The following is a 57671-nucleotide window of genomic DNA, read 5'->3' on the forward strand; positions in this document are numbered from 1 at the left end:
TCAGGCCGGGCACACCCCCCCCCCCCCCCCCCCCCCCCCCCCCCCCCCCCGGGGTGCCCGGGTCCTCAGGTCTTCAGCAGCCGGTTGAAGAACGACCGGTAGTGCTGGAGCGCCATCCGCAGCTCCTCGGTCGGTACGCGGTCCCCGCTCCGCCACTGGCCCTCCAGGTCCTGCTTGTGGGAGGCGAAGGTCCCGGCGAGGTTCTGCATGACCTCGGCCACCAGGGTGTCCGCCGACGTGACCGCGTCCTTGGGGTCGTCGACGAAGCGGCCCTGGATCTCGGCCCATTCCGTGCGGTACCGCTCGGCGTCCCCGGCGGCGAGGAGCGGCTGCCCGTCCCCGGCGTCCGGTTCCACCGGCTCGTCCGCGCGGGGCTCGTCGTCCCGGCCGGACGGGCCTTCGGCGTCCGGGCCGTCACCGCGGTCGGCCACGCCGTCCGCGGACGCCTCGCCCGGGTAGACCGGCGCGCCGGGCCCGTCGGCCCCGTCCGGACGTGCGAGGTCCTCCGTGGTCAGCGGGGTGCGTCCGCCCGTCGTGTGCTCTTCGTGCGTCTCCATCTCACCGGCTCCTCTGATCCGTCAGCAGTTCGTCGAACAGGGCGCGGTAGTGCACCATCGCGCCGCGCAGCTCCTCCGTCGTCGCCCGGCCGCTCACGCTCCGCGCCTTGACGTCGTGCGCCGCCCGGTAGTGCTCCAGCGTGCGGCCGTGTTCGACCGACAGGTCGCGCACCGCTCCCTCGTATCCCTCGGTGGGGTAGCCGCGCTCCCGCATCAGCCGCGACACGAGGTCGTCGGCCTCGTCGACGGCGCCCGCGGGGCGGTCGACGAAGTGCTCCTGGACGCCGGTCCACTGCTCCGAGTACTGGCGCCGCCGGGCGGCGGGCAGCTCCTTGATGTCGAGCTTGTCGTGGCGCGCCTCGCGGGCGCGCAGCTCGCGTTCGGCAGCCAGTGCGCCGCCCTTCTCCTCGACGGTGCGCTCGTACTCCGGACCGAAGCGGTCGCGGAGATGGCGCCGCCGTGCCAGCAGCCACATGATGGCGGCGAGAGCGAGCACGACGACCACGCCGACGGCGATGACGGCTATGAGTGTGCTTGTGGACATCCTGGGCCTCCGTCCTGGGGCCTTTCTCCTGTATGGGCGCGGCTGCCCACCCCCGTGCCGGACAAACCCGGCAGGGAATGGCACGGCCCGTGGCGTACGGCCACCGTCCCCCTCGCATGCGATGCTCGACGTATGGAGGGCGAGTCCGTGCTACCCGGCGCCGGCGACGCCGCGGCCCCTGAGGTGCTGGCGCTGGCCAAGGTCGTGGCCCGGCTGCGGGCCGAGGTCGCCGACCTGGAGAGCGTGGCCTCGGTGAACGCCGTGCTCGAACGGGCCAAGGGGGTGGTCATGGCCCGGGCCGACGTGTCGGCGGACGCCGCGTACCAGCTGCTGGTCGACGCCGCCGCTCAGCACCGGCGCACCCTCCTGGAGGAGTGCTGGATCACTCTGGGCCGCACCGGCAGCGGCTCCACGCCGTCGGCACAGGCCGGGCGGGCTCCGGCGGACCGGGTTTCCGGACCGCCGGGGCCGGAGTCCGAACCGGTCCCCTCGGCCTTCCGCACGAGCCGGTACGTGATCGACACGGGGCGTCAGGCCGGGCAGCGGCAGCCCCTCGCCCGGCTGGCCCGTGAGCTGGCGGGTGTCCGGGCCCCGGGGGAGGTGGCGGAGCTGCTGCGGTCGGTCCTCGGGGACGCCGAGGACGTGGACGCGGTGATGATCTACACGGTGGTGGCCGCCGGCAGTCTGGAGCTGGCCGGCCAGGCGGGTGCCGGCGACGCGGTGGCGGAGCAGTGGAGCCACATCCCCCCGCTCAGCGGGGTCGCCGCGCTGGAGGCCATCGACTCCCGGGAGGCGGTGTGGCTGGAGGACCCGGAGCTGGACGCCGCCCGGTACCAGCTGATCGGCGATCAGCCCGGGCGGTGGCCCTCGCGCGCCTGGCTCCCCGTACCCGGTCCGGGGCCGGCGACGGCGGTCGTCGGGTTCTTCCGTACCAGGCAGGGGCCCTTCGACGGTCACACCCGGACCCTGCTCAAGCGGGCCGTCCGGCTCTGCAGCGGGCTCCTGCGCGAAGACCGGGGCACCCCCGGCCTGGATCCGCTCGACGAGGACGTGGACGCCATCCAGTCGATCTTCGACGCCGTCTCGGGACCCGTGGTCCTGCTGACCCCGCTGCGCTCGGAGTCAGGGGAGATCGAGGACTACCGGATCGACGCCGCGGCGCCGGAATCGCTGGACGTGGCCGGCCGGCACGGCAAGGAGCTGGTCGGGCGGCGGGTCCTGGAGACCTACCCGACGGTTGCGGGAACCGCGCTCTGGGACGGGTACGCGGCGACGCTGGCCACCGGAGCGGTCTACGAGGGCGAGCCGTTCACCTACGAGGAGGTGACGGCCGGAGTCCAGCAGCAGTCGGTGTACTCGGTGCGGGCGGCCAGGCTGGGGCAGCGGCTGGTGGTCACGTGGATCCGCCACGACATGAGCGAGCGGGAGGCGCGCAGGCTGGCCGACATGCAGCGGCTGGGAAACCTCGGCTGGGCCGGCTGGAACCTCATGACGGACACGATCACCTGGTCGGACCAGGTCTACACGATCTTCGACCGGGATCCGGCGCTCGGCCCGATGCCGCTGGAGGAGCTGCCCCGGCACCTGCTGGCGGAGGACCTGCCGAGGCTGGCCGCGGCTGTGGAGCGGCTGCTGGGCGACGGCGAGCCAATCGACCAGCCGTTCCGCATCACCACCGGCCGGGGGGTGCGGCACCTGCGCATCGTGGCGGAGGCCCATACGGACGTGGACGGCAGCCCGGTGGAGGTCCACGGCTTCTTCCAGGACCTCACCGCGCAGCGGGACGCGGAGCTGGCGCTGGTGGAGAGCGAACGCGCCAACCTGGTCCAGCGGGGCATGCTGAAGGCCGAGCGGGCGCTGGCCGCCCGCCTCCAGGAGACGCTGCTGCCGGTGTCCGAGCGGTCGATGGAACTGGCGGGGCTGTGCGTCGACGTGGCCTACGTTCCCGCCGACAGCGGCATCAACGTCGGCGGGGACTGGTACTCGGCGATCGAACTGCCGGACAGGAGCGCCCTGTTCGTCGTCGGCGATGTCGCCGGACACGGGCTGGGGGCCGTGGGGACCATGGCCCAGCTGCGGTTCACCACCAAGGGCATGGTCATCACCGGCTCCCCCCTCCCGGACGTCCTGCGCCTGCTGAACACCCTCCTCATGCACACGGCGGTGGACCCGTACGGGGCGACGGCCACGATGGTGATGGGCCGATACCAGCCCGAGGACCGCCGGCTGACATGGGTGCGGGCGGGCCACCTGCCGCCGCTGCTGGTCCGGGGCGGCGAGGCGAGCTTCCTGCCGCAGCCGGAGGGCAGCCTGCTGGGGGCCGCGTTCGACTCCTCCTACGGACAGGACGTGGTGGACCTGCTGCCGGGAGACCACCTCCTGCTCTACACCGACGGCCTGGTGGAGGATCCCGGCGAGGACATCGAGGAGGGCCTCGACCGGCTGGCCGAGACCGCGCTGCGGCTGCTGCGGGAGGGCCGCGGCGAGACCCTCGCCCGCTCCCTGGCGGCGCTGCGGCCGGGCAACCGCGACGACATCTGCATCCTCCACATCAACCTCTCCGACGAGCCCTGACGCGGGGGCGCGGGCCGATATCCGGCTGCGCGGCCGCCATGCGCGCCCTAGCCTGCGTCCCCATGGGCACGGACATGGGCACGGACACCGACACCGACACCGACACGGAGCGCGCCGGCCGGCAGCTCCGGCTGATCGCTGAGACGGCCGGGATCGCCGCGGCCCTCGGGGTGGAGGTCCGGCTCCGCGGGGGCTGGGCGATGGACTTCTTCCTGGGCCGGCCCACCAGGGACCACGAGGACGTCGACTGGTTCGCCTGGAGCGAGGACGCCCCCGCCCTCACCGCCGCCCTGCTGGACGCCGGGTACGAGCCGCTGCCCGGCCCGCCCGCCGGCCAGCAGCTCGACTTCGTGAAGGAGGGCGAGGAGAGCAGCTTCGCCCTGCTGGCCCGCGGCACCGACGGCCGCCCGGTGGTCGCCGGCGGCCCGTGGGCCGGGGAACCGTGGCCGCGGGACATGCTGGACGGCCCGGCCGGCCGCATCGGCGACCTGGAGTGCGCGATCGTCAGCCCTTCGGCCCAGATCGAGATCAAGAGGATGACGCCCGTCTGGATCCCGGGCCGGCCGCGCCGGGCGAAGGACGTGCGGGACATCGCCCGCCTGGAGGAGGCCCTGCGGAGCCGGGGTCCGGCGCGGCCGGCCCGGGCCGCCGCCGGGGGCGACCCCCGGTGATCATGAAAGCCGGGTGATGGGGGAGAATTCCGTCCACCGGACATGACCACCGAAGAAGGACAGGAGCACGCCCGTTGAACGAGGAGAGGCGCCAACAGGCCCGGCAGTTCCTCCAGCCGGGAGAGCACCTCATAGCGGCCTGCGCCCACGAACTCGGGCCGGGCGTGCCCACGCCGCCCGAGTCGATGCTCGCGCCCCCGGACCCCTCCGACCTCCAGCGGCGGATCGAGGCACGGCTGCCCCGCCAGCTGCGGCAGATCGCCAAGTCCCGCGTGCTCGACCCGCGTCGGTCGCGGCCGGCCGGCGTGGCGGACGCGATCGACCGCATGCCCGACGCCCTGGACCAGCTCGGCACGCGCCTGATGCACGGCAAGAACATGGAAGGCGGCTGGCAGAGCGCCGCCGGACACTTCGTCATCAGCCGGGCCAACGTGCGTCGTTCCAACGCCTGCGTCCTCGTCCTCACCGACCGGCGCTGGTTCGCACTCAGCGACGTCTCGCCGCTGTGGCAGTCGACGCCGGTGATGAAGCACTACTGGGAGGTGCCCCGTCCGGCGGTGGCCGCCGTACGCGCCAACCCGACCGGCGTCCTCCAGAAGGGCCGGATGGACATCGAGTTCACCGACGGCTCCTGGGTCGCGCTCCTCGCCACGGCGCCGCAGCACGCCACGCCCTTCGCCGCGGCCTCCGCCCGCTACCGCTGAACCCGCCTACGGCTGCGGACAGTTGTACTGCTCGTCCAGCGGCACGGTGACGCAGTACACGCCCCGGCCGCCGGTCTCCTCGACGACCGCGTCGGGGACGGTGAAGACGGCCGTCCTCGACCGGGGCATCACCACGGTGCCGATCTGCCGGACCAGGGAGGCGTTCTGCGAGGAGGGGTCGACGGTGTACAGGCCCACGGGCAGCCGCGTGCCGGGCGGGAAGCCGTAGACGAGGATCCGGTGGCTGCCCTGGTCCACCGTCAGACGGTCCGTCCTGTCCGGGAGTTCGACCGGGTGGACGTGCCGGGCGGAGAGCGTGCCCTGGGTCGCCCGGATCGTGAGCTCGCCCGCGGCGGCGAGGTCCTCGCGGGCCCTCTCGGGCGGCACGAACCACCACTTCTCGCTCTGCAGCACACCGCTGCCCAGCTCGTGCACCGTGAGCTCGCGGCCGTCGAACAGCGAGCCGGACGGTTCGAGCCCGGTGGAGGCCAGTCCGGGGGAGCCGGGACGCGCCGTGGTCGTGTACTGCTTGCCGCCGGCGGTGACGGTCACCTCGACCGGCTCGCCGGGCGTGAATCCGCTCAGGCACAGCGCCACCTCGTCAGGGGTGAGTACCCGGTCCAGGCCGGCGATGTTCCCGATCCACACCGCGGGCCCCTGGCCGACCTCCGGGATCCGGCCCAGATCGGCGGCGCAGTCCGGCACGGCTCCGTCCCCGGCCGCCAGGACCGTGATCTGCTGCGCCAACAGCATGTCCGTGGCCGGGTCGGTGGGCCTGGGCCCGGCCGTCGAGGGGACCGGCGCGGCGGTGGTCGGGACGGCGGCCCGGCTGGTGGTGACCGGGGGAGCGGGCACGTCGGTGGCACCGCCCGGCGTGCCGGAGGACGGGGTCGAGCCGCAGCCGGCGAGGAGCCAGCCCAGCACGACCGCGCCCGGGAGCAGCATGCGTGGCCTCACGTGTTTCACGGTCCTTTCGACGGCCGGCCATTCGGCGCGGCCCCGGAGCACGGGGCCCCGGCGTCCGCGGCCCCCTGCCGGAGGGCGTTGACGGTTTCCTCGTGCCGCTGAGCGGTGATCTCCCCCTTGTCCAGGGCGTCGCCGAGCTGGCCGAGCGCGTCTCGCAGGTCCGCGCAGCCCGCCGTCAGCTCGCCGAGCTGGAACTCCCAGCCGGCGGTGATCGCCTGCCACAATCCGCGCCGGGCGAAGCCGCGCTCCTTGGCGACCGCCTCCTTCATGGTGGCCACCGCGCCCGCCAGGTCCCCGCGCCCGTAGGAGTACGTCGCCGCGATGGAGGTGGCCAGCAGCCGCAGCTCCTCGACCGCGTCACCGCTCCCCCCGGCGGAGCGGACGCGTTCCAGGGCCCGCCCGATGGTCCCGTCGTCCCCGACGAGCCCCGCCGTCAGCCGGCACTGCTCAACCTGGGCCAGGTTCACCGACGCCCGCAGCCGGCCGGTCTCGGAGAAGGCCCCCTCGTCCGCGAGCGCGCGCAGCTCGGCGGAGGCGGCGGCCAGCGCCCCGGCTTCCACCGTGCCCGGCCGGCAGGTCGGATTCGGACCGAGCGCCAGCTGGTACCGCGTACCCGCCAGGCTGAGGCGGGCGCGCAGGCCGATCGGGCCGTCCGGGGCGATGGCCCGGTAGTCGGCGCGGGCCGCCTCGAAGTACGGTACGCGGCCGGCGGCCGGCAGCCCGAAGGCGATCTGCTCCAGGGAGTGTCCGCGGAAGAGGCGCACCAGGTCGGCCGTGACGAACTCCGAGCCGTCGTCGCGGCCGCCGCCCGCGGCCGGCGGCAGCAGCCGGTCCAGCTCGCGCTTGGCTTCGGCGACCCGGCCGGCCCGCCAGAGGTCCAGGGCATGCGTGAAGCCGGCCAGCCCGTGCGTACGGCGGGCCAGTTCGGCGATCACGTGCCTGCGGCCGGTGCCGGAGCTCCAGTCCTGGTCGAGCCGGATCGGGCCGCTCAGGTACCACCCGGCGAGCTCGGGCGCGTCCGGCACCTGCGCGGCCCGTACGTACACGGCGGGCCGCAGTCCGATCTGCCCGCCGGAGTCGGTGGCGACCAGGCCCCCGACAACGATCCCGGCGTTGGTCTTCTCGACGAAGCCGGCCGTCCACTCGTCGAGTTTCCGGCGGTCCCGCCCGGTGCCCGCGAGCACCCCCAGCGGAGGCGAGGTGATCCGGGCGTAGTCGCGCGCCGTGCGGCCCTCGGGCAGCCGGTCCTGTGACAGGGCAGCGGTGAAGGCCTCCGACACGTCGTCGAGCACCTGCTGGTCCTGGCCCGGGCCGACGCCCTCGAAGCCGACCACGGCCACGTCCTGCGTCCCCGGCAGCCGGGCCGGCTCCGGCAGCGCCGGGCGGGGCCGGAAGACGACCACCAGCGCGGTGCAGGCGAGCAGGAAGACGACCAGGCCCGCGACGGACAGCCGGCGCGCGCGGCGGGACATCCCGGGCCGGTCCTTGAACGCCTTCCGGACGGTGACGACCCCGCCGACCAGCACCGCGAACAGGACGAGAACGGCCGCCACGGGACTGGACTTGACCCCGAGCAGCTGGAGCAGCGGACCCAGCAGCGCCGAGAGCAGCGTGGTGGCCAGGGCGAGCAGGGCCAGCCCCCACGGCGGATTGCCGGAACCGCCGTCCGAGGGCCCGGGGGACCGGGGCGCACGGTCGGCGGGGTTCCTGTCCGGGGCGCCTTGTCCAGGGCTGTCCAGGACGCCTCCCTTCGCCACACGGTTGCGGTGCGCGCAAGGGGCGCCCCACCCACCATCGGGGCGCCGCGTCCACGCCACCGGTCGGCGCGCCCCGCCGGTCCGCGCACTCCCCACGTTCGGGCGAGCGCACCGGGGGCCCCTACAGCGCAGGGCCCCAAGCGGAATCGGTGGGATAATCCTGTGGGGGGACAGGTGCGGCGCACCCGGCAGGCGAATCTCGGGCTACTCGAAGGAGGAGCGTCGTGGTGAGCACCCCCGCCGCTCGCATCGAGGACTTGCTTGAAGGCGTGACGACGCCCGCCAACCGGCGGCACGCCCACGAGCCCCCCTCGGGCCCGGCTCCCCCTCCCCAGCCCCGCCCCGATGGTCCAAGGGTCAACATCACCGTCGTCTGGGGCGACCTCGTGGAGGTCGCCGCAGACCTGCACGTCACGGGGCACTACCAGTCGGTCGTCCCCGACGCGGCGGAACTCGCACTGGACCGCGCCATATCCGCCGGCCCCCGCCCCCTGATCACCGAGCACACCCGGCTCGGCTGGATCGACGCCCAACTGGGGGAGGTCACCTACTTCCCCTGCAGGGAGGGCCCGGTCCACTCGGCCGCCGTCGTCGGCATGGGCCCCATGGGCACCCTCAACGAACGCCGCGCCGTCCAGATGTACGCCTCCCTGCTGGGCGAGGCCATCGCCGTGGGCCACGTCGCCGCCATGGCGACCGTCCTCATCGGCGCCGGCGTCGGGAACCTCTCCGTCCCCCAGGCGGGCCGCTCCCTCGTCCGGGGCTTCGCCTCCGCGCTGGCCGCGGTGAGTCCCCTGGCCCCGGCGCCCCGCCTCGCCGAGGTGCTCGTCGTGGAGATCGACCGGCTGCGCGCCGAACAGCTCCTCCTCGCCCTGACCGGCGCCGCCAAGAACCAGCAGCAGCTGTACGTCACCCCGGACCTGCGCGAGGAGAAGGGCGGCAGGCTGTACCCCCACTCCGCCGCCGTGTACGCCCTGAAGGCGCTGTCCGCACTCGTCGGCCCGGTGGCCCTCGCCCCGGACGACGGCTCCGACGGCTCCGTAACGCCCGACGCTCCCGAGCCGCCCGCCGCCGCGCAGGCCGTGCTGGACGTGCTGGCCCGCCTCGAACCCGCCATCCGCGAGAAGGTGCGCGAACAGCTCGCCCACCTCGCCAAGGTGGAACACACCGACCTGACCCTGAAGATCGGCGGCCCCACCGAGGTCCAGGACGACTCCGCACCCGTACGGATGTCCGTCCAGTCCGGCAGCAACGCCCTGCGCTGGGCGGCCCTGACCGGACGCGCGACCGTACCCGAACGCCTCGCGCCCGTGGACACGGACCTGCTGCGCGACCTCGTGGACCGGCTGACGGAACCCACCGTCGAGGACGCGCGCGCCCTGCCCGACCTGCTCTCCCGCTTCGTCGTGCCCGCCGACTTCCAGCGCCTGCTCACCGACGACTCCACCGTGCTGCTGGAACTGGACCGCGCCACGGCCTCCGTGCCCTGGGAGTTCCTCACGGAGGTCCAGCAGCCCGGCGGAGAGCGGCGCGACCCCCTGGCGATCCGCACCCAGCTCTCCCGGCAACTGCGCACCCCCTACTCGCGCGTGCTGACCGAGGCACCGGCCGACGGGCCCCTGCGCGCCCTGGTCATCGGCGACCCCGGAGACCCGGAGAAGGGCTTCCAGCTGCCGGGCGCCCGCACCGAGGCCTTCGCGGTCGCCGCCCAGCTCAAGGCCCTGGGGGTCAAGGTCAGCCTCTACGTCGGCGCGCCGAACTCCACCCGCCAGCCCGGTGTGGAACCCGCGCGGCGGCTCGACGTCCTGGGGGCCCTGCTCTGCGGCTGCAACGACATCGTCCACTACTGCGGCCACAGCGACTTCGACCGCTCCGGCACCGGACGGCGTTCGGGCTGGGTCTTCGCCGACGGCCTGCTGACCGCCCAGGAACTGGGCCGGCTGGAACGGCCGCCGCGGATCGTCGTGGCCAACGCCTGCTACACCGCCCGCCTCGGGGCCGGCGAACCCGCGGCCGCGCCGGACGGACCGTCCCCGGCCGCCGACCACAGCCCCTGGGGCAATGCCCAGGCCGCGCTCGTACCCAGCCTCGCCGACGAGTTCCTGCGCATCGGCGTCGGCCACTACATCGGGGCGGCCTGGCGGATCCCCGACGACCACGGGGTCGCCTTCGCCGAGCAGTTCTACCGGCACCTGTTCACGATCGGCCCCGCCGAGGACCCCCCGACGGTGGGGGCCGCCGTCCGCTCCGCGCGCAAGAGGCTCTACGAAGGGCGCGCCGCCAACGAGTGGCAGGACGGCGGGCAGGACCGGCAGCGCTGGAGCTCCTGGGCCGCCTACCAGCACTACGGGGACGCCTCCGAACCGTTCGTCCCGTCCGAGATCCCGTCCGACCCGCAAGGGGGCTAGGAGGTCAGCTCATGGGCAAGAGCCCGATGCCCGACGTCGTCGTACTGCTCCCCGGCATCACCGGCAGCGTACTGACGCGGAACGGGAAGGACGTGTGGGCCCCCTCGGCCTCGGCGGTGATCGGCGCCCTGACCAGCCTCGGCCGCTCCCTGGCGGAGCTGGAGCTGCCGGCCGGCCAGGACGACTGGAACCAGGACGACCTCGGTGACGGCATCGTCGCCGCCCGGCTGGTGCCCGACCTCCACACCCTGCCCGGCCTGTGGAAGATCGACGGCTACACGGCCATCGAGAAGTTCCTGCTGGACCGGTTCGACCTGACACCGGGCGAGAACTACTTCCCCTTCCCGTACGACTGGCGGCGCGACAACCGGGCCGCCGCCCGGCAGCTCTCCGAGCGGAGCAGGGACTGGCTGCGCGCCTGGCGCGAGAAGAGCGGCAACTCCGCGGCCCAGCTCGTGCTGGTCGGGCACTCGATGGGCGGCCTCGTGTCCCGCTACTACGTCGAACGGCTCGAAGGCTGGAAGGACACCCGGGCCGTCGTGACCTTCGGGACCCCCTACTACGGCTCCCTCAACGCCGTCGAGTTCCTCTGCAACGGCTTCCAGAAGCGCATCGGCCCCTTCGAACACGACCTCACCCGGCTCCTGCGCTCCTTCACCGGCCTGCACCAGCTCGTGCCCGTCTACCGCTGCGTGTACGGGCCGGACGGCACGGCGGCCCTCCCCGCCAAGGCCGGGCTCCCCGGCTGGCAGGACCAGTGGAGCAGAAACCTCACCGACTTCCACAAGGAGATGGAGGACGCGGCGGCGGACAACCGGAAGAACCCCGCGTGGGAATCCAGCCAGGTGGTCTACTACCCGATCGTCGGCACCGACCAGCCCACCCGGCAGTCGGCCCGGATCATCGGGGACAAGGTCGAGACCCTGATGGTCCGCGGGGACGCCGACGAAGGCGGCGACGGCACGGTGCCCCAGCTCTCCGCAGCCCTCTCCGGCTCCGAGGACGCCCGCACCTTCGTCCCGCAGAAGCACGGCAGCCTGCAGAACCACGCGGCCATGCTCGACCACATGAAGGGCATCCTCCAGTCCCTGCACGACGTCCACATCGCCGACCTGCGGTCCCTCATGACCTGCTGGTTCAACTACCTCGGCGACGACCTCTACCTCGACGGGGAACCGGTGGTCTGCGAGATCGGCGCCGACAGCTCACTGAGCGCGAGCGAACTGCCCGAGATCCCCGCCCGGATCTCGGTGACCAGCCGGACCACCGGCCTGCCCGTCGTCGAGCGCACCGTCACGGTCCCGCGCGAACGCCGGCGGTTCGACCTCGGCGTACTGCCCGCCGACACCTACGACCTGCTGATCAGCGCCAGCCCGGACACCTCGCCGCTGTCCGACGTCTTCGTCGTCGCACCCCCGGAGACGACCGTGGCAGAATGACGGAACGTGACCGAACCCCTCACCTCCGTCCTGATCGTCGACGCGGCGAACGTCGTCGGCTCCGTACCCGACGGATGGTGGCGCGACCGAAAGGGCGCCGCCGAACGGCTGCGCGACCGGCTCGCCGAGCGGGCCGGTCCCGACGGGCGGGGCGGCGAGGAGATCATCCTCGTCGTCGAGGGCGCGGCCCGCGGCATCGCGTCCGTACCCGGCGTCCGGGTCGACTCCGCGCCCGGCAGCGGCGACGACCGCATCGTGGAACTCGCCGCCGCCCACACCGGCCGCCCCTGCGTGGTGGTCACCGCCGACCGCGCCCTGCGCGAACGGGTGAAAGCGTACGGAGCCGACTGCGCGGGCCCCCGCACCGTGCGACCGTCCTAGGGGGTGTCCGCAAACCGGCGCCTGCCCCGCGGGGCCCGCCCTGCGGGCGGACGGCGCCGCTTCGCGGACACCCCCTGGGGACGACCCGGGCGGAGTAGCGCCTTCCGGCCACGCCCGCGGCTTCCACGGGCAGATCCCCGGCGGCGAACTAGGCTGGTGGGTTGTTCTCCGCCGGACCGGAACAACCCGGGCAGACCCGGGCTCCACCGGCACCCCGGACGTGTCCGGGAGCGAGACGCGAGGGCCTATGGCAGCCACACCCGAACGCGGTGAACTCACCCTGACGGCCGACGGGGCCCTGCCCGGCGAGCCGGTGCCCGGCGAAGGGGAGCCACTCGGGGACCCCGGCAAGTCCGCCCGGTTCTCCGCCGGGCCCGCCGCCCCCGCCCGTACCCTCCTCGACGTCTTCGAGGCCACCGTACGGGCCCACCCCGACGAGCCCGCCCTGGACGACGGCACCTCCCGGCTCACCTACCGGGCCCTGGCCGCCCGGGTCGAACGCCGCCGGCGGGCCCTCGCGGCCGCCGGAGTGGGACACGGCGACCGGGTCGGCGTACGCGTCCCGTCCGGCACCAACGAGCTGTACGTGGCCGTCCTCGCCGTCCTCGCCGCCGGCGCCGCCTACGTACCGGTCGACGCCGAGGACCCCGACGAGCGGGCCCGGCTGGTCTTCGGCGAAGCCGGCGTGCGGGCGGTGCTGGGGCCCGGCCGGCGCATCGACCCCGCCGGCCGTCCCGCGGCCGCTCCCGCGCCCGCCGTCCGGCCCGGCCCCCGGGACGACGCGTGGATCATCTTCACCTCCGGCTCCACCGGTCGGCCCAAGGGCGTCGCCGTCAGCCACCGCAGCGCCGCCGCCTTCGTCGACGCCGAGGCCGCCCTGTTCCTCGCCGACGAGCCGATCGGCCCCGGAGACCGGGTGATGGCCGGACTCTCCGTCGCCTTCGACGCCTCCTGCGAGGAGATGTGGCTGGCCTGGCGCCACGGCGCCTGCCTCGTCCCCGTACCCCGCCACCGGGTCCGCAGCGGCGCGGACCTCGGCCCCTGGCTGGTCGAACAGGAGATCACCGTGGTCTCCACCGTGCCCACCCTCGCCGCGCTCTGGGATCCCGCAGCCCTCGACGAGGTCCGGCTGCTGATCTTCGGCGGCGAAGCCTGCCCGCCCGAACTGGCCGCCCGCCTGGTCACCGAGGGGCGCGAGGTCTGGAACACCTACGGCCCCACCGAGGCCACCGTCGTCGCCTGCGCCTGCCCGCTGACCGGCGCCGAGCCCGTCAGGATCGGCCTCCCGCTCGCCGGGTGGGAACTCGCCGTCGTCGACGCCTCCGGCGAACCCGTCCCCATGGGCGGCAGCGGCGAACTCGTCATCGGCGGCGTCGGCCTCGCCCGCTACCTCGACCCCGCCAAGGACGCCGAGAAGTACGCCCCGCTGGAAACCCTCGGCTGGCCGCGCGCCTACCGCAGCGGCGACCTGGTCCGCGCCGAACCGGAGGGCCTGGTCTTCCTCGGCCGCGCCGACGAGCAGGTCAAACTCGGCGGCCGGCGCATCGAACTCGGCGAGGTCGACGCCGCCCTCCAGGCACTGCCCGGCGTCGCCGGCGCGGCCGCCGCCGTACGCACCGCCCGCGGCGGCAACCAGCTCCTCGTCGGCTACCTCGTCACCCAGGACGGCTGGGACCGCACCGCCGCCGTCGAACGGCTGCGCGCCGCCCTGCCCGCCGCCCTCGTGCCGCTGCTCGCGCAGGTCGACGCCCTGCCCACCCGCACCTCCGGCAAGGTCGACCGCGCCGCACTGCCCTGGCCCCTGCCCGGCGTGGAGACCGCCGGCCCCGCCGAGCCGCTCCACGGCACCGAGGCCTGGCTCGCCGAACAGTGGACCGAGACCCTGGGCGTGCCGGTGACCGGCGCCGGCGACGACTTCTTCGCCACCGGCGGCAACAGCCTCGCCGCCGCGCAGCTCACCACCCGGCTGCGCACCCGCTACCCAGGGGTGGCGGTCCTCGACGTCTACCAGAACCCGACGCTGCGCAAACTGGCCCGGCGGCTGGAGCGGTCCGTCCGCGAGGACGGTGCGGCCCGCACCGTCGTACCGGTCCCGGCCCGCGCCAAGGCCGCCCAGTGCCTGCTGCTGCTGCCGCTGTTCACCCTCGTCGGCCTGCGCTGGACCGTCGCCCTGCTGGCCCTCGGCAACCTGCTGCACCGCCTCGGACCGTACCCCTGGGCGCCCACCGCCTCCTGGTGGTACGTGGCCGCCGGCGCGGCCCTGCTGTTCAGCCCGCCCGGCCGCCTCGCCATTGCCGCCGGCGGCGCCCGCCTGCTGCTGCGCGGGGTACGGGCCGGCCGCCACCCGCGCGGCGGCAGCGTGCACCTGCGGCTGTGGACGGCCGAACGGCTCGCCGAGTGCTCCGGCGCCACCTCCCTCACCGGCCCCTGGCTCCAGCGCTACGCCCGCGCCCTCGGCGCCCGCCTGGGCCCCGACGTGGACCTGCACTCCCTGCCCCCGGTCACCGGCATGCTCCGGCTCGGCCGCGGCTGCGCCGTGGAATCGGAGGTGGACCTCAGCGGCCACTGGCTGGACGGCGACCGCCTGGAGATCGGCCCCGTCCGGATCGGCGCGGGCGCCGTCGTCGGCACCCGCAGCACCCTCTTCCCCGGCGCGCGCGTCGGCAAGCGGGCCGAAGTGGCACCGGGCTCCGCCGTGGCCGGACAGGTCCCGGCCGGCCAGCGCTGGGGCGGCGCCCCCGCCGTCAGGCTCGGCCGGGCCAAGCACGACTGGCCCGGGGAACGCCCGCCGCGGGCCCTGCGCTGGCGGGCCATGTACGGGGCCACCGGCTTCTGCCTCACCGCCCTGCCGCTGCTCGCCGCGCTCCCCGCGCTGCTCGTCGCCGGCCGGTTCGTGCCCGTCGGCGCCGGACCGGCCGAGGCCCTGCGCGGGGCGCTGCTCGCCGTCGTGCCCGGCGCGCTCGCCTTCGCCCTGGCGTACGCGCTGCTCGTGCTGGCCGCCGTACGCCTGCTCAGCCTCGGGCTGCGCACCGGGAACCACCCCACCCACAGCCGCGTCGGCTGGCAGGCCTGGGCGGTGGTCCAGCTGATGGACCTGGCCCGGGCGACGCTCTTCCCGCTGTACGCCGGGCTGGTCACCCCGGTGTGGCTGAGACTGCTCGGCATGCGCGTCGGCCGGGGTGCAGAGGTGTCCACCGTGCTCGCCCTGCCCAGCCTCACCACCGTGGGCGACGGCGCGTTCCTCGCCGACGACACCCTCACCGCCCCCTGCGAACGCGGCGGCGGCTGGATGCGGATCGGCCGCTCCGAGATCGGCCGCCGGGCCTTCCTCGGCAACTCCGGGATGACCGCGCCCGGCCGCAGCGTGCCGGACGGCGGGCTGGTCGGCGTCCTGTCCGCCACCCCGAAGAAGGCCAAGAAGGGCAGCTCGTACCTGGGCCTGCCCCCGGTGCGGCTGCCCCGCTCCGCCGAGGCGGCCGACCGCAGCCGCACGTACGACCCGCCCGCCCGGCTGCTGTGGGCGCGAGGCCTGGTCGAGGCCTGCCGGCTCGTGCCCGTCTTCTGCTCGGCCGGCCTCGCCGTCCTCACCCTCGCGGCGCTCTGCGCCCTGGCCGGCCCGGCCGGGCCCGGCGTGCCGGGCGCCGCCCTGCTGTCCGGAGCGGTCCTGCTCACCGCGGGCGCGGCCGCCTGCGCCGTCACCGTGGCGGCCAAGTGGCTGCTGGTCGGCCGGCACCGCCGGGCGGAACACCCGCTGTGGAGCGGCTTCGTCTGGCGCAACGAACTGGCCGACACCTTCGTGGAGGTACTGGCCGTGCCCTGGCTCGCCGGAGCCGTCCCCGGCACCCCGCTGCTCTCCCTGTTCCTGCGCGGACTCGGGGCGCGCATCGGCCGGGGGGTGTGGTGCGAGAGCTACTGGCTGCCCGAGACGGACCTGGTGACCCTCGGCGACGCGGTCAGCGTCAACCGGGGCTGCGTGTTGCAGACGCACCTCTTCCACGACCGGATCTTGCGGACGGATACTGTGGTCCTCCGCGAGGGCGCCACCCTGGGCCCGGGCGGAATCGTCCTGCCCGGCAGCACGGTCGGGGCACGCAGCACCCTGGGTCCCGCCTCCCTCGTGATGGCCGGGGAGTCCGTGCCCGCCGACACCCGCTGGCTGGGCAATCCGATCGAGGCGTGGCGGTCCTAGCCCGGGGACCGCGGCACAGAGCGGGGAGCGGAACCGGCGATGAGCGGCCAGAGCACGGTGGTGGACCCGTACTTCCCGGACAACGGCGACCCCCGGTACCGGGTGCACCGCTACGAACTCGCCCTGGAGTACCGGCCCGGCCCCAACCGGCTGGCCGGCACCGCCCGGCTCAGCGCCATCGCCGGGCCGGCCCCGCTCGCCGAGTTCCACCTGAACCTGGCCGCCTTCCGGATCGGCCGGGTCCTGGTGGACGGCCGCGCCCCGCACTACACCCACCGGGCCGGCCGGCTCCGCGTCCGGCCGGCCAAGGCCCTGCGCGCCGGCGCGGCCTTCACCGTCGAGGTCCACTGGGCGGGCAACCCCAAGCCGGTGCGCAGCCCCTGGGGCGGGCTCGGCTGGGAGGAGCTGACCGACGGGGCGCTCGTGGCCAGCCAGCCCGTCGGCGCGCCCTCCTGGTACCCGTGCAACGACCGGCCGGCCGACAAGGCGGCCTACCACATCTCCCTGAACACCCCGTCCGCCTACACGGTGGCCGCCGTCGGCCGCCTCCTCACCCGGACCACCAGGGCCAGCACCACCACCTGGGTGTACGAGCAGTCCGCGCCCACCGCCAGCTACCTGGTCGGCCTGGCCATCGGCCAGTACCAGACGGTGCTGCTCGGCGACCCGGGCCTCGGCGGGGTGCCGCAGACCGCGCACGTGCCCGCCCACGTGCTGCCGCGGTTCTCCCGGGACTTCGCCCGGCAGCCCGCCATGATGCGGCTCTTCGAGGAGCTCTTCGGCCCCTACCCCTTCGGCGAGTACGCGGTGGTCGTGGCCGACGAGGAGCTGGACGTCCCCGTGGAGGCCCAGGGGCTGTCCCTGTTCGGCACGAACCACGTGGACGGCGCGCGCGGTTCCGAGCGGCTCGTCGCCCACGAACTGGCCCACCAGTGGTTCGGCAACAGCGTGGGCATCGCCGACTGGCGGCACATCTGGCTCAACGAGGGCTTCGCCAAGTACGCCGAATGGCTCTGGTCGGAGCGCTCCGGGGGCCGCAGCGCGCACGAGCACGCGAGCGCCGCGCACCGGCTGCTGGCCTCGCTGCCGCAGGACCTGCGGCTGGCCGACCCGGGCCGCAGGCTGATGTTCGACGACCGGCTCTACCAGCGCGGCGGCCTCACCGTGCACGCCGTCCGCAGCGCCCTGGGCGACGGGGCGTTCTTCCGGATGCTCCGCGACTGGGCGGCCCTGCACCGGCACGGCGTGGTGACCACGGCCGCCTTCACCGCCCATGCGGCGGGCTACGCCGCCGGGCCGCTGGACGGGCTGTTCGCGGCCTGGCTGCACGGGCCGGCCCTGCCGCCGCTGCCCCCGCCGCCCGGCGCGGAACCGGCCGCCTGACCGGACACCGCGCGGCGGTGCCCGGCCGGGCGGCGGCGGGTCACTGTCCGGCGCGGCCGCTCACCAGGGGCCACTCGCGGTGCAGGGCGCCCAGCGGGATGCGCCGCTCGACGACCGGCGTACCGAACACGGACAGCTGGAGCTGGAGCTGCCCGCTCAGGTCGAAGCCGCCGTACAGCGCCCAGGAGCCGTTCGCCGAGGTCTTCCCGTCGGTGGAGGCGCTCGCGGAGGCGTCGGCCTCGCCGCGCAGGTAGGGGGCGAAGTCGGCGGTGACGCCGACGGCCCCGTACAGGCCCACGGAGGCCTCGGCGCCGAGGGCGCCCTTGACCCGGCCGCCGGCGGTGACGGCCGCCTTCACCGGGGTGCTGTGCACGGCCGAGGTGCTGACCGGGGTCCAGCCCTTGCCGGTGGCGTAGCTGCCGCCGACGCGGAAGTCGCCCTTGACGTCCTGCTGGACGTCGAGGGTGACCTTGCCGTCGGCCTCCACCTGTACGTAGCAGGTCAGTTCGAGGTTGACGACGACGGGCACCGGGCCGACCTGGAGGACCGGGTTGCTGCGCAGCTTGGCGAACGGGATCCGCTTGGGCGCGCCCGTGCTCGCGGCGGCGCGGCCCTTGAGGGCCCACTGGGAGGACCAGTCGCCGCTCATGCCGAGGAACGCCGCGTCCGGGCCGTGGCCGGAGCCCTTGCTGCCGTCGTACGAGAACTCGACCTGGGGGGCGAGCTGGACGAAGCCGGACACCGAGGCGCCCGCCGACGCGGGGGCGTCCTTGGCGGTGTCCACGGCGGCGTCCACGTCGAGCCGCAGGTTGCCGAGCGGCAGCTTGCCGCCCTGGGGGCCGAACGTGACGCCGGAGCCCTTGGCCCAGGAGAAGGTGACGCCCTTCATCAGGGGTTCGACGACCACCGAGGCCGGGTCGACGGGGACCTTGCCGTCGGCCTTGTCGTCGCCGAGCGCGGCCGCCAGGGTGGTGGGCGCGGTCTTGACCTCGGTCCCGCGGTCGGTCTTGCCGACGACCTCGGTGACCTTGGCGAGGAGGCCGTCCGGGGCGCCGGGCGCCGGAGCGCTGGCGATGACGTCGCCCACCGCGACGGGCTTGGCGGCCGCTGCGGAGGAGCCGGCCGACGGGCCGGCCGACGGGCCCTTCGAGGGCGCGGCGGAGCGGTTCGGCGAGGCGCCGCCCTGCGGGGCCGCGGATATGACGGCGCGTCCGCTGGCCCTGTCGTAGGAGGCGACCTTCAGCTGGGCCTTCTCCGGGCCCTTGCCGCCGCGCGTGCGGGCGATGGCGGAGGGTGCGCCCGCCCCCTGCGGCGCGGCGTCCACGTCCAGCCGCTGGGTGCCGTCGGAGGCGGTGGGGAGGGCTGCCGGGCTGCCCGGTCCGGCCGTGTTCGCGGGGGCCGGGGAGGAGCAGCCGGCGGTGGTGAGCGCGAGGGCGGTCAGGCCGGGCAGCAGGAGGCGTCTGGCGAGCGTACGCACGTGGGTGTGACCTTCGAATTGGGGGGAAGTGCCGTTACTGGTAGGTAACGTGAAGGTTGATCATGCCACGCGCGCAGGGCGCCGGTCATATCGGGTGACGGCCAACTCTCCTGCGGAACAAGGTGGTTGAAACTTCACTCAGGGGGATTCACTCATGGGTCTCCCCGGCCTGCCAGATCCTCCGGTACGCCTCGCGGTAGCCCGGCGGGTCCCAGGAGCCGGCGCCCCGGCTGTTGCCGGCCGTGGCGATGTGGACGGGGGCCACGTAGCCGCTCGCGGGCTGCCCGGCGAAGGCGCGGTTGAACTCGTCGACGATCTGCCAGCCCTGCTGGGACAGCGGCTCGGGGACGGTGGCCGCCTGGAACTGCCCGCTGTTGATGCGCTGGAAGGCCGAGGGGTCGCCGTCGCCCGCGCCGATGTTCAGCGGCGGCCCCGCCCCCGGGCGTCCGGCCGCCCGCAGCGCCGGGGCGGCGTCGGCGAAGTACAGGTCGTTGATGGCGACCGAGTGGGTCCAGTCCTTCCCGAAGCGGGCGAGCAGGGAGGAGACCGCCTGCGGGGTGCGGCTGCTCGCGTCCGGGATAGGGATGTTCTCGTACGTCAGGAGCCGCACGCCGGAACAGGTGGCCAGCTCCCGCTCGATCAGGTCGGCCTTGTTCCGGGCGAAGGGGATCGAGTCGTCGGTGAACAGGACGACCCCGGCGTCACCCCCGGACCGGGCGATGATCCAGTCGGCGCTGATCCGCGCCACGTCCTCCACCTTGGTGGTGACGTTGGTGAACAGCGCGGGGTCCCGGCTCGGCCCGGGGGAGTCCACCGCGTGCCAGCCGACCACCGGGATGCCCGCGGCGCGGGCCGCCGCCATCTGCCGCGACGCCGGACGGGGGTCGAAGCCGCCGATGACGATGCCCGAGGGCCTGAGGGTGACCGCCTGGCTGAGCGCCGCCTGGATGCCGGCCGGGGTGCCGTCCCCGTCGATCACCCGGACCGGCCAGCCGATCGCCTTCGCCGCCTCCTCGACGCCCTTGGCGACCCCAGCGACGCCCGGGTTGGTCATCGTCTGCGCGACGTAGACGATGCTCTTGCCGGGCACGGCCGCCGGTCCGGAGTCCGGCCCGTTCCAGGAGGCGTCGGCGGCCTCGGCCCGGCGGACGGCGGCCTCGGCCCGGGGCAGGACCTCGGGACAGCCGGCCTTCGACGGCCCGTTGGCGGACGGCGGCCCGCCGCCGCAGCCGGCCAGGAGGGCGGCGGCCGCCGCGAGCAGGGCCGCGGTGGCGAAGGGCGTTCTCGGGTTCGGGTGCTTCGGGAACACGGTGCTCCTGGCGTGGGTGCGCGTACGGGGTACTACGACGGGCCGGCCTGGACCGGTGCGGGCGGCTCCTGCGCGGCCGGCCGGCGGGAGGCGGCCCGGCCGGCGCCCAGCCGGCGGCGCGCCGCCCAGCCGGCCAGGCCGACGGCGATGAGCAGGGTCCCGCCGTTGAACAGCGCAGTGGCCCAGAACTGGGCCCCGAGCTGGCCGATCCCGGCGAGCCCGACGGCGAGTACGGCGACGGCCACCACCGTGCCGAGTGCGTTGGCGCGGCCGGGCCTGATCGTGGTGGAGCCGAGCAGGGCGCCGACGAAGGCCGGCAGCAGGTAGTCCAGCCCGGTGCTCGGGTTGCCGGTCTGCTGCTGGGCGGCGAGCAGCACCCCGGCGAAACCGGTGACCAGGCCCGAGCCGGCGAACGCGGCCACGCAGTAGGCGCGGGTGGGGATGCCGATCGCGGCGGCGGCCCGCGGGTTCGAGCCGATGACGTACAGGTACCGGCCGGCCGGCAGCCGCTCCAGCACCACCCACAGCACGGCCGCGACGCCCAGCACGTAGAAGGCCGGCAGCGGCAGGCCCAGGAACCGTGCGTCGTACAGGGCGGTGAAGCCGGTCGGCAGGCCCTCCGGGCCGGGCACGATCCGGGCGCCGCCGGTGATCCAGCCGGTGACCGCGTACATCATGGAGCCGGTCCCCAGGGTGGCGATGAAGGAGTCGATCTGCCCGAACTCGACGATCACACCGGTCAGCGCCCCCACCACCGCGCCCCCGCACACCACCGCCAGGCAGGCCGCGGGCCAGGGCAGGCCCTCCGTGACGACCAGGTGCATCACCATCACGTGCGCGAGGCCCAGCCCGTAGCCGATGGACAGGTCGAACCGGCCGGTGGCGATCGGGATCGTCGCCCCCAGCGCGAGGACGGCCGGGACCGCCTGGTTCGAAAGGAGCGCGGAGACGTTGTCCCGGGTGGGGAAGGTCTGCGGCAGGAGGAGCGAGAAGACCAGGAAGAGCAGCGCGGCCAGGACCGGCAGGCCGTAGCTGCCGACGTGGTGCCCGCGCAGCCGCTCCAGCGGGGACCGCCGCGGTGGGGAAGGGGTCATGGGCCCGTCGCGGTTCCGGTGACGGCCGGCATGGCCGAGGCCGTCCGGGTCAGCCCGGCCACCGTCAGGTCCCGGCCCGCGAGTTCGGCGCCCACCGCACCGCGGACGAAGACCAGCGCGCGGTGGCAGAGGTCCGCGACCTCCTCGAAGTCGGTGGAGACGAGCAGCACCCCCACGCCCGCCGCGGCCGCCTCGTCGAGCAGCCGGTGGACCACCGCCTTGGCCCCCACGTCCACACTGGCCGTCGGCTCCTCCAGGACCAGCAGCCGCAGCCCGCCCCGCAGCCACCGGCCGACCATCACCTTCTGCTGGTTGCCGCCCGAGAGCGTGGCGATGGGCACCTCGCCGTCCCGGGGCAGGACGGAGAACCGGTCGATCAGCGCGGCCGCCTCGGCGCGCTCGCGCCGGGGAGAGGTCCAGCGCCAGGCGGGCACGCCGGCGGCGCCCGGGTTCGCGAGGAAGTTCTCCCGTACCGTCAGCTCCGGGGCACAGCCCTCCGCCTGGCGGTCCCCCGCCACGAACCCGACACCGGCGCCGACGGCCTCCCGGACCGTACGCGGCCGGTACGGACGGCCCCCCAGCAGCACCCGCCCGCCGCGCACCGGCAGGACGCCCGCCAGCGCACGGCCCAGCTCCCGGTGCCCGGCGCCGGTCAGGCCGACCATGCCGAGGATCTCGCCGGCGCGCAGCTCCAGGCCGACCGGCCCGGCCTGCCCGGCCCGGACCCCGTCCAGGCGCAGCAGGGGCGGGCCGGCGGCGGGCACCGCGGGCGCGGCGGGACGGCGGACGGCCGGCTCGTGCCCGACGACGGCCCGCACCAGCCGCCCGGGGCCGTACCCGGCGAGCGGGCCGTGCTCCACCACGCGGCCGTCGCGCAGGACGGCGAACGCGTCGGCGACCCGGTACACCTCGTCCAGCCGGTGGCTGACGTAGAGGATGCCGTGCCCACGGTCGCGCAGGGCGTGCAGGACGCCGAACAGCCGGGCGCAGTCGGCGGCGGGCAGGGTGGCGGTCGGCTCGTCGAGGACGATGGCCTCGGCCCGGGCGGCCAGGGCACGGGCGATGGCGACCAGCGAACGCTCCGCGGGGGCCAGGTCGGCGATCCGGGCGCCGGCGTCGAGGTGCCCGGCGACGATCCCCAGGGCCTCCTCGCACCGCTCCCGGGTCCGCCGCCAGGAGATCAGGCCGGCCCGGCGCGGGTAGCCCGTGCCCAGGGCGATGTTCTCGGCCACCGTCATCCACTCGACCAGCCCGAGGTCCTGGTGGATGAACGACATGTGCCGGGCGGTCCCGTGGGAGCCCAGCGGCCGGCCGGCCACGGTCACCTCGCCCGCGTCGGCGTGGTGGACCCCGGCGAGCACCTTGATGAGGGTGGACTTGCCGGCGCCGTTGGGGCCGAGCAGGGCCAGGACGCTGCCGCGGTACAGGTCGAGGTCGACCGAGTCCAGCGCGAGGGTGCCGCCGAAGTGCTTGCGCAGACCGCGCACGCGGACGAGGGGTTCTCCACCGGGACGCGGAGGTGGGCTCATTCCTCGACTCTAGATGACCTTGCCGCCGGGACCGGGTCACGCCGCGTCCAGGGCGCATTCCGCCCATATGACCTTTCCGTCGGGCGTGTAGCGGGTGCCCCAGGCCTGGGCGAGCTGCGCCACGAGGAACAGGCCCCGGCCGCCCTCGTCGGTGTTGGCCGCCTGGCGCATCCGCGGTGCGGTGTTGCTGGAGTCGTACACCTCGCAGATCAGGGTGCGGTCGTGGATCAGGCGTACCCGTACGGGCTCGCCGCCGCCGTACCGGATCCCGTTGGTGACCAGCTCGCTGAGCAGCAGCTCCGTGGCGAAGGAGGACTCCTCCAGGCCCCACCGGCCGAGCTGCTCCATGGCCGCGGCGCGGACGTCGCAGACGCGGGCCGGGTCGGCGGGCAGCTCCCAGGCGGCGATCCGGTCCGGGGGAGTGGCGCGGGTGCGGGCGACCAGCAGCGCGATGTCGTCGGCGGGGTGCTCGGGGGCCAGGGCGTCCACGATCGCCTGGCAGGTGTCCTCGGGGGAGCGGCCGGGGTCGGCTGCGAGGGTGCGGTGCAGTTCCTCCAGGGCGAGGTCGATGTCGCGGTGGCGGTCCTCGATGAGCCCGTCCGTGTAGAGGACCAGCCGGCTGTTCTCGGGGAGGCGGATCTCGGCGGACTCGAAGGGCAGGCCGCCCAGGCCCAGCGGGGGCCCGGCGGGCAGGTCGGGGAAGGTCACGGTGCCGTCGGGCAGCAGCAGGGCCGGCGGCGGGTGGCCTGCGCGGGCCATCGTGCACCGCTGGGTGGTCGGGTCGTAGACCGCGTACAGGCAGGTGGCGCCGACGATCGCGGTGCTGCCGGCGGCCGGGTCGTCCCCGCCCTCCTCGCGGTCCAGACGGACCATGAGGTTGTCCAGGTGGGTGAGGAGTTCGTCGGGGGCCAGTTCCAGTTCGGCGAAGTTGCGGGCGGCGGTGCGCAGCCTGCCCATGGTCGCCGCGGCGTGCAGTCCGTGGCCGACGACGTCGCCGACGAGGAGGGCGACGCGGGTCCCGGACAGCGGGATGACGTCGAACCAGTCGCCGCCCACCCCCGACTCGGCGGGCAGGTAGCGGTGGGCGACCTCGACGGCGCTCTGCTCGGGCAGCCCGTGGGGGAGCAGGCTGCGCTGGAGGCTGAGGGCCAGGGTGTGCTCGCGGGTGTAGCGGCGGGCGTTGTCGATGCACAGGGAGGCGCGGGCGGCGAGTTCCTGGGCGAGGGAGCGGTCGTCGTCCCCGTACGGGGCGGGGTTGCGGGAGCGGTAGAAGCAGGCGACGCCGAGGACGACGCCCCGGGCGAGCAGCGGCACGGTGATCAGCGAGTGGATGTTGTGGGCGAGGAGCAGCTCGGCGTGCTCCGGGTCCTGGGCGATCCAGCCGAAGGCCGCCTTCAGTTCGGGCTCCAGCACCGGCTGCCCGGTGGCCAGGGAGCGCATGTGGGGCGTGGTCGGGCGGAGCACCAGCCGCTCGCCGACCGGGTAGAAGGGGCAGTCGTCGCGGATGCCGTGCACCACCGTGCGGTGCAGTTCCCCGGTCGGGTCGCCGGACTCCTCGCCGCGCAGCACGGACTCGGGCACGTCCACGGTGACGAAGTCCGCCAGTCTCGGGACCGCGGTCTCGGCCAGCTCGCGGGCGGTGCGGCCGACGTCGAGGGTGGTGCCGATCCGGGTGCTGGCCTCGGCCAGCAGCTCCAGCCGCCGGCGCGCCGCGACGGCGTACTTCCCCACCTCCGGCTCGCCGACCAGCACCAGCCCCCGGACCGCGCCGGTGCCCGGGGCCGGGGCCGGGGCTGCGGGCGCGCTCCCGGACGGGGGCGCGGCGGCGTGGGCGTGCAGGGGCGCGGGGGCGTGGGCGTGGGCGTGGGCGGGCGCGTGGTGCTCCTCCTCGTCGGGCAGCAGGGCCTCGACGACGATCCCCTCCACCCCGTCCGGGCTGGTCACGGGCCGGCTGACGAGGGTGACCCGGCGGCCGTGGGACAGGGACACCTCCGCGGCGGCCCGGCGCGCGCCGGACAGCAGCTCGGTGGCCTTCTCCTTGAGGGTCGTGTGGTCGCTCTGCTCCAGCTCGCTCAGCAGCAGCTCCGCCAGGGTCACCGGGTGCCCGTCGAGGGCGTCCCCGTGGGCCCGGACCAGGTTCCCGGCCTCCAGGTAGGCCCGGAGCAGCCCGCGCTCGCGCGCCGAACTCTGCTCCATCAGCCGCCGTTCGATCGCCTCGGCGGCCCGGCGGACGACCGCGGCCAGCGCCGGGTCCGCGTCGGTGTAGGGGTAGCCCAGGCAGAGGACGCCCTCGATGTGCCCGCTGAGCTGGTCGCGGATGGGAGCCGCGGTGCAGGCGCTGGACTGGGAGCGTTCGGCGAAGTGCTCGGCGCCGTTGACCTGGACGAGCTGCCGCTCCGCGAGGGTCAGGCCGATCCCGTTCGTCCCGGCGACCCGCTCGGCGAACACGAAGCCGGGCTCGGTCTGGATGGCCGGCAGCCGGCCGGGCAGCGACTTGTCGCCGAAGCGGCGTTCGAGCACGGTGCCGTGGCCGTCGGCGAGGCAGATGTTCATCCGGCTGCCCGCGAAGAGCGCCGCGAGCCGGTCGAGCACGGGTGCGGCGGCGCGGACGACGGGCCCTTCCGCGTCGAAGTCCTCGGTGAACGGCAGCTCGGCCTGGTCCGGCGACAGCCCCAGCAGCAGGCTGCGCTGCCACGAACTCAGGATCGGGCTGCGCACGCTCCGCACGACCGACTCGGCCGAGCCGCCGTGCAGGAACCGGTCACGGGACTGCACGGGGCCGGTGCGGTCGTCGACGACCCCCATGTGCACCACTTCCCTCGTCGGAGCAGTCTCGATGGCCCGATTTTGAGTATATTCCTCAGCTTTTGTCGGGGCGTGGGGGCGTGGGGGCGGGATGACCCGGCCCGTGCCGGGTCACAGGACCGCGACCGGGTTGACGGGTGAGCCCGTCCCGCCCGGCACGTTCAGCGGGGACACGACGAGCAGGAACGCGTGGCGGCCCGCCCCGGCGCAGGCGGCGGAGAGCCCCTCCAGGTCGAGGTTGTCCAGGAGGGGCACCCCCATCGCCGTGAGGGCGAGGGTGTGGACGGGGGAGTGCAGGCCCTCCACCGGCGAGGGCCGCACGTCGCTGTCCCCGTCGGCGCCCAGCAGGGCCACGCCCCGCTCCGCCAGCAGCGGCAGGGCGTCGACGTGCCAGCCGGCGCTGCCCGCACCCGGGTCCCAGGGGCCCAGCTCCGCCCGCCGGCGGAACCGGCCGGAGCGCAGCAGGACCGCGTCGGCCTCCCCGATCCGCACGCCGAGGGCCTGCTCCGCGGCCAGGAGGTCCCGCGCCCGGACCGCCCGCCCCGGCTCCAGCCAGGGCACCCCCAGCACCGCGGGCAGGTCCAGCAGCACGCCCCGGGTGACCAGCGGGCCGAGGGCCGCCACCGAGCCGAAGCGGACGCCGCCGGCGCCGGCCTCCTCGCGCGCCGCCCGGCCGTCGTAGAGTCGCCCCCGGTAGCCGATGTGCGACAGCGCGTCGAGGTGGCTGACCGACTTGCCGTGGTAGTCGGCGCCGAGGAAGTCCTTGTACGCGGACGGCTCCGGCTCCTCCACGTCGCCGAGGTCGGTCATGTGGTGCAGGGCCGGCCGCGCGTTGTCCGGGCCGGGGGCCGTGTCCCAGGGACGCCCGAGCGGCACGACCGTGCCCGAGCGGACCAGCGCGGCGGCCCCGCGCACGTGGTCCGCCGTCACCCCGTTCCACGCGCCGCGCCCGGCCGCCTCCGCCTCCCACCGGCCCCAGGTGCGGACCGCCTCGAACAGGGCGTCGAACTCGCGGCGGGAGACGGCCGCTCCCCCGCCGGGGGGATCCTCCGGCGGGGGAGCGGGGGCATCGGCGGCGCTGGGGCTCATGGGGCACTCCGGGATCCGTACGTCCGTGGCCCGACCTCTATGCCCGCCGGAGCGCGCCGTCTACCAGGCCCGCATCGGCTCCCCCTCCACGAGCTGCGAGACGAAGCCGTGCGGTCCCCGCGCGGGCTCCCCCAGGACCGTCACGCGGTGCATCACCCGGTCGACGTCGAGGTGGGCGAAGTCGGTGGGGGCGAAGTGGCAGGTGCTGCGGTTGTCCCACAGGGCGATGCTGTTCGGCTCCCAGCGGAAGCGGACCGTGTACTCGGCGCTGGTCAGGTGCTGGAACAGCAGCTCCAGCAGGTGGCGGCTCTCCAGCTCGGTGAACCCGGTGATCCGGGTGGTCGAGCCGGGGCTGACGAACAGGGCCTTCTCGCCGGTCTCGGGGTGGACCCGCACCACCGGGTGGACGGCCACCTGCGGGTCCTCGCAGTAGATGCCCAGGATCTCGCGGTCGCGCTCGTCGGAGTGGCGCAGGTGCACGGCTGTGAAGAAGGCGTGCTCGGCGGTCAGCCCGTCCACGAACTCGCGCAGCGGCGCCGACAGGCCCTCGTACGCGGCGACCGTGTTGGTCCACTGGGTGTCGCCGCCGAAGGCGGGGGTCCGCTCGGCCCGCAGGATGGAGAGGCTGGGCGGGTTGACGGCCTGGGTGAGGTCGCTGTGCCAGCCGGCCAGCGGGGAGGTCCACTTGCGGCGGTAGTGCTCCTCGAAGTCGGCCCCGTAGCGCTCCGTGTCGGCCTTCGGGTCGACGGTGAGGATCTCCGGGTACCCCTCGGGGTGCACGCCGTGCTTCTTGCCCTCGCGGCGGGTCAGCGCGCCGAAGCGGCGGCCGAAGGCTATGTGCTGGGCGTGGGTGATGTCCTGGTCGCGGAAGAAGACGACCCGGTGGGCGAGGACGGCCCGGCGGATCGCCTCCACCACGGCCTCGTCGAGCTCCTGCCCGAGGTCGACCCCGGAGATCTCGGCGCCGATGCGGCCGGCCACCTGCTCGACGGAGATCCTGGTGGACTGCACGGTCTGCGTCACGGTTGTGCCTTTCTGGAAGATCGGTACGGCTCGGGCCGCCTCAGGACGGATGGGCCACCAGCTGTGTCCACAGGGGGAGCAGCAGCAGGGCGACGACCGAGCTCTTGATGACGAGGGAGGCCGACATGTCGACCCCGACGTCGTAGCGCTGGGCGAAGATGAACAGGTTCTGGGGCGCGGGCATCGCCGCGATCAGGACGAGGTAGCTCAGCCACTCGCCCTCCACCCCGAAGACGAAGCGGCACACGGCGTAGGTGATCAGCGGCAGCGCCACGCACTTGAAGCCGGTGATCCAGACCTCCTCCATGGTGGTGCCGCGGATCTTGATCCCGCTGCCGCCCAGGTGCAGGCCGAGGGCGAACAGTGCGACGGGCGAGGCGCTGTCGCCGACGAAGGTGAAGCTGTCGAGCAGGACCCCGGGCACCGTGACCGGCAGCAGGTTGAGCAGGATGCCCGCGTTGCAGGCGATCACGACGGGGGTCGTCAGCGAGGCGGCGACGGCGGATCCGAGCCGCCGGGCCGGACTTCCGACCCGGTCCGGCCGTCCCAGCTCCATGATCGAGATGATGATCAGGGACAGCACGCACACCTGGAACAGCAGCACCGGGAAGATCGGTGCCGCGTTCCCGAACAGCATGATGAACACCGGCACGGCGAAGTAGGCCGTGTTCACCTGGACCGCGGCCATGATGCGCAGCGCCACGCCGCGCGGATCGCGTACGCCCAGGACCCAGGCCAGTACGCCGATCAGCGCGGCCGCGGCGCACGCGGCGGCCGCGTACCCGCCGATGGCCCGCCAGTTGAACAGGGCCCCCAGGTCACTGCGGTAGATGTTCCCGAAGAGGAAGCAGGGCACGGCGAAGAGGAACGCGTAGTCCGCGAACACCTTGGAACTCTCGGCCGGCACCACCTTCCGCCGTGCCAGGACGACCCCGCAGCCGAAGGCCAGCACCACCGGTGCGAGTTTTTCCAGAGCATCAACCGCTCCCATTGCACGTGCCCTTGCTCCCGCGGCCCCCTCGGAAAGGGGCCTGTTTCCCTGTCGCGACGGCTTCCTACCGGGCCGGGCCGCCGGGGGCGCGCAGCTCGGCGCGCCCCTGGACCAGCTCCCGGTAAGCCGTGACGATCTTGCGCGTCACCGCATTGCCGGCGACGTCGTAGTGATGATCATCGAGGCGGCCGACGGGGAGGATCTCACACGCGGTCCCGCACAGGAACGCGCCGTCGGCCTCGCCCGCGAACGCCGGGGCCAGGTCGGTGACCACGCACTCGATCCCCTCCCGCTCGGCGATGGCCAGCACGCACGCCCGGGTGATCCCGTCGATGGTGCAGCGGGTCGTCGGGGTGTACAGCGCCCCGTCCTTGGTGAAGAACAGGTGCGCACCGGTCGCCTCGACGAAGTTCCCGCGGTCGTCGAGGAGCAGGGCGTCGTCGAAGCCCGCCCGCAGCGCCTCGTTCTTGCTGACCGTGCCGATCATGTAGTTGCCGGCGGCCTTGCTCTTGACCGGCGCGTACTCCGGCGAGGGCCTGCGGTAGCGGCCCGTGACCAGGGAGATCCCCTGGTCCACGGCGTCCTCCGCCGCGTAGTAGCCCGCCGGCAGCTCCCACGCGGCCACCGAGGTGTGCACCGACGTCTTCAGCGCCGCGGTCTGGATGATCTCCGAGCCCCGCCAGGCGTTCATGCGGACGTAGCCCTCGGTGATGCCCGCCTCGGCGACCACCGCGCGGGTGGCCTCGTACAGCACCTCCTCGGAGTGCTCCAGCTCGAAGTCCAGGATCCGGGCCGAGGCGCCGAGCCGCGCGATGTGCTCCCTGAGCATGAAGGCCTCGCCGCCGTAGACGCGGATGCCCTCGAAGATGCTGGAGGCGTAGTGCAGTCCGTGGCTGAGCACGTGGAGCCGGGCCTCGCCCCAGTCCACGAGGGAGCCGTCGTACCAGATCTTCCCGGTGCGCTGGTCGAAGGGGATCACAGCAGCCTCCTCCTCAGAGCGCGAGGTCGAAGAGCTGCCGCGGCAGGTCCCCGACGAGGGCGATGAAACGCCGCTGGTGCTCGGTCAGGCTGCGCACCGACACCCCGTGCAGGGCCAGCGGGTTGATCGGGTACAGCACCAGGGTGTTGCTCCGGTAGGGGACGGTCGTGACCTCCTCGACGTACTGCGGGTCGATGTCGAAGCGGTTGTCACCGTACTCGGAGGCGCTGGTGTGGAACTTGTGCGCGCCCGGCCGGTACTTGTACAGCACGAGGTCGCCGCCGGTCGCGTCGTCCTCGGGCAGGCGCATGTAGAACAGGCCCCCGAAGAGCTTGTGCGGCTTGTCCACGTGCGGTCCGCGGTAGGCCGAGGGGCGGCCGGTGACCGCCGAATTGATGACGGCCGTGCAGTCCATCAGGATGTCGTGCGTCTCGAAGGCGTCCCGGTTGCGGCGGCCCACGCGCAGCTCGCGCAGCGGGCCCACCAGCTCCTCGGCCTCGGGGAGGTTGGCGAGCAGGTCCTCCTGGAAGAGGTCGAGGAACTCCTCGTAGAAGGCCGGGGAGGTGTGGTACGAGACGAAGTCCTTCCACACCTGCGCCATCGTGTCGTCGGCGAGGATCATCTCCGACATGTAGTTGTAGCGCTCGTTCGAGGTGATCGGCTTCCCGATCCGCTCGCCGATGTACTCCGCGGTCGGCATCGACTTCGCCAGGGCGTCGTACAGCTCCTGGGGCAGGGCGTCGCTGATCACGACGTGCGGGAACGGGTCGCGGCGGATGTCGGCCTTGGTGACGCCGGCCAGGAGCGAGGTGATCGCGGGGCGCGACCCGGGCGTGTCGGTCATGTCCTGTCTCGTTTCTCGGGTGGAGGGGCCTAGAGGGGCGCGGGGGTCAGGCCGCGGGAGGAGAGCCAGGTCTCCAGGACCAGGAGCGACCAGAGCAGTTCGGCGGCGTGCGCCCCCGGGCTCTCGGTCTGGGAGCGGAAGAGTTCGCGGACGGCGTCCCGGCGGACGTAGTCCAGGCAGCGGGCGCCGGGGCCGAGGAGGACGTCGCCGACCATGTCGTACAGGGCCTCGCCCGGCCGGATCATCGCCGCCACCGGCAGGGTGAACGGCTGCTTGGGCCGCTCGACGACGCCGCGCGGCACCCAGGGCCGGGCCGCCAGCGCCACCGGCGCCTTCACCGTGTCGCCGGCCACCTTCACGGCGGCGGGCAGCGCGTGCGCCAGGCGCACCACCGACGGCTGGAGGAACGGGATCCGGGCCTCCACCGAGTGGGCCATGCTCAGGTGGTCCACGCGGCGCAGGATGTAGTAGGGGAACCGCTCCGCCTGGTCGTAGCGCAGCAGCGTCTCCAGCCTGCCGTGCGGGCCGGAGCGCACCCGGCGCGCCAGCTCGTCGCCGCTGAGGTCCCCGAAGTGGCCCCCGGCCGCCCGTACGCGCTCCAGGTGGCCGGGCGTGTACAGCCGGCCGAGCGCCGCCGGGCCGGCGACGGCCATCGTGTCCTGGTAGGCCCGGTGCCAGGCGGCGTCGCCGTCCCGGTCCGCCTTGGTGAACCGCGCGTACCCGGCGAACAGCTCGTCCGCACCGTCACCCGTCAGGGCCACCTTGAAGCCGGCCTCGTGCACCGCCTCGAACAGGGCGAAGGTGCTCAGGCTGTGCGGGGCGTTGTTCGGCTGGTCGAGGTGGCGGGTGAACCGCTCGACCAGCTCCGGGAAGCCCGCCGGGTCCAGGAGCACCTGGTGGTGCTCGGTGCCGCAGTGGCGGGCCACCTCGGCCGCCCAGTGGCGCTCGTCGGCCGGCCAGTCGCCCCGGTAGGCGATGTTGAACGAGGCCACGTCGGACACCAGGTGGGCGGCGAGGGCGGTGGTGTAGCTGGAGTCGAGCCCGCCGCTGGTGATCACGCAGACCGGGACGTCCGCGTCGAGCATGCGGCCCATCTCGGTGCGCAGCAGCCCGTCCAGCAGCTCCGCAGCCGCCTCCACGGTCGGCTCGCCGCCGGGCCAGTCGACCTCGGCGGGCTCCAGGGCCGTGCGGGTGAGGGTCTCGCGGCCGTCCGCGAAGCGCAGCACCGAACCGGGCTCCAGGGTGCGGACCCGGCTGTACACGGTGCCCGGGCCCCACACCGCCTTCCCGCCGAGGTAGCGGTCGACCGCGAGCGGGTCCAGCTCGTCGGGGAAGTCCGGGAAACGGGCCAGCGCCCGCAGCTCGGAGGCGAAGCACAGCCGGCGGCCGTCGGCGGAGACGTAGTAGTACAGCGACTTCATGCCCGCGTGGTCGGTGAAGAGCTTCAGGCAGGGCTTCTCCCGCTCGTCGACCACCGCGATGGCGAACATGCCCTCCAGCCGGCTGGTGAAGGCGTCGCCGTACAGCTCGTACAGCGGCAGCAGCACGTCGCCGTCGCAGTCGCCCTCGAAGGAGTAGCCGTGCGCGGCCAGCTCGGCGCGCAGCTGCCGGTGGTTGTAGATCTCGCCGTTGAACACGCAGCACAGCGCGCCGCGTACGAAGGGCTGGTCGCCGGAGGCGATGCCCTGGATGGCGAGCCGGTTGTTGCCGAGCGCCCAGCCGTCACCGCGCCGGACGGTCTGCGCGTCCGGCCCCCCCTCGAACATCGCCGCCGCGACGGCGTCGAGCACCTCCCGCCCGGCGGGCTCCCCGCCGAAGCAGCCGTGGATGCGGCACATGGCTCACACCTCCGTCCGGCGGCCGGGGGCGGGGACGCTCCCGGCGGCTTCGAGGGAGCGGGCGGCGCAGCCGGCACGGCTCTGCCGGGCCCCGGGGTGGTGCCGGCCGACGAACTCGGTGACCAGCTCGACCTGCCGCAGGATGTCGTCCAGCTGAGCGGGCGACGGGCTGACGCCGTGCCCGTCCAGGGCGCTGTTGCCCGTCTTGAGGTAGACCGGCGCCGCCACCCGGACGATGTCGGGGGCCTCGTAGGTGCGGATGAACCCGCCCGAGCTCCGCGGGTTGTCCACGTGCAGGTCCAGCGGGACCGTCACCGCCTGGCGCAGCGCCGCGATCATCGGCAGCGTCAGGTCCCGCACCGGGTTGAAGCTGTTCGCGCCGAGCATCTCCAGCATCTGCGCCGACGCCGGATTGCCCTGCCCGCAGTGCGCGGACACCTTCAGGTGGATCCCGGCCGGCAGCTCGCCGGCGGTGCGCAGCCGCCCCAGCACCCACAGCAGGCCCTCGTCGTAGACGACGAACCCGCGCACGCCCAGGCCGATCCCGCGCTTGACGTCCTCGACGGCGCGCACGATCTGCTCCTGCCCGCGCAGCCGGTAGCCGATCCGGGCCCCCTCGGGTGTCTGCGCACCGGCCCCGATGTCGTTGACGGCGCGGGGGCCGACCGACATCAGGACCTCGGCGCCGAACTCCTCGCCGAGCGCCACGTACTCGCCGATCTCGCGGGCCGTGTGCCGGTACATGCCCCGGGTCTCGGTGATCCGGTTGATCGTGAAGCCCCTTCGCCGGCTCTCGCGCAGCAGCCGCTCGGCGGCCTCCACCGAGTTCACCGTCGGCACCTCGATGCGGAAGTGCCCGCCGTCGGCGAAGACGGCGTCCGAGTCTGGCGTGAGCTGGGGGTCCCCGTCCGGCAGGCCCAGCCGGGCGAGCTGCCGGCGGGTCTGCTCGAAGAAGGCGGTCGTGGTCGTCGTCCTCACCTCGTCACCTCGAAACCGAGCCGCTCGGCGGTGCCGGCGACGATGTCCTGCGCGATGCGTATCGACGTCGCCCTGTCGGGGTGCACGACCTGGACCTCGCCGAAGTTCCCGAGGTTGCCCCGGCAGGGCAGCAGGGTGTCCCCCTCGGGGAAGCGGACCGTGAACGAGTGCACGCTGTCGCCGTACCGCTCGGCGGCCCAGTCCAGGTCCGGCACCCGCTCCGGGGTGGCCACCGGGTCGGCGGCACCGAACCAGCGGACGGTGGCGTACCCGTCGAAGGACGTCGGGCCGCGCTCCACCGCCTCGTTCAGGTGGATCCGGACGAGCAGCTCGAAGATGTCCCCGCCGCCGGCGAGACGGAACAGGTTCGGCAGGCAGGAGCCCATGATGCGGGGGTTGAGCTCGATCAGCCGGGGCGTGCCGTCCGCGCCCAGCATCACCTCCACGTGGAAGACGCCGAGCCGCAGGCCGACCGCGCCGACGACCTCCTCCGCGAACCGCATCACCCGGTCGTGCTCCTCGGCGGAGACACCCGCCGGGATCGTCGTACCGGTCTCCAGGGCCTCGTGCCGGTGCCAGGTGGAGCGCTCGCTGACCGCCAGCCGCAGGAACCGCCCATGCACCAGGCCGATCTCCGCGGAGACGAACCGCCCGCTCAGGTACTCCTCGACGAGGATGCCCGCCGCGTACGCGCCCTCCGGAGCCCCGGCGAGGACACCGGCCAGCTGCTCCTCGTCCGCGACGACGTGGGCGCCCTCGCTCCCGGAGCCCCGGGCCGGCTTGACGACGACCGGGTACCCGCCGGCCGCCGCGAAGGCCGCGGCCTCCTCGAAGCCGGCGACGACCGCGTACCGGGTGGTGTCCACCCCGGCCGCCGCCAGCACCTGACGGCAGCGGTCCTTCTGCTTGGCCGTCTCGGCCGCGGTGGCGTCGGTGAACGGCACCCCGATCTCCTCGGCGATCCGCGCGACGGGGACCACCAGCGCGTCGACGGTGGCGACGAAGCCGTCGACCGGCCGCTCCCGGTGGACCTCCAGCACGCACGAGCGCAGCGCCGCGGGGTCGGTGGCGTCCTTCAGGACGTGGACCCGGTCGACGAAACGCGCGTACGGGGAGGCGTCGAAGTCGATGTTCTGCGCCTGCTCCATGAGCAGCGAGCGGATGAGCGTCACGTGGTGCCCGAGCCGCTTGGCGGCCTCGAACGCGGGGGCGTTGCCCGCCTTCCAGGTCACGAAGACCACGTGCCGGGCCTCGGATGCGGAAGGGTGCGGGGGGTGCGGGGGGTGCAGTGGGTCGGTCATCGTGTCTTCCTCGCGAAGCGCTGGCCGATGCGGACGAATCCCGGGACGGCGGTACCGGGGGTGGGGATGAAGGAGATCGAACCGGCGAGGATGTTCTTCTCGGACATCGAGCTGAAGCCGCCGGCGCCGGACAGCACCAGGTCGCCCTCGTCCAGGCACAGCCACGCGCCGTCCGGCTGCCGCTCGGAGTACGCGTAGCGCAGGTGCTCCGTGCCGCGCAGCACCTCCAGCCGGTAGCCGTCGGAGGCGTACAGGCCGGCGCAGTCGTCGAGTTCCATCTCGAACGGGCGGCCGGTGCGGATGAGCCCCTCGCCGGTGAGGGACCGCAGCAGGTCCTCGTAGAGCCCGAAGGCCGGGTAGGCGTTGGCGAGCAGCAGCAGGAACGAGCGCTGCTCGGGGAAGATCTGGATGAAGTTGTGGTGGCCGCTGCCGTTGGAGTTGAAGCCGAAGGCGGACGGCCCGAACATCAGCCAGCCCAGGCCCCAGGCGTGCATGAAGTGGTGGCCGGGGACGGGGATCTGGGGCGTGCGCATCTCGCGCGCCAGCCCGGCGGAGAGCAGGCGCTCGCCGCCGGGGGCGACCCCGTCGTCGACGGCCAGCATCGCGATCCTGGCCAGCTCCTCCAGGGTGAGGCAGACGGAGAACGAGCCGGCCGCGTCGTCGGCGATGGTCTGCGGCGGCGGGTCGTGGCGCACGTAGCCCTCGACCCGCTCGGTCCACACGTATCCGGCCGAGACCGTCCCCCCGTAGTGGCCGCCCTCGGTGAGGGTCTCGGGAACCTCCCGGATGCCGAGCGGGGCCAGCAGCAGCTCGTTCACCGCGCGGCGCCAGGGGACGCCGAGGAGCTTCTCGATCAGCGCGGCGACGATCGAGGTGCCCACCGCCGAGTACGCGAACACCTCGCCCGGCTCGAACAGCTGGCCGTAGCCGGGCAGGGTGGCGATGTAGGAGCCGAGGTCGGGCAGGCCGGTGTCGTGCCACACCTCGTACGAGTCGTCGACCCCGCTGGTGTGCGACAGGAGGTGGCGCAGCGTCACCTTGACGGTGCCCCCGTCGCGGCGCCGGAACGCCTGCGGCAGCAGCTCGTCCAGCGGCTGGTCCAGCCCCAGCAGGCCCCGGTCGACCAGGCGCAGCGCGACGAAGGCCAGCATCGGCTTGGTGACACAGGTGACGCGCTGGCGGGTCGCGGGCCCGTACGCGGCGCCGGAGGCGGTGTCGGTGACGCCGTGGTAGGTCAGCTCCAGCTCCCCGTCCAGGAACACGGCCGCGCCGGCTCCCGGTACGCCGTGGCCGCGCGCGGACTCGCGCAGCGTGTCGGCGACGGCGCGCCGCCGCTCCGCCGGCCCCGCCGACGCCCCGGCGGCCGCCGCCTCCCCGCGGGTGCGGCGCAGCAGTCCGGCCTGCTCGGCGAGGGTGCGGTGGCGGTAGATCTCCGCCACCCGGACGGGCCGGCCGGCCGCGTCGGACAGGCGTGCCGCCAGCAGGGTGGCGAGCAGCGAGTGGCCGCCCACGGAGAAGAAGTCCACGCCGGGGGAGACCCGGGACAGGCCGAGCAGCTCGGACCAGATCCCCGCCACCTCGGCCTCGTCGGGGTCGTCGAAGACCTCGCCGTCGGTGCCGTCACCGGACTGCCGCCCCCAGTCGACGTCCCGGGCGGCCAGGGCCTTGCGGTCGACCTTGCCGTTGGGCAGCCGCGGCAGCCGCTCCTCGACGACGATCCGCGCGGGCTGCATGTAGTGCGGCAGCTTGGCCCGCAGATGGGCGCCCATGGCCTCGACGCTCACGTCCTCGCCCTCCAGGCCCACGTAGCAGACCAGCCGGGTGTCCCCGTCGGTGCGCACGGCCAGGGCCGCGACGTCCTTCAGGCCCACGACCCCGTGCAGCGCCGCCTCCAGCTCGCCGAGTTCGATCCGGAAGCCGCGCACCTTCACCTGGTTGTCCCGGCGGCCCAGGAAGCAGAGCTCGCCGTCCTCCGTCCACCGGGCCAGGTCGCCGGTCCGGTACAGCCGCCCGCCCGGCACCTCGCCGAGGTGGGCGGGCGCGGCGGTGAACGAGGCCGCGGTGCGCTCGGGGTCGTTGATGTAGCCGGCGGCCAGGCCGTCGCCGCCCAGGTGGAGTTCGCCGGTGGCGCCCAGCGGCACGGGCCGGCCGAGCGGGTCCAGGAGGTGGGCTGTGGTGTTGTGCACGGGCACGCCGATCGTGGGCGCGCCGTCGGTGGGGCCGGTGAAGCACTTCCAGGTGGAGTAGGTGGTGTCCTCGGAGGGCCCGTACAGGTTGTAGAGCCGCTCGACGCCGGTGGACGCGAAGGCCTCGTTCACCAGTTCCCGGGACAGCGGCTCGCCGGCCACGTTCAGGACGCGGGTGCAGGAGGGCACCGCGCCGCGCTGGAGCAGTACGTTCAGGGCGCTGGGCACGGTGTTGACCAGGGTGGGCCGCAGCCCCTCGTCCTCGGTGAGAGCGAGGACGTTGTCCACGACGACGACGCAGCCGCCCCGGGTGAGCGGGGCCCACAGCTCGTACACCGACAGGTCGAAGTTGAGCGAGGTGGAGAACAGCACCCGCCGCAGGTCCTCGTCCCCGTACGTCTCCTCGGCCCAGGCGAGGAGCGCGACCACGTTGCGGTGGCTGATCACCACGCCCTTGGGCAGACCGGTGGAGCCGGAGGTGTGGATCAGGTGCGTGGTGTCCCCGGGGCCGACGGTGACGGCCGGGGAGCGCTCGGCCTCGGTCTCCGCCTTCTCCCACAGCTCCCGTCGGGGCAGCGCCCGTACGGGCCCGTCGCCGAGCCACGCCGGGGCCTCGTCGCCGTCGTGGACGACGGCGGCCAGGCCGGCGGTGCCGGCGATGGCGGCCAGCCGGTCCGCGGGATAGGCGGGGTCGAGCGGTACGTAGGCGCAGCCCGCCTTGTGCACGGCGAGCAGCAGGGCGACGGCGTGGTGCGTGCGGCCCAGGGAGAGGCCGATCCGCGAGCCCGGGGCGATCCCGTGGGAGGCCAGGGCCCGCGCCAGCCGGTTGGCGAGGGCGTCGAGCGCGCGGTAGGTGAGCACGCTGCCCCGCCATTCGACGGCGGGGGCGTCGGGGGTGCGGGCGGCCTGGGCCTCCACGAGGGCGTGCAGCGGGGTGTCGCGGTCGTAGGGGCGGGCCGTGTCGTTGAACCCGCGCAGCAGGCGGTGCTCCTGCGGGGACAGCAGGTCCAGCCCGGCCGCGGGAGCTCCGGGGCGGGCGGCCGCGTCCGCCAGCAGGGTGTCCAGGTTGGCGGCCATCCGCGCGATCAGCGTCCCGGGGAACAGGGCCCGGTCGTAGTGCAGGGTGAACAGCGGGCCGTCCGGCGCGGGCCGCGCCTCCAGCAGGAGCGCGAAGCCCTCCGGCGCCGGGGCGGTGCCGTCCGACTCCAGGAAGCCCGCCCGCAGCCCGCCGCCCAGGTCGGCCGCGGCGCCGGGCACGGAGTCCCGTACCGCCTCCCGGTGGGCGGCGGCGAGTTCCAGCGCGTGGGCGGGAAGGGTCTGCTCCGGCGCAAGGACGGAGCGGACGGCGACCGGAGCGCCGTGCGCGCCGCCCGCCCGGGCCAGCACGATGTCGTCCTGACCGCTGTAGCGGTGCAGGAGCACGGCGAACGCGGCGTTCCACAGGTCGGCGGCCCCGGCCCCGGCGGCCCGCCCGCCCGGTGGCACCGCGCCGGCCCAGGAGTGCGTCCCGCTGCCCGCGCCGTCCGGGGCGCCGTGCCCGGCGTTCCGCACGGGCAGTTGCAGGGCCTGCGGTGAGTCGGCGGAAATGTCGCCCACAGTGATGGTCCCCTCGTCTGCATTTCGTTCACCTGCCGTGCGGCGGACATGCCGAATACACACACGGCGCACATCTACGGACCCCGCACAATCGAATTTCATCGCGGCGGGGCATTCACAATCGGCGCGACATCACCGGCCCGGAATGCGGAAAGGGTGCGACGGCACGGAAAAACTCCGGAACTGGAACAGGGAAATGAATGGTGGAGAATTCGGACGGAAAGCGGGCCCCGGGTGCGTCCCCGTCACGCCGCGACGGCGTCCGGGGCGTCCTTGCGGCCCCGCAACGCCCGGTCGGCGATGCCCGGCATGGCGGCTCCGGCCAGCGCGAACCCCAGGGCCATGGCCAGCCAGCCGGGACCGCCGTGGTCGACGGCGAGCCAGGTCAGCAGCGCCGGGGCGATCATCTTGCCCAGGTCCGATCCCATGGCGTACGTGCCCTGGTACTGGCCCTGGGCGTGCTCCGGGGCCAGCGCGAACGACATCCCCCAGCTGCCCGCCGACTGCCGGATCTCGCCCAGGACGTGGGCCAGGGCGCCGAGGAGCAGCAGCACTCCGGCGAGCGTCGCGGAGACCCCGCCGCTGAAGGAGAAGACCACGCAGGCGACCGCCAGGCACAGCGCCCCGGACCGCGAGGCGCGGGCCGCCGCGCCCGGCTCGTCGGTCCCCCGTGCGGCCCTCACCTGGAGCAGGACCACGGCCACCGTGTTGGTCAGCAGGATCGCGGCGATCATCCAGCGCGGCGCGTTCGTACGGTGCAGCACCCACAGCGGCAGCACGACGTCGAGCAGCAGGTTGTGCATGGACAGCAGGCCGTCCAGCACCACGAACGCCAGGTAGGGGCGGTCGCGCAGGACGGTCAGGGCCGGCCCGGGCCGGGCCGGCTGCGCGGCCACCGCGGGCAGCAGCAGGGTGAGCAGCCCCGTGGCCAGGTAGGTGGAGGCGTTGAAGACCACGGCCGCCTTGTACGCCCAGACCGAGTCGGCGGCGAGCAGCAGCCCGGCGAGGGCGGCGCCCACCGAGACGCTGACGTTGCTCGTGGCCCGCAGGTAGGCGCGGACCGTGACCCGGTCCTGCGGCGGCACCAGTCCGGCGACCATGGCCATGCGGGCGCTGCGGCTGGCGCTGTAGGCGACCGCCTGCGCGCTCACCACCAGCAGGTACGAGGTGAAGCCCTGCACCGCGAGCAGGGCCGCCGTCAGCGGCCCGAGGGCGATGAAGGAGCAGATCTGCACGGAGCGCGGGCCGATGCGGTCGGCCAGGTGTCCGGCCGGGGTGCTGACCAGGAGGGCGATGCCGGCGGCGACGCCGACTCCGAGGGCGAACCGGCCGGGCGACAGTCCGAGCACGGCCGTCGCGAAGATGGCGTTCAGCGCCATCCACAGGCCCTGCCCGAGGGTGTGCACCAGGGTGATGCCGGTGAGGACGCGTGCCGGGCCGGCGGGCGGGAGCAGTCGGCTCAGCATCGGCCTGCCGCACCGCGGTCCGCGTCGCCGAGAACGGACGTCGTGATTCTTCCTCTTGCGCACGCCAGGATCACTGACACGCCCCCCACTCCTCGTCAAGCGCCGTTGCCGACGACAGGATTCGGGAAATTCCCGGTGGCCGCGGACCGAGATCGTCGGCCGCGCAGGCCATATCGAAACTTGATCTACGCCGGGCTGTCCAGGAAATGGTCCTGTGACCCCGATCACATGATCGGAACCCCTAGGACCGGTAAAGGGCGGAGAAAAAGAATGTGCAGGAACGGTCGACGTTCCGCACTTACCAGCCGGTAGGGCATAGGGGCGGAATAGCAAATTCCGGGGGTTCGGCCCGGGGAGGGTTGGCCGGCGCGTCCGCCGGGCAGGCGCCGGGGTGGACGGAGGAGGCCGTATGCCGCGAGAGAGGCCCCAGGGGCGCGACGAGACCGCGGACGAGCGGGCGGACCGGCAGTGGCAGGAGCTGATCCAGGAGATCCGCGTCGCCCAGACCGGGGTGCAGATCCTCTTCGGGTTCCTGCTCACGGTCGCCTTCACCCCGCACTTCCAGGGACTGGCCGGAACCGACAAGGCGGTCTACACCGCCACCGTCGTCCTCGGCGCCCTGGCCACCGGCGCGCTCATCGGCCCCGTCTCCTTCCACCGGATCGTCTCGGGGCGCCGCATCAAGCCGGAGGCCGTGCTCTGGGCCTCGCGCCTGATCTTCGCCGGCATCCTCCTGCTGCTGGCCACCTGCACCTCCGCCCTCTTCCTCGTACTGCGGGTCGCGGCACCCCACGCCCTCGTGCCCTGGCTGGTTTCCGCCGTGGTCGCCTGGTACCTGCTCTGCTGGTACGCGCTGCCCCTGTGGGCCCGCATCCGCTACACCGCCGAGGAGACCCCGGTGCCGGAGGAGAACCGGAAGACGAGGAGCACGACATGAACGAGCACAGGCAGCACCGCTGGTCACGGACCCCGCCCGCACGAACGCCGGACGGGAGCGACGACCGCGACACCGCGCGGGCGGGGGACACCGCCGGGCGCGCGGCGGACACCGCCCCCGACGACGGGGCCGGCGGCCACACCGCGAAGCGGCAGCGCCCCGGCATCGGCCGCGAGGAACAGGCCCGCCCCCACCGGTCCCCCCACAGCCCCCGCCCGGACCGCGAGAGCGGCGACCGCTGACCGGGACCGCCGATCCACCAGGTGGCGGGCCCCGGGCCCCCCTTCCGGGTGACACCCCTGCCGGGCTTAGGCCCGCGACACGGGGCGCGGGCCCACGATCGCCAGCGGCCGTACCCGCACCGCCCGCCGATCGCGGGGTTCCGGACGCCTGGGAGATCACGTGCACGTCCTGCTCCTCGCGAGCGCCTTCAACAGCCTCACCCAACGGGTCCACGCCGAACTGCGGGACCACGGCCACAGCGTGGCGTTCGAACTCGCCCTGCCCGGCACGGACCTCGCCGAGACCGTCCGCCGCCACCATCCCGACCTCGTCCTCGCGCCGATGCTCAAGACCGCCGTCCCGCGCGAGGTCTGGTCCGCGTACACCTGCCTGATCGTCCACCCCGGACCCGTCGGCGACCGCGGACCCTCCTCCCTGGACTGGGCCGTCACCGAGGACCGGACCCGCTGGGGCGTCACCGTCCTCCAGGCCGACGAGGAGATGGACGCCGGCGACGTCTGGGCGACCGCGGACTGCGCGCTCCCGCCCGTCGGCAAGAGCGACGCCTACCGGGGCGAGGTCTCCGACGCGGCCCTCGCCGCCGTCCTGCTCGCCGTCGAGCGGTTCGCCTCCGGCAGCCACGTCCCGGACCCGCAGGGCCCCGCCACCGCCCGCCCCTACCTGAGCCAGCCGCACCGCCGGATCGACTGGGACCACGACACCACCGACACCGTCGTACGCGCCCTGCGCGCCGCCGACTCCCGGCCCGGCGTGCTCGACGAACTCCTCGGCGGCCAGTGGTTCCTGCACGGCGGCCACCCCGAGGACACCCTCCGCGGCCGCCCCGGACAGCTCCTCGCCACCCGCGCCGGAGCGATCTGCCGGGCCACCCGCGACGGCGCCGTCTGGATCCCCGAACTGCGCGCCCGACGCGCCCCCGGCGAGCCCGCCCCCGTCAAACTCCCCGCCGTCCTCGCCCTCGGCGACCGGCTGCCCGCCCTCCCCGAGGTCCCCGCCCCCCTCGACCGAGCCCCGGCCGGCCCCCGCAACTGGACCGACATCTGTTACCGGGAACAGGGCGGGGCCGGCTTCCTCACCTTCTCCTTCCCCGGCGGCGCCATGAGCACCGGCCACTGCCGCCGCCTGCTCACCGCCTACCGCGAGGCCCGCTCCCGCCCCACCTCCGTCCTCGTCCTCGGCGGCACCCGCGACTTCTTCTCCAACGGCATCCACCTCGGCGTCATCGAGGCGGCCGCCGACCCCGCCGCCGAGTCCTGGGCCAACATCACCGCCATGGACGACCTGGTCGAGGCGGTCCTGACCACCACCGACCGGCTCGTCGTCGCCGCCGTCGGCGGCAACGCGGCCGCCGGCGGGGCCATGCTCGCCCTCGCCGCCGACGAGGTCTGGTGCCGCTCCGGCGCCGTCCTGAACCCGCACTACCGGCTCATGGGGCTGTACGGATCCGAGTACTGGACCTACACCCTGCCCCGCCGCACCGGCACCGGCGTGGCCGAACGGCTGATGGCCGACGCCCTGCCGCTCAGCGCCGCCGCCGCCCGCCGGCTCGGCCTGACCGACCGGACCGTCGACTGCTGCCCGCAGGACTTCGCCGACGAGACCGCCCGCCTCGCCGTCCGCCTCGCGGCCTCGCCCGCCACCCAGTCCGCCATCGCCCGCAAGAAGGCCCGCCGCGACCGCGACGAGGCCGCCACTCCGCTCGCCGCCTACCGGGAGGCGGAGCTGGCCCGCATGCGGGAGACCTTCCACGACCCGGCGGCGCCCTACCACGCGCTGCGCCGGGCCTTCGTGCGCAAGGAACCCGCCGACCGGACCCCGCCGCACCTGGCCCGCCCCGTACCCGGCCGGCACACCGCGCCCCTGCCCTCGCGCCGGCCCCCCGTCACTGGACCGGCCCCCTCCGACAGGGCGGCCGGGCCCCGGCCCTGCTAGCAAGAAGGGTGGGGCAGATCCCCAGGCCCCGCGCCCATCCCTCCCGCATCCCTCCCCAAGGAGCACCCCCATGGATGCAGCAACGCCCAGCGCGGTAGAGGACCCCCCGATCCACATCCTCTGGATCAACGCCGGACTCAGCTGCGACGGCGACTCGGTGTCCCTGACCGCCGCGATGCAGCCCAGCATCGAGGAGATCGTCACGGGAGTGCTCCCCGGCCTGCCGAAGATCGCCGTGCACTGGCCGCTGATCGACTTCGAATGCGGACCGGTCGGCGGCGCCGACACCTTCATCGAATGGTTCTTCAAGGGCGAGCGCGGGGAGATCGACCCCTTCGTCCTGGTCGTCGAGGGCTCGATCCCCAACGAGAAGATCAAGCCCGAGGGCTACTGGTGCGGGTTCGGGGACGACCCGGCGACCGGCCAGCCCATCACCACCAGCGAATGGATCGACCGCCTCGCCCCCAAGGCCCTCGCCGTCGTCGCCATCGGCACCTGCGCCACCTACGGCGGCATCCACGCGATGGAGGGCAACCCCACCGGCGCCATGGGCGTCCCCGACTACCTGGGCTGGGACTGGAAGTCCAAGGCCGGCATCCCGATCGTGTGCGTCCCGGGCTGCCCCATCCAGCCGGACAACTTCTCCGAGACCCTCACCTACCTCCTCTACCAGGCGGCCGGATCCGCCCCGATGATCCCGCTGGACGACAAGCTGCGCCCGACCTGGCTGTTCGGCGCCACCGTCCACGAGGGCTGCGACCGGGCCGGCTACTACGAGCAGGGCGACTTCGCCCATACCTACGACTCGCCCAAGTGCCTGGTCAAACTCGGCTGCTGGGGTCCGGTCGTCAAGTGCAACGTCCCCAAGCGCGGCTGGATGAACGGCATCGGCGGCTGCCCGAACGTCGGCGGCATCTGCATCGCCTGCACCATGCCCGGCTTCCCCGACAAGTTCATGCCGTTCATGGACCAGCCGCCCGGCGCGACCCTGTCCACCAAGGCGAGCGGAGCCTACGGAGCCGTGATCCGCAAGCTCCGGGCGGTCACCACCCACACCGTGGACAAGGAGCCCAAGTGGCGCCAGAAGGGCCGCCGGCTCACCACCGGCTACCGCCCGCCCTGGTGACGGGCCCCGCCCGCCCGCTCCCCTCCGCCCCTCCGCACAGCACACCCCGCTCCCGTTCACCAGAAGGGCCACGGCAGACACGATGACACCGAAGACGAAGGCGGCCGGCGACGGCAGCGGGCTGGTCGAGATGGCCTGGGACCCGATCACCCGGATCGTGGGCAGCCTCGGCATCCACACGAAGATCGACTTCAAGCAGAAGCGGGTCGCGGAGTGCTACAGCACCTCGTCGGTCTTCCGCGGCTACAGCGTCTTCATGCGCGGCAAGGACCCCCGCGACGCGCACTTCATCACCAGCCGCATCTGCGGGATCTGCGGCGACAACCACGCCACCTGCTCGGTGTACGCGCAGAACATGGCCTACGGCGTGAAGCCGCCCCACCTCGGCGAGTGGATCATCAACCTCGGCGAATCGGCCGAGTACATGTTCGACCACAACATCTTCCAGGAGAACCTGGTCGGGGTCGACTACTGCGAGAAGATGGTCCGCGAGACCAACCCGGGCGTCCTCGAACTCGCCGAACGCACCGAGGCCCCGCACGCCGCCGAGCACGGCTACCGCACCATCGCCGACATCATGCGCTCCCTCAACCCCATCGAGGGCGAGTTCTACCGCGAGGCCCTCCAGGTCAGCCGCTACACACGCGAGATGTTCTGCCTGATGGAGGGGCGCCACGTACACCCCTCCACCCTCTACCCGGGCGGCGTCGGCACCGTCGCCTCCGTCCAGCTCTTCACGGACTACATGAGCCGCCTCATGCGGTACGTCGAGTTCATGAAGCGGGTCGTCCCCCTCCACGACGACCTCTTCGACTTCTTCTACGAGGCCCTGCCCGGCTACGAGGAGGTCGGCCGCCGCCGGGTCCTCCTCGGCTGCTGGGGCGCCCTCAACGACCCCGAGCACTGCGACTTCACCTACGCCAACATGACCGACTGGGGACGGAAGATGTTCGTCACCCCGGGCGTGGTCGTCGACGGCAAACTGGTCACCAACGACCTCACGCAGATCAACCTCGGCATCCGCATCCTCCTCGGCAGCTCCTACTACGACGACTGGGAGGGCCAGGAGCAGTTCGTCACCCACGACCCCCTCGGCAACCCCGTCGACCCCCGCCACCCCTGGAACCAGCACACCATCCCCGCCCCCCAGAAGCGCGCCTTCGACGACAAGTACAGCTGGGTGATGTCCCCCCGCTGGTTCGACGGCAAGGACCACCTCGCCCTCGACACCGGCGGCGGCCCCATCGCCCGCCTCTGGTCCACCGCCCTGTCCGGACTGGTCGACGTCGGCTACGTCAAGGCCACCGGACACAGCGTGGTCATCAACCTGCCGCGCACCATGACCAAGCCGGAGACCACCTTCGAGTGGCGGATCCCCAAGTGGAGCAACGCCCTCGAACGCAACCGGGCCCGCACCTACTTCCAGGCGTACGCCGCCGGCATCGCCCTGCACTGCGCCGAGAAGGGGCTCGCCGAGGTCCGCGCCGGGCGCAGCCAGACCTGGGAGAAGTTCGAGGTCCCGGACGAGTCCATCGGCTGCGGCTTCACCGAGGCCGTCCGCGGCGTCCTCTCCCACCACATGGTCATCCGCGACGGGAAGATCGCCAACTACCACCCCTACCCGCCGACCCCCTGGAACGCCAGCGTCCGCGACAGCTACGGCACCCCCGGACCGTACGAGGACGCCGTCCAGAACACCCCCATCTTCGAGGAGAACCCCCCGGAGAACTTCAAGGGCATCGACATCATGCGCGCCGTCCGCAGTTTCGACCCCTGTCTGCCCTGCGGCGTCCACATGTACGTCGGCGGCGGCAGGACCGTGAAGTCCATGCACGTCCCCACCGGCCTGAGCGGACTCGGCGGATGAGCGCCGCCGCCGCCGACGGCCTCCAGGCCGGCCGCCGCGTCGAAGAGGTCCTCGACCGGCTCGCCGCCACCGGCGACCGGCAGACCCACGAGGCGGCCGAGGAACTGGTCCGCGTCCTCATGGAGTTCTACGGCGCCGGCCTCGCCCGGATCGTGGAGCGGCTCACCGCCCTCGCACCCGGCGCCGACCCCCTGACCGCGCTCCTGGAGGACGAGCTCACCGCGAGCCTGCTGACCCTGCACGACCTCCACCCCGAGGACGTCCACACCCGCATCGCCCGCGCCCTGGACTCCCTCCCCGAAGCCGAACTCGCCGGCTACGACGCGGCCGACGGCACCCTGCGGCTGCGCACCGCCCCCGACACGGGCTGCGGCTGCGGCAGCAGCGCCGCCGACACCCTGCGCCGCATCGAGGACGTCGTCGCCGCCTTCGCCCCCGAGGTCACCTCCGTGGAACTGGCACCCGCCGCACCGGCGCCCCCGCTGCTCCAGATCACCACCCGCCCGCCCGCCCCGGCGCGCGTCCCGTGACCCCCGACCGGCGGCCGCCCGCCCCCGCTCAAGGACTCCGGCGCTTCACCCGGCCCCGCACCCCCCGCCCCGAGACCTGCGAACTGTGCGGCACGGCCGTCACCCGGGACGGCCACCGCCACCTCGTGGAGACCGACGAACGCTCCCTGGTCTGCGCCTGCGCCCCCTGCGCCCTCCTCTTCGACCGCCCCGGCGCCGCCGCGGGCCGCTTCCGCACCGTCCCCGACCGCTACCTGAGCGACCCCGGCCACCGCTGGGACGACGAAGCCTGGGACCTCCTCCAGATCCCCGTCGGCGTCGCCTTCTTCTTCCGCAACGCCGCCCTCGACCGGCTCGTCGCCCTCTACCCCAGCCCGGCCGGCGCCACCGAGAGCGAACTCGACCCCGCCACCTGGCAGCGCGTCCTCGACGCCGGACCGCTCGCCGCCCTCCTCCAACCCGACGTCGAGGCACTGCTGCTGCGCCGCACCCACGGCCGCACCGCCTGCTACCTCGTCCCCATCGACATCTGCTACGAACTGGTGGGCCGCATGAGACTGCTGTGGCAGGGCTTCGACGGCGGCGCGGAAGCCCGCGCCGCCCTCGACACCTTCTTCACCGAGGTCGAACGGCGCGCCGTACCCGCTAGCCGGCCCGCCACGGCACCGGCCGGGGAGCCGCGGCCATGACCGACCTCACCTTCACCTGCACCGGGGTGCGCGCCGACCCCTACGCGGCCGGCCCCACCCTCCTGCTGCGGCTGTGCGTCAGCGCCCCCTCGGCCACCCGCGTCCACGCCCTCGCCCTGCGCTGCCAGCTGCGCATCGAACCGGCCCGCCGCGGCTACGGACCCGGCGAGGCCGCCGCGCTCCAGGACCTCTTCGGCGAGCGCTCCCGCTGGGGCACCACCCTCCAGCCCGTCCAGTTCGCCCAGGTCGCCGTCATGGTCCCGAGCTTCACCGGGGAGACCGAGACCGAGGTGCCCGTGCCCTGCACCTACGACATGGACATCGCGGCCACCCGCTACTTCGACGCCCTGGAGGACGGCGACGTCCCGCTGCTCATGCTGTTCTCCGGCACGGCCTTCACCGGCTCCGGCGGCTTCCGCGTCGAACCCGTCCCCTGGGACCGCGAGGCCTCGTACCGGATGCCCGTGTCCGTGTGGCGGGAGATGATCGAACAGCACTTCCCCGGCTGCGGCTGGCTGCGGCTGCCCCGCGACACCATGGACGAGCTCCTCGCCTTCCGCTCCCGGCACGCCCTCGCCTCCTGGGAGTCGACCGTACGGGCCCTCCTGGACGCCGCCGCGACCCCGGCGACCCCCGACGCCGGACCGGAACCCCTCCGGGCCGGCGCACTCCTGGACCGGCTGGCCGGGAGGACCGCCCCGTGACCACCACCTCCCCGCCGGACGCCCGCTTCGCGGCCGCCCGGCAGCTCGCCGACGCCGTCCTCTTCGAGGGGTACGTGCTGTACCCCTACCGGGCCTCCGCCGCCAAGAACCGGATGCGCTGGCAGTTCGGCGTCCTCGTGCCGCCCGCCTGGGGCCCCGCGCACGGCGAACACTCCTTCCAGCGGACCGAGCTGGTGATGGAACCCAGGGGCGAGGCCGTCCTCCACCTCGAACTCCGCTTCCTGCGGGCCTGGCGGCGCACCGTCGAACAGGCCCTCGGGGACGGCTCGTTCACGGCCGTGCCCGAACTGCACCTGCCCGACCGGGTCCTCGTCCCCTGGGACGAGGGAACCGAGGAACAGGCCGAGCTGACCGTGCCCGTCGCCGAACTCGCCGCGGGCGAGGTGACCCTGCCCCTGGTCCGCCCCGCCCGCCAGGAGACCGAACCCGTCCTCGGCGCCGACGGCCGCGAACACGGCCGGCTGGTCCGCAGCGCCGAGCGCATCGACGCCGAGATCCGGCTGCGCGCCGAGGAACTCGACGTGCCCTACCGGGCGCTGAAACTCACCGCCGTCGTCGAGAACACCGCCGCCTGGACCCCGGAGCCCGGCGCCGGCCGAGACAGTGCCCTGCCCCGCTCCCTCGTCGCCGCCCACCTCCTGCTGGGCCTCAGCGCCGGCTCCTTCCTCTCCATGACCGACCCGCCCGAATGGGCCCGGCCCGCCGTCCGCGGCTGCGACAACCGCCACACCTGGCCCGTCCTGGCGGGCGAGGAGGGCCGCGGCGACGTGGTCCTGTCCTCCCCGATCATCCTGGAGGACCACGCCGCGATCGCCCCCGAGAGCGCCGGCGCCATGTACGACGCCCTGGAGATCGACGAGATCCTCGCCCTGCGCACCGCCGCCCTCACCGACCAGGAGAAACGCGAGGCCCGCGGCACCGACCCGCGCGCCGCCGCCGTCGTCGACCTCGCGGACTCCATGCCCCCCGAGGTACTGGAACGCCTGCACGGCGCCGTCCGCGCCCTGCGCGAGATCACCGAGCCGGACGACCGCCCAGGGGTCCCCGAGGACGTGTTCACCCCCGACACCCCCTGGTGGGACCCGGCCCACGGGGCGTCCGCCGCACCCGCACCGGAACGGATCACCGTCGAAGGCCGCTCCGTCGGCCCCGGCAGCCGCGTCCTGCTGCGGCCGGGCCTGCGCCGCACCGACGCCCAGGACCTGTTCCTGCGGGGCCGCACCGCACGCGTCGAAGCCGTCCTCCACGACGTCGACGGCGGAGTGCACCTCGCCGTCACCGTCGACGGGGACCCCGGCGCCGACATCCGCCGCGAACAGGGCCGCTTCCTGTACTTCCAGCCCGACGAGGTCAGCCCCCTGGAGGACGAGTGAACGGCCGGACCCTGGTCGCCGGCATCGGCAACGTCTTCCTCGGCGACGACGGCTTCGGCGTCGAGACGGTCCGCGCCCTCGCCGCCCAGCCGCTGCCCGACGGAGTGGAGGCCGTCGACTTCGGCGTGCGCGGCGTCCACCTCGCCTACCAGCTCCTCGACGGCTACGACACCCTCGTCCTCGTCGACGCGACCGCCCGCGGCTCCGCACCCGGCACCCTCCACCTCATCGAGGCCGACGGAACCGGCCCCGTCGACCCGGGCGGCGCGGTGCTCGACGGACACGACATGTCCCCCGACACGGTCCTCGCCCTCCTCGACACCCTCTGCGCGGGCACCGGCGCCACCCCGCCCCGGCGCACCCTCGTCGTCGGCTGCGAACCCGCCACCCTCGAGGAGGGCATCGGCCTGAGCCCGCCCGTGGCCGCCGCCGTGCCCCACGCCGTCCGCATGGTCCAGGAACTGCTCCCGAGGAGGACCCCGTGAAGAAGGCCATCGCGTTCACCATGGCCGCCGTGTTCGGCGCCGTGGTGGTCACCATGCTCCCCGACCTCAAGCGCTACCTGCGCATCAGCCGGATGTGACCGCCGGCTCCCCGCCCCCCGAATGGCGTACGGGTCCCCGGTGCGTCGGCGCGCCCGTCCGCCGGGCACCCGCCCCGCCGGTCTAATGAGGCCCGGCAGGACGGAGTCCGATGCACGAGATGTCGATCGCCATGGCCGTCGTGGACCAGGTGGCGGAAGCGGCCCAGGCCGGAGCGGCGCGCTCGGTGAGCCGCGTGGAACTCGAGATCGGGGAACTCGCCGGCGTCGTCCCCGACGCACTGGCCTTCTCTTTCCAGCTCGCCTGCACCGCGACGCCGCTGGAAGGCGCCGAGCTCGTCACCCACGCCGTGACGGCCCGCGCCCGCTGTGCGTCCTGCACGGGGGAGTGGGCCGTCGGCATGCCCCCCGAACTGCGCTGTCCCGACTGCGGGCAGGCGGGCGCCGTGGAGCTCCTCACGGGGCGCGAACTGCGGATCCGCCGCGTGGTCTGGGAAGACGCCCGTGAACCGATCCCCGAGGAGGCCTGAGCCGTGTGCCGAGTGGTCGACCTGCGACAGGCGGTGCTCGCCAAGAACGACGGGGCCGCGCAGGCCCTGCGTGAGGAACTCACCGCCCGCGGAACGGCGGTGGTCAACCTGCTCTCCAGCCCGGGCAGCGGGAAGACCGCCCTGCTGGAACGGGAGCTGACGCTCGCCCGGGAGCGGGGCGTGCCCGTGGCCGCGCTCACCGCCGACCTGGCGACCGAGAACGACGCGCTGCGGCTGGCCCGTTCGGGCGCGCCGGTCAAGCAGGTCCTCACCGACGGCCTGTGCCACCTGGAGGCCCACATGCTGGGCCGCCACCTCGACGGCTGGCTCCCCGAGGACACCCGGCTGCTCTTCGTCGAGAACGTCGGCAACCTGGTCTGCCCGGCCTCGTACGACCTGGGGGAGTCCCTCCGCGTGGTGCTCGCCTCGGTGACGGAGGGCGAGGACAAGCCGCTGAAGTACCCGACCGCGTTCGGCCTGGCGCAGCTGGTGGTGATCACCAAGACCGACATCGCGGAGGCCGTCGAGTTCGACGAGGCCGCCTTCCGGGCCAACGTCCAGCGGGTCAACCCGGGCGTGGAGGTGATCCGCACCTCGTCCCGCTCGTCCGAGGGCACCGGCCTCCTCCTCACCCACGCCCTCCGCACGGCCGAAGGCACCCCGCCCCACACCCCGGTGATGTCCCACCAGCCCCACAACCACGGCCCGAGGCATGACCACGGCCCGGCCCACACCCACGCGCCGGGCCACGCCCATACCCACGCGCCGGGCCACGCCCACACCCACGGCCCGGGCCACGAGCACAGCCCGGGGCACGACCACGGCCCGGGACACACCCACCCCGGCCCCGGCCGCGCCCCCGCGCACAGCCACGGCCCCGGGCACGTCCACGGTCCGGGCGCCGGGTACGTGCACGACCCGGTGGGGTCCGGGGCGGAGCCCCGGGGAACGGTGGAAGGGCGGGTAGGGGACAGCCCCGCAGGGCCCCCGCCCCCGCCCCCGGCCGAGCCGCACCCGGCTCCGGCCCCGGAACCCCGCTGATGGACGCCCCCGCGGAACGCCGCCGCGTCACCGTCCGCGGCGTCGTACAGGGCGTCGGCTTCCGCCCCTACGTCTACACCCGCGCCACCGGACTCGGCCTGGCCGGCCACGTCACCAACACCCCCGACGGCGTCGTCGCCGAGGTCGAGGGCGCCCCCGCCGCCGTCGCCGCGTTCTGCGCACGCCTCGCCGCCGACGCCCCGCCCCTGGCCGTCGTCGACGCCGTCGACCACCACACCCTGCCCCCGGCCGGGGGAGCCGACTTCACGATCATCCCCTCCCGCACCGGCGGCCCCGCCCGCACCCTCGTCTCCCCGGACGTCGCCACCTGCGCAGACTGCCTCGCCGAACTCGCCGACCCGGCCGACCGACGGCACCGCCACCCGTTCATCACCTGCACCCACTGCGGGCCCCGCTTCACCATCGTCACCGGACTCCCGTACGACCGGGCCCACACCACCATGGCCGGCTTCCCGATGTGCCCCGACTGCGCCCGCGAGTACGCCGACCCCGCCGACCGCCGCTTCCACGCCCAGCCCGTGGCCTGCCCGGCCTGCGGGCCCCGGCTGCGCCTGCTCACCGGCGCGCCGCCCCGCGCGGGCGAGACCGCCGACCCCGTCGCCGGGGCCCGCCGGCTCCTCGCCGAAGGGGCGGTCCTCGCCGTCAAGGGCCTCGGCGGCTACCACCTCGCCTGCGACGCCACCCGGCCCGCGGCCGTCGCCGAACTGCGCCGCCGCAAGGACCGCGGGGACAAGCCGTTCGCCCTGATGGCCCGCTCCCTCGCCGACGTCGAACACCTCGCCGTGATCGGCCCCGCCGAACGGGCCCTGCTCACCGGCCCCGAGCGGCCCATCGTGCTGCTGCGCCGCCGCCCCGCATCGGCCGCCGCCCTCGCCGCCGAGGTCGCCCCGGGCAGCCCCGACCTGGGCGTGATGCTCCCGTACACCCCCGTGCACCACCTGCTGCTGGGCCTGCCCGGCGACCCGCCCGGGCCCCGGCTGCTCGTCATGACCAGCGGCAACCTCTCCGGGGAGCCCATCGTCACCGATGACGCCGAGGCCCTGGAGCGCCTGGCCCACCTCGCCGACGCCTGGCTCACCCACGACCGTCCCATCCACGTGCCCTGCGACGACTCCGTGGTGCGCGTCTGCGACGGCGAACCGCTGACCGTACGCCGCTCCCGCGGGCACGCCCCGCTGCCGGTGGCGCTGCCGCTGCCGGTGCCGCCCACCCTCGCCGCCGGGGGCGACCTGAAGAACGCCTTCTGCCTCGGCGAGGGCCGCAGGGCCTGGCTGTCCGCGCACATCGGCGACATGGACGACCTGGCCACCCAGACCGCCTTCGAACGCGCCGAGCGGCAGCTGGAGTCCATCACCGGAGTGGCACCCTCCCTGTTCGCCGCCGACCGCCACCCCGGCTACCGCTCCACGGCCTGGGCGGCCCGCCACGCGGGCACCCGCCCCCTGGTCCGCGTCCAGCACCACCACGCCCACGTCGCCTCCGCCATGGCCGAACACGGCCTGGACGGCACCCGGCGCGTCATCGGCATCGCCTTCGACGGCACCGGCTACGGCGACGACGGCGCGGTCTGGGGCGGCGAGGTGCTGCTCGCCGACTACACCCGCGCCACCCGCTTCGCGCACCTCGCCTACGTCCCGCTCCCCGGCGGCGACGCCGCCGTGCGCCGCCCCTACCGGATGGCCGTGGCCCACCTGTGGGCCGCCGGCCTCGCCCGCACCCCGGACCTGCCCCCGGTGGCGGCCTGCCCGCCCGCCGAACTGCCCGTCCTGGAACGCCAGCTGGAGCGCGGCCTGAACTGCGCGCCCACCTCCAGCATGGGGCGCCTCTTCGACGCCGTCTCCTCGCTGGCCGGCGTCTGCCACCTCGCCGGGTACGAGGCGCAGGCCGCCGTGGAGCTGGAGGCGGCCGCCCTGGCCGCCCCCGCCGGGGACCCGCACCCCGGCTACCGCTTCGCCCTGCGGCCCCCGCCCTGCGGCACACCGGGCCCGTACACCGCCGACCCGGCGCCCGTCCTGGCCGCCGTCGTCGCCGACGTGCGGGCGGGCACCGCGCCGGGGACCGTCGCGGCCCGTTTCCACGCCGCGGTCGCCGTCCTCGTCGCGGACGCCTGCCTCGCCGCCCGCGCGGCACACGGCCTCGACACCGTCGCCCTGACCGGCGGCGTCATGGCCAACACGCTCCTCTCCGGCGCCTGTTCACGGCTGCTGCGGGAGCACGGATTCACCGTACTGCGCCAGCACCGGGTCCCCCCGAACGACGGGGGACTGGCCCTCGGCCAGCTCATGGTGGCGGCGGCCACGGCAGGCCGCGCCACGGAACAACCACAGCAAGGAGGGGCCCATGTGCCTGGCGGTACCCGGCAGAGTGATTGACATCGGGGAGCGGGACGGCACCCGCATGGCCACCGTCGACTTCGGCGGCGTCGTCAAGGACGTGTGCCTGGAGTACCTGCCGGACCTGAGGGTCGGCGAGTACGCCATCGTCCACGTCGGCTTCGCCCTCCAGCGCCTGGACGAGGAGTCCGCGCTCAAGACCCTGGAGCTCTTCGCCGAACTCGGCATGCTCCAGGAGGAGTTCGGCGACCCGTGGGAGCAGGCCGCACAGTTCGGCGGCGCCCTGGAGCCGGGCACCCCCGACCCCGAAGACGTCCCGCGGGAGGCGGCGCAGCAGTGAAGTACATCGACGAGTTCCAGGACCCCGGCCTCGCCCGCCGGCTGCTCGACGACATCCACGCCACCGTCACCCGCCCCTGGGCGCTGATGGAGGTCTGCGGCGGCCAGACCCACACCATCATCCGGCACGGCATCGACCAGCTCCTCCCCGAACAGGTCGAGCTGATCCACGGGCCCGGCTGCCCGGTGTGCGTGACCCCGCTCGAAGTCATCGACAAGGCGCTGGAGATCGCCTCCCGCCCGGGCGTGATCTTCTGCTCCTTCGGCGACATGCTCCGCGTGCCCGGGACGGGCCGCGACCTCTTCCAGGTGCGCGGCGAGGGCGGTGACGTACGCGTCGTGTACTCCCCGCTCGACGCCCTGGACATCGCCCGCCGCAACCCGGACCGCCAGGTGGTCTTCTTCGGCATCGGCTTCGAGACCACCGCCCCGCCCAACGCCATGACGGTGTACCAGGCGAAGAAGCACGGCATCACCAACTTCAGCCTGCTCGTCTCCCACGTCCGGGTCCCCCCGGCCATCGAGGCGATCATGAACTCGCAGAGCTGCCGGGTCCAGGCCTTCCTCGCCGCAGGGCACGTGTGCAGCGTCATGGGCACCACCGAGTACCCCGAACTGGCTGCCCGGTACCGCGTGCCCATCGTGGTCACCGGGTTCGAGCCGCTCGACATCCTGGAGGGCGTACGCCGCGCCGTGCGGCAGCTGGAGCGCGGCGAGCACGGCGTCGACAACGCCTACGCGCGCGCCGTCCGCCCCGAGGGCAACCCGGCCGCCCTCGCCATGCTGGAGGACGTCTTCGAGGTCACCGACCGGGCCTGGCGCGGCATCGGCACCATCCCCGCCAGCGGCTGGCGGCTGTCGGCCCGCTACCGGGACTTCGACGCCGAACACCGCTTCTCGGTGACCGGGATCGACACCCGGGAGCCGGCCGCCTGCCGCAGCGGCGAGGTCCTCCAGGGCCTGATCAAGCCGCACGAGTGCGAGGCCTTCGGCAAGGCCTGCACCCCGCGCACCCCGCTCGGCGCCACCATGGTCTCCAGCGAGGGCGCGTGCGCCGCGTACTACCTCTACCGGCGCCTGGAGATCCCGACCGCCAAGACGGCACCGCTGGAGGCGACCCCCGTTGTCTGACACCGCACTGGACGTCTCGGGCTGGACCTGTCCGGCCCCCCTGCGCGACCACCCCCGCGTGGTGATGGGCCACGGCGGCGGCGGCGCGCTCTCCGCCGAACTCGTCCGGCACGTCTTCGCCCCCGCCTTCGGCGGCGACGTGCTCGCACAGCTCGGCGACTCCGCGACCCTGACCCTGGGCGGGGCCCGGCTGGCCTTCTCCACCGACTCGTACGTCGTCCGCCCGCTGTTCTTCCCCGGCGGCAGCATCGGCGACCTCGCGGTCAACGGCACCGTCAACGACCTCGCGATGAGCGGAGCCGTGGCCGCCTACCTGTCCTGCGGGTTCATCCTGGAGGAGGGCGTCGAGACCGCCACGGTCGCCCGCGTCGCCGGGGCCCTCGGAGCGGCCGCCCGCGCGGCGGGCGTGGAAGTGGCCACGGGGGACACCAAGGTCGTCGAAGTGGGCCACGGCGACGGCGTGTACGTCAACACCTCCGGCATCGGCCTCGTCCCCGACGGCGTGGACCTGCGGCCGCAGCGGGTCGTACCCGGCGACGTGGTCATCGTCAGCGGCGACATCGGGCTGCACGGGGTGGCCATCATGAGCGTCCGCGAGGGCCTGGGCTTCGAGGCGGACATCGTCAGCGACTGCGCGGCCCTGGGCGGCCTCGTGCAGTCGATGCTCGCCGTCACCCCCGACCTGCACGTGCTGCGCGACCCCACCCGCGGGGGACTCGCCGCCGCCCTCAACGAGATCGCGGCCGCCTCCGGCACCGGGGTGGTCGTCCAGGAGGGCCGGGTGCCGGTCCCCGAGGCCGTGCGCAACGCCTGCGCGATCCTCGGCCTCGACCCGTTCTACGTGGCCAACGAGGGCAAGCTCGTCGCGTTCGTCCCCCGCGAGCACGCCGACGCCGTCCTCGACGCCATGCGGGCCCACCCGCTGGGCCGGCGGGCGGCGGTGATCGGCGAGGCCGTCGCGGACCACCCCGGCATGGTCGTGGCCCGCACCGGCCTCGGCGGCACGCGCGTGGTCGACCTGCCGATCGGGGAGCAGCTGCCGAGGATCTGCTGACGCCGGCCGCCCCGGCCCCGGGGCGGGTGCGCCGGGGTCAGGGCAGCTCGGGGATGAACGGCAGGTAGTCCTCCGGGCCGTCCCACGGCACCACCGCGTAGCTCGCCTCGGGCAGTTCGTTCCACACGCCGGGGAGGTCTCCGAGCGGCTCGGAGACCACCAGCCGCGTCTCGTCGGACACCTCGCGCAGGTACGGCAGCTCCGGGTACAGCTGGCGCACCGTATCGGCCCGGCTGCTGTAGTACAGCGAACGGGACCTGCCCTGGCTGGAGTAGCGGAAGGCCCACACCCGCGCGCCCTCGCTGACCGCCACCGTCATCTGGAGCGGGTCCGCGACCCCGTGCTCCTTGCCGAGCCGTTCCACCAGGCCCGCCATCCGGGCGACCGCCCCGGGCGGGTCCTGGTCGAGGCCGAAGGTCACGGCCAGGTAGAACATCACCTCGGAGTCCGTCGAACCCTCGATGCAGGGGAACAGCGCCGGGTCTACGGCCATGCACAGGTCGCGCTGGAGCCGTTGGAAGTCGGTGATCGAACCGTTGTGCATCCACAGCCAGCGGCCGTGCCGGAAGGGATGGCAGTTCGTCTGCTGGATGGCGGAACCAGTGGAGGCGCGGACGTGCGCGAAGAACAGCGGCGACCGCACGTGCGCGGCCAGCTCCCGCAGGTTCCGGTTGTTCCAGGCCGGGCCGATGTCACGGAACACCGCGGGGGTGCCGTCGCCGTCGGTGCTGTACCAGCCGATGCCGAACCCGTCCCCGTTGGTGGACTCCACGCCCATCCGCGCGTGCAGGCTCTGGTCGATCAGCGAGTGTTCCGGCTGGTACAGGACGGCGTCGAGGAGCATCGGCGAGCCGGAGTAGGCGAGCCATCGACACATGTGCACCATCCCTCTCGTGCGCCACTCCGTCCGAGCCTAACGCCCCACGGCGCTGCCCCGCCTGCCGTTGCGCCGGGCGGGTGGCATCGCCCGAGTCGGCAGCCGCACCGCCCCGAGCGGCGCCCGGATCCCGCGAACCTGTCCCTGCGGACCGGGGAAGGGAGCGGCGGGTGAGGGGCAAGGTGCTGGAGTTCCTCCTGTGGTGGGCGGCGCTGACGGGCGTCACCCTGCTGGTGGTCACCGCCCTGGACCCCGCCGAAGTCCTGGTGGCGGTCCTCGGCGCGGCCGGGGCCGGCTGGGTCGCCGCCCTGCTGCGCCGGGCGGC

General features: G+C 74.2%; 45 protein-coding genes and 1 pseudogene (1 of these 46 cut by a window edge). 26 read left to right on the plus strand and 20 right to left on the minus strand.

Annotation, left to right across the window (positions count from 1 at the left end; translation table 11 throughout):
• Positions 1–65: 65 nt before the first annotated feature.
• Positions 66–557: a hypothetical protein gene (locus AC07A6_RS26765; protein WP_478778836.1), complete on the minus strand. Its 492-nt coding sequence runs from the start codon at positions 555–557 to the stop codon at positions 66–68.
• A 1-nt stretch (position 558) separates the two neighbouring features.
• Positions 559–1101 carry a hypothetical protein gene (locus tag AC07A6_RS26770; protein ID WP_362470866.1) on the minus strand — a complete coding sequence of 181 codons (543 nt, stop codon included), beginning with the start codon at positions 1099–1101 and terminating at the stop codon, positions 559–561.
• Positions 1102–1233: 132 nt separating this feature from the next.
• Between AC07A6_RS26770 and AC07A6_RS26775 the strand changes: the two genes are divergently transcribed.
• The 3 genes from AC07A6_RS26775 (at position 1234) to AC07A6_RS26785 (ending at position 5050) form a co-directional block, all read left to right on the plus strand.
• On the plus strand, positions 1234–3675 hold the full coding sequence (locus tag AC07A6_RS26775; protein WP_478778837.1) for a SpoIIE family protein phosphatase: 2442 nt from the start codon (positions 1234–1236) through the stop codon (positions 3673–3675).
• A 62-nt stretch (positions 3676–3737) separates the two neighbouring features.
• Positions 3738–4346 (plus strand): nucleotidyltransferase domain-containing protein, encoded by a 609-nt coding sequence (locus tag AC07A6_RS26780; RefSeq protein WP_478778838.1) that lies wholly within the window; start codon positions 3738–3740, stop codon positions 4344–4346.
• Between the two features lie 74 nt (positions 4347–4420).
• On the plus strand, positions 4421–5050 hold the full coding sequence (locus AC07A6_RS26785) for a hypothetical protein (RefSeq protein ID WP_478778839.1): 630 nt from the start codon (positions 4421–4423) through the stop codon (positions 5048–5050).
• Positions 5051–5056: 6 nt separating this feature from the next.
• Here AC07A6_RS26785 and AC07A6_RS26790 read toward each other — a convergent pair whose 3' ends face one another.
• Together AC07A6_RS26790 and AC07A6_RS26795 are read right to left on the minus strand one after the other, a co-directional pair.
• A complete protein-coding gene (locus tag AC07A6_RS26790) occupies positions 5057–6007 on the minus strand; it encodes a hypothetical protein (protein WP_362470854.1) in 951 nt (316 codons plus the stop codon).
• Positions 6008–6012: 5 nt separating this feature from the next.
• The gene (locus tag AC07A6_RS26795) at positions 6013–7773 is read right to left on the minus strand and encodes a hypothetical protein (RefSeq protein ID WP_478778840.1); all 1761 of its coding nucleotides are present in this window, start codon (positions 7771–7773) and stop codon (positions 6013–6015) included.
• A 224-nt stretch (positions 7774–7997) separates the two neighbouring features.
• Here AC07A6_RS26795 and AC07A6_RS26800 point away from each other — a divergent pair, with 224 nt between their 5' ends.
• From AC07A6_RS26800 to AC07A6_RS26820, 5 genes are all read left to right on the plus strand, one after another.
• Entirely contained in the window at positions 7998–10181 is a 2184-nt protein-coding gene (locus tag AC07A6_RS26800) for a CHAT domain-containing protein (RefSeq protein ID WP_478778841.1), read from the plus strand.
• A gap of 11 nt (positions 10182–10192) precedes the next feature.
• Positions 10193–11620: a lipase/acyltransferase domain-containing protein gene (locus AC07A6_RS26805; protein ID WP_478778842.1), complete on the plus strand. Its 1428-nt coding sequence runs from the start codon at positions 10193–10195 to the stop codon at positions 11618–11620.
• A gap of 6 nt (positions 11621–11626) precedes the next feature.
• The gene (locus tag AC07A6_RS26810; RefSeq protein WP_478778843.1) at positions 11627–12001 is read left to right on the plus strand and encodes an NYN domain-containing protein; all 375 of its coding nucleotides are present in this window, start codon (positions 11627–11629) and stop codon (positions 11999–12001) included.
• A gap of 247 nt (positions 12002–12248) precedes the next feature.
• On the plus strand, positions 12249–16190 hold the full coding sequence (locus AC07A6_RS26815) for a Pls/PosA family non-ribosomal peptide synthetase (RefSeq protein ID WP_478778844.1): 3942 nt from the start codon (positions 12249–12251) through the stop codon (positions 16188–16190).
• Between the two features lie 39 nt (positions 16191–16229).
• Positions 16230–17573 (plus strand): M1 family metallopeptidase, encoded by a 1344-nt coding sequence (locus AC07A6_RS26820; protein WP_362470836.1) that lies wholly within the window; start codon positions 16230–16232, stop codon positions 17571–17573.
• Between the two features lie 40 nt (positions 17574–17613).
• Here AC07A6_RS26820 and AC07A6_RS26825 read toward each other — a convergent pair whose 3' ends face one another.
• From AC07A6_RS26825 to AC07A6_RS26895, 15 genes are all read right to left on the minus strand, one after another.
• Positions 17614–19050, minus strand: coding sequence for a DUF5585 domain-containing protein (locus AC07A6_RS26825; RefSeq protein WP_478778845.1), 1437 nt, complete (start codon positions 19048–19050; stop codon positions 17614–17616).
• Positions 19051–19198: 148 nt separating this feature from the next.
• The gene (locus AC07A6_RS26830) at positions 19199–20359 is read right to left on the minus strand and encodes a substrate-binding domain-containing protein (RefSeq protein WP_386272548.1); all 1161 of its coding nucleotides are present in this window, start codon (positions 20357–20359) and stop codon (positions 19199–19201) included.
• Positions 20360–20391: 32 nt separating this feature from the next.
• Positions 20392–21453 carry an ABC transporter permease gene (locus tag AC07A6_RS26835; protein ID WP_478778846.1) on the minus strand — a complete coding sequence of 354 codons (1062 nt, stop codon included), beginning with the start codon at positions 21451–21453 and terminating at the stop codon, positions 20392–20394.
• On the minus strand, positions 21450–22982 hold the full coding sequence (locus AC07A6_RS26840; RefSeq protein WP_478778847.1) for a sugar ABC transporter ATP-binding protein: 1533 nt from the start codon (positions 22980–22982) through the stop codon (positions 21450–21452). Before AC07A6_RS26840 ends, AC07A6_RS26835 begins: the two co-directional genes overlap by 4 nt.
• A gap of 36 nt (positions 22983–23018) precedes the next feature.
• On the minus strand, positions 23019–25787 hold the full coding sequence (locus tag AC07A6_RS26845) for a SpoIIE family protein phosphatase (protein ID WP_478778848.1): 2769 nt from the start codon (positions 25785–25787) through the stop codon (positions 23019–23021).
• Between the two features lie 111 nt (positions 25788–25898).
• Positions 25899–26876: a cyclase family protein gene (locus tag AC07A6_RS26850; RefSeq protein WP_478778849.1), complete on the minus strand. Its 978-nt coding sequence runs from the start codon at positions 26874–26876 to the stop codon at positions 25899–25901.
• A 60-nt stretch (positions 26877–26936) separates the two neighbouring features.
• Positions 26937–27899: a TauD/TfdA dioxygenase family protein gene (locus tag AC07A6_RS26855; protein WP_478778850.1), complete on the minus strand. Its 963-nt coding sequence runs from the start codon at positions 27897–27899 to the stop codon at positions 26937–26939.
• Positions 27900–27939: 40 nt separating this feature from the next.
• A complete protein-coding gene (locus AC07A6_RS26860; RefSeq protein ID WP_478778851.1) occupies positions 27940–28890 on the minus strand; it encodes an AEC family transporter in 951 nt (316 codons plus the stop codon).
• A gap of 64 nt (positions 28891–28954) precedes the next feature.
• Entirely contained in the window at positions 28955–29869 is a 915-nt protein-coding gene (locus tag AC07A6_RS26865; protein ID WP_478778852.1) for an aminotransferase class IV, read from the minus strand.
• Positions 29870–29882: 13 nt separating this feature from the next.
• Positions 29883–30713, minus strand: coding sequence for a hypothetical protein (locus AC07A6_RS26870; protein ID WP_478778853.1), 831 nt, complete (start codon positions 30711–30713; stop codon positions 29883–29885).
• Positions 30714–30742: 29 nt separating this feature from the next.
• Positions 30743–32551: an asparagine synthase (glutamine-hydrolyzing) gene (gene asnB, locus AC07A6_RS26875; RefSeq protein WP_478778854.1), complete on the minus strand. Its 1809-nt coding sequence runs from the start codon at positions 32549–32551 to the stop codon at positions 30743–30745.
• Between the two features lie 3 nt (positions 32552–32554).
• On the minus strand, positions 32555–33529 hold the full coding sequence (locus AC07A6_RS26880; RefSeq protein WP_362464100.1) for a peptidase: 975 nt from the start codon (positions 33527–33529) through the stop codon (positions 32555–32557).
• Positions 33526–34830, minus strand: coding sequence for an ATP-grasp domain-containing protein (locus AC07A6_RS26885; protein ID WP_478778855.1), 1305 nt, complete (start codon positions 34828–34830; stop codon positions 33526–33528). The genes AC07A6_RS26880 and AC07A6_RS26885 overlap by 4 nt, the downstream gene beginning before the upstream one ends.
• The gene (locus AC07A6_RS26890) at positions 34827–38612 is read right to left on the minus strand and encodes a non-ribosomal peptide synthetase (RefSeq protein ID WP_478778856.1); all 3786 of its coding nucleotides are present in this window, start codon (positions 38610–38612) and stop codon (positions 34827–34829) included. Before AC07A6_RS26890 ends, AC07A6_RS26885 begins: the two co-directional genes overlap by 4 nt.
• Before the next feature lie 245 nt (positions 38613–38857).
• Positions 38858–40078 carry an MFS transporter gene (locus tag AC07A6_RS26895; protein WP_362464092.1) on the minus strand — a complete coding sequence of 407 codons (1221 nt, stop codon included), beginning with the start codon at positions 40076–40078 and terminating at the stop codon, positions 38858–38860.
• A 409-nt stretch (positions 40079–40487) separates the two neighbouring features.
• On the opposite strand from AC07A6_RS26895, the gene AC07A6_RS26900 reads away from it, so the two are divergent.
• From AC07A6_RS26900 to hypE, 17 genes and pseudogenes are all read left to right on the plus strand, one after another.
• Complete coding sequence (locus AC07A6_RS26900; RefSeq protein ID WP_478778857.1) at positions 40488–41015, plus strand: DUF6328 family protein; 528 nt, start codon at positions 40488–40490, stop codon at positions 41013–41015.
• Positions 41012–41257, plus strand: a complete 246-nt coding sequence (locus AC07A6_RS26905; RefSeq protein ID WP_478778858.1) for a hypothetical protein — start codon at positions 41012–41014, stop codon at positions 41255–41257. Before AC07A6_RS26900 ends, AC07A6_RS26905 begins: the two co-directional genes overlap by 4 nt.
• Positions 41258–41417: 160 nt before the next feature.
• Positions 41418–43190, plus strand: a complete 1773-nt coding sequence (locus AC07A6_RS26910) for an enoyl-CoA hydratase-related protein (protein WP_478778859.1) — start codon at positions 41418–41420, stop codon at positions 43188–43190.
• 70 nt (positions 43191–43260) lie between these two features.
• Positions 43261–44316: an NADH-quinone oxidoreductase subunit B family protein gene (locus AC07A6_RS26915; protein ID WP_362464080.1), complete on the plus strand. Its 1056-nt coding sequence runs from the start codon at positions 43261–43263 to the stop codon at positions 44314–44316.
• 82 nt (positions 44317–44398) lie between these two features.
• Positions 44399–46183, plus strand: coding sequence for a nickel-dependent hydrogenase large subunit (locus AC07A6_RS26920; protein ID WP_478778860.1), 1785 nt, complete (start codon positions 44399–44401; stop codon positions 46181–46183).
• Complete coding sequence (locus AC07A6_RS26925) at positions 46180–46713, plus strand: hypothetical protein (RefSeq protein WP_478778861.1); 534 nt, start codon at positions 46180–46182, stop codon at positions 46711–46713. The genes AC07A6_RS26920 and AC07A6_RS26925 overlap by 4 nt, the downstream gene beginning before the upstream one ends.
• Positions 46710–47381: a DUF5947 family protein gene (locus tag AC07A6_RS26930; RefSeq protein WP_478778862.1), complete on the plus strand. Its 672-nt coding sequence runs from the start codon at positions 46710–46712 to the stop codon at positions 47379–47381. Before AC07A6_RS26925 ends, AC07A6_RS26930 begins: the two co-directional genes overlap by 4 nt.
• Entirely contained in the window at positions 47378–48085 is a 708-nt protein-coding gene (locus AC07A6_RS26935; protein WP_478778863.1) for a DUF6084 family protein, read from the plus strand. The genes AC07A6_RS26930 and AC07A6_RS26935 overlap by 4 nt, the downstream gene beginning before the upstream one ends.
• On the plus strand, positions 48082–49479 hold the full coding sequence (locus AC07A6_RS26940) for a hypothetical protein (RefSeq protein WP_478778864.1): 1398 nt from the start codon (positions 48082–48084) through the stop codon (positions 49477–49479). The genes AC07A6_RS26935 and AC07A6_RS26940 overlap by 4 nt, the downstream gene beginning before the upstream one ends.
• A complete protein-coding gene (locus AC07A6_RS26945; protein ID WP_478778865.1) occupies positions 49476–49964 on the plus strand; it encodes a hydrogenase maturation protease in 489 nt (162 codons plus the stop codon). The genes AC07A6_RS26940 and AC07A6_RS26945 overlap by 4 nt, the downstream gene beginning before the upstream one ends.
• Positions 49961–50062 carry a DUF6893 family small protein gene (locus AC07A6_RS26950; RefSeq protein ID WP_385765450.1) on the plus strand — a complete coding sequence of 34 codons (102 nt, stop codon included), beginning with the start codon at positions 49961–49963 and terminating at the stop codon, positions 50060–50062. Before AC07A6_RS26945 ends, AC07A6_RS26950 begins: the two co-directional genes overlap by 4 nt.
• Before the next feature lie 110 nt (positions 50063–50172).
• Positions 50173–50550 carry a hydrogenase maturation nickel metallochaperone HypA/HybF gene (locus tag AC07A6_RS26955; RefSeq protein WP_362464060.1) on the plus strand — a complete coding sequence of 126 codons (378 nt, stop codon included), beginning with the start codon at positions 50173–50175 and terminating at the stop codon, positions 50548–50550.
• A 3-nt stretch (positions 50551–50553) separates the two neighbouring features.
• Positions 50554–51393, plus strand: a pseudogene (hypB, locus tag AC07A6_RS26960) (hydrogenase nickel incorporation protein HypB); the annotation flags it as partial.
• Positions 51394–51590: 197 nt separating this feature from the next.
• Complete coding sequence (gene hypF, locus AC07A6_RS26965; RefSeq protein WP_478778866.1) at positions 51591–53984, plus strand: carbamoyltransferase HypF; 2394 nt, start codon at positions 51591–51593, stop codon at positions 53982–53984.
• Entirely contained in the window at positions 53953–54285 is a 333-nt protein-coding gene (locus AC07A6_RS26970; RefSeq protein ID WP_362464055.1) for a HypC/HybG/HupF family hydrogenase formation chaperone, read from the plus strand. Before hypF ends, AC07A6_RS26970 begins: the two co-directional genes overlap by 32 nt.
• Complete coding sequence (hypD, locus tag AC07A6_RS26975) at positions 54282–55415, plus strand: hydrogenase formation protein HypD (RefSeq protein ID WP_478778867.1); 1134 nt, start codon at positions 54282–54284, stop codon at positions 55413–55415. The genes AC07A6_RS26970 and hypD overlap by 4 nt, the downstream gene beginning before the upstream one ends.
• Positions 55408–56469 (plus strand): hydrogenase expression/formation protein HypE, encoded by a 1062-nt coding sequence (gene hypE / locus AC07A6_RS26980; RefSeq protein WP_478778868.1) that lies wholly within the window; start codon positions 55408–55410, stop codon positions 56467–56469. The genes hypD and hypE overlap by 8 nt, the downstream gene beginning before the upstream one ends.
• 37 nt (positions 56470–56506) lie before the next feature.
• On the opposite strand, the gene AC07A6_RS26985 is transcribed toward hypE, so the two are convergent.
• The gene (locus AC07A6_RS26985) at positions 56507–57346 is read right to left on the minus strand and encodes a class II glutamine amidotransferase (RefSeq protein ID WP_478778869.1); all 840 of its coding nucleotides are present in this window, start codon (positions 57344–57346) and stop codon (positions 56507–56509) included.
• Positions 57347–57516: 170 nt separating this feature from the next.
• On the opposite strand from AC07A6_RS26985, the gene AC07A6_RS26990 reads away from it, so the two are divergent.
• Positions 57517–57671, plus strand: the 5' end (the start) of a protein-coding gene (locus AC07A6_RS26990) for a hypothetical protein (protein ID WP_362464044.1). The gene runs 310 nt beyond the window's last position; 155 of the gene's 465 nt are visible here — the first part of the coding sequence; it begins with the start codon at positions 57517–57519; its stop codon lies beyond the right edge, outside the window.

This window comes from Streptomyces sp. NPDC044002 (genome assembly GCF_056434525.1).

Coding starts and splice junctions, on each gene's coding strand:
- AC07A6_RS26815 (WP_478778844.1), top strand. CDS start 12,249: ATGGCAGCCACACCCGAACGCGGTGAACTCACCCTGACGGCCGACGGG.
- AC07A6_RS26820 (WP_362470836.1), top strand. CDS start 16,230: ATGAGCGGCCAGAGCACGGTGGTGGACCCGTACTTCCCGGACAACGGC.
- AC07A6_RS26900 (WP_478778857.1), top strand. CDS start 40,488: ATGCCGCGAGAGAGGCCCCAGGGGCGCGACGAGACCGCGGACGAGCGG.
- AC07A6_RS26985 (WP_478778869.1), bottom strand. CDS start 57,346: ATGTGTCGATGGCTCGCCTACTCCGGCTCGCCGATGCTCCTCGACGCC.
- AC07A6_RS26850 (WP_478778849.1), bottom strand. CDS start 26,876: ATGAGCCCCAGCGCCGCCGATGCCCCCGCTCCCCCGCCGGAGGATCCC.
- AC07A6_RS26905 (WP_478778858.1), top strand. CDS start 41,012: ATGAACGAGCACAGGCAGCACCGCTGGTCACGGACCCCGCCCGCACGA.
- AC07A6_RS26935 (WP_478778863.1), top strand. CDS start 47,378: ATGACCGACCTCACCTTCACCTGCACCGGGGTGCGCGCCGACCCCTAC.
- AC07A6_RS26835 (WP_478778846.1), bottom strand. CDS start 21,453: ATGACCCCTTCCCCACCGCGGCGGTCCCCGCTGGAGCGGCTGCGCGGG.
- AC07A6_RS26860 (WP_478778851.1), bottom strand. CDS start 28,890: ATGGGAGCGGTTGATGCTCTGGAAAAACTCGCACCGGTGGTGCTGGCC.
- AC07A6_RS26845 (WP_478778848.1), bottom strand. CDS start 25,787: ATGGGGGTCGTCGACGACCGCACCGGCCCCGTGCAGTCCCGTGACCGG.
- AC07A6_RS26915 (WP_362464080.1), top strand. CDS start 43,261: ATGGATGCAGCAACGCCCAGCGCGGTAGAGGACCCCCCGATCCACATC.
- AC07A6_RS26955 (WP_362464060.1), top strand. CDS start 50,173: ATGCACGAGATGTCGATCGCCATGGCCGTCGTGGACCAGGTGGCGGAA.
- AC07A6_RS26780 (WP_478778838.1), top strand. CDS start 3,738: ATGGGCACGGACATGGGCACGGACACCGACACCGACACCGACACGGAG.
- AC07A6_RS26925 (WP_478778861.1), top strand. CDS start 46,180: ATGAGCGCCGCCGCCGCCGACGGCCTCCAGGCCGGCCGCCGCGTCGAA.
- AC07A6_RS26770 (WP_362470866.1), bottom strand. CDS start 1,101: ATGTCCACAAGCACACTCATAGCCGTCATCGCCGTCGGCGTGGTCGTC.
- AC07A6_RS26885 (WP_478778855.1), bottom strand. CDS start 34,830: ATGACCGACCCACTGCACCCCCCGCACCCCCCGCACCCTTCCGCATCC.
- AC07A6_RS26970 (WP_362464055.1), top strand. CDS start 53,953: ATGTGCCTGGCGGTACCCGGCAGAGTGATTGACATCGGGGAGCGGGAC.
- hypF (WP_478778866.1), top strand. CDS start 51,591: ATGGACGCCCCCGCGGAACGCCGCCGCGTCACCGTCCGCGGCGTCGTA.
- AC07A6_RS26805 (WP_478778842.1), top strand. CDS start 10,193: ATGGGCAAGAGCCCGATGCCCGACGTCGTCGTACTGCTCCCCGGCATC.
- AC07A6_RS26870 (WP_478778853.1), bottom strand. CDS start 30,713: ATGACCGACACGCCCGGGTCGCGCCCCGCGATCACCTCGCTCCTGGCC.
- AC07A6_RS26895 (WP_362464092.1), bottom strand. CDS start 40,078: ATGCTGAGCCGACTGCTCCCGCCCGCCGGCCCGGCACGCGTCCTCACC.
- AC07A6_RS26775 (WP_478778837.1), top strand. CDS start 1,234: ATGGAGGGCGAGTCCGTGCTACCCGGCGCCGGCGACGCCGCGGCCCCT.
- AC07A6_RS26920 (WP_478778860.1), top strand. CDS start 44,399: ATGACACCGAAGACGAAGGCGGCCGGCGACGGCAGCGGGCTGGTCGAG.
- AC07A6_RS26765 (WP_478778836.1), bottom strand. CDS start 557: ATGGAGACGCACGAAGAGCACACGACGGGCGGACGCACCCCGCTGACC.
- AC07A6_RS26840 (WP_478778847.1), bottom strand. CDS start 22,982: ATGAGCCCACCTCCGCGTCCCGGTGGAGAACCCCTCGTCCGCGTGCGC.
- asnB (WP_478778854.1), bottom strand. CDS start 32,551: ATGTGCCGCATCCACGGCTGCTTCGGCGGGGAGCCCGCCGGGCGGGAG.